This is a genomic window from Pseudoalteromonas sp. CO325X (assembly GCF_004208955.1).
Lineage (GTDB): Bacteria > Pseudomonadota > Gammaproteobacteria > Enterobacterales > Alteromonadaceae > Pseudoalteromonas > Pseudoalteromonas ruthenica.
This window is the reverse complement of the sequence record NZ_SGPG01000010.1, coordinates 1-57,671: the sequence shown is the minus strand read 5'-3', so window position 1 is coordinate 57,671 and position 57,671 is coordinate 1. Positions and strand designations below refer to the sequence as shown.

Annotated in this window: 49 protein-coding genes, 3 tRNA genes and 1 pseudogene (1 of these 53 running past the window's edge); 17 read left to right on the top strand and 36 right to left on the bottom strand. The window is 47.0% G+C overall.

The features are described 5' to 3' along the window. Positions 1-1,798: the 5' portion of a DNA gyrase subunit A gene (gyrA, locus tag EXT46_RS03620; protein ID WP_045978729.1), read on the bottom strand. 875 nt of this gene lie to the left of the window's left edge; the window shows 1,798 of its 2,673 coding nt (coding positions 1-1,798); its start codon is at positions 1,796-1,798; its stop codon lies off the left edge, out of view. A 188-nt stretch (positions 1,799-1,986) separates the two neighbouring features. Here gyrA and ubiG point away from each other — a divergent pair, with 188 nt between their 5' ends. The 4 genes from ubiG to yfaE all read left to right on the top strand — a co-directional run bounded on the left by ubiG (position 1,987) and on the right by yfaE (position 7,006). Next, a complete protein-coding gene (ubiG, locus tag EXT46_RS03615) occupies positions 1,987-2,697 on the top strand; it encodes a bifunctional 2-polyprenyl-6-hydroxyphenol methylase/3-demethylubiquinol 3-O-methyltransferase UbiG (protein WP_022943831.1) in 711 nt (236 codons plus the stop codon). A 518-nt stretch (positions 2,698-3,215) separates the two neighbouring features. After that, complete coding sequence (nrdA, locus tag EXT46_RS03610; protein ID WP_022943829.1) at positions 3,216-5,501, top strand: class 1a ribonucleoside-diphosphate reductase subunit alpha; 2,286 nt, start codon at positions 3,216-3,218, stop codon at positions 5,499-5,501. Positions 5,502-5,570: 69 nt separating this feature from the next. Next, on the top strand, positions 5,571-6,701 hold the full coding sequence (gene nrdB, locus EXT46_RS03605) for a class Ia ribonucleoside-diphosphate reductase subunit beta (protein ID WP_022943828.1): 1,131 nt from the start codon (positions 5,571-5,573) through the stop codon (positions 6,699-6,701). Positions 6,702-6,757: 56 nt separating this feature from the next. After that, entirely contained in the window at positions 6,758-7,006 is a 249-nt protein-coding gene (gene yfaE / locus EXT46_RS03600; protein WP_053911376.1) for a class I ribonucleotide reductase maintenance protein YfaE, read from the top strand. Here the strand turns inward: yfaE and EXT46_RS03595 are convergent. Continuing rightward, on the bottom strand, positions 7,003-7,527 hold the full coding sequence (locus EXT46_RS03595) for a YaeQ family protein (RefSeq protein WP_130145263.1): 525 nt from the start codon (positions 7,525-7,527) through the stop codon (positions 7,003-7,005). The genes yfaE and EXT46_RS03595 overlap by 4 nt on opposite strands. A 151-nt stretch (positions 7,528-7,678) precedes the next feature. Here EXT46_RS03595 and EXT46_RS03590 point away from each other — a divergent pair, with 151 nt between their 5' ends. Beyond that, positions 7,679-10,120, top strand: a complete 2,442-nt coding sequence (locus EXT46_RS03590; RefSeq protein ID WP_130145261.1) for a TonB-dependent receptor — start codon at positions 7,679-7,681, stop codon at positions 10,118-10,120. Between the two features lie 53 nt (positions 10,121-10,173). Here EXT46_RS03590 and EXT46_RS03585 read toward each other — a convergent pair whose 3' ends face one another. The 21 genes from EXT46_RS03585 to EXT46_RS03485 form a co-directional block, all read right to left on the bottom strand. After that, positions 10,174-11,925 (bottom strand): DUF3466 family protein, encoded by a 1,752-nt coding sequence (locus EXT46_RS03585; RefSeq protein WP_130145259.1) that lies wholly within the window; start codon positions 11,923-11,925, stop codon positions 10,174-10,176. An 11-nt stretch (positions 11,926-11,936) separates the two neighbouring features. Further along, positions 11,937-13,853, bottom strand: coding sequence for an ABC transporter ATP-binding protein (locus EXT46_RS03580; protein ID WP_130145257.1), 1,917 nt, complete (start codon positions 13,851-13,853; stop codon positions 11,937-11,939). Beyond that, positions 13,840-14,106 carry a glutaredoxin family protein gene (locus EXT46_RS03575; RefSeq protein ID WP_053911331.1) on the bottom strand — a complete coding sequence of 89 codons (267 nt, stop codon included), beginning with the start codon at positions 14,104-14,106 and terminating at the stop codon, positions 13,840-13,842. The genes EXT46_RS03580 and EXT46_RS03575 overlap by 14 nt, the downstream gene beginning before the upstream one ends. Next, complete coding sequence (gene rlmKL, locus EXT46_RS03570; RefSeq protein ID WP_130145255.1) at positions 14,081-16,201, bottom strand: bifunctional 23S rRNA (guanine(2069)-N(7))-methyltransferase RlmK/23S rRNA (guanine(2445)-N(2))-methyltransferase RlmL; 2,121 nt, start codon at positions 16,199-16,201, stop codon at positions 14,081-14,083. Before rlmKL ends, EXT46_RS03575 begins: the two co-directional genes overlap by 26 nt. A gap of 53 nt (positions 16,202-16,254) precedes the next feature. Beyond that, the gene (locus EXT46_RS03565) at positions 16,255-16,782 is read right to left on the bottom strand and encodes a cell division protein ZapC domain-containing protein (protein ID WP_130145253.1); all 528 of its coding nucleotides are present in this window, start codon (positions 16,780-16,782) and stop codon (positions 16,255-16,257) included. A 130-nt stretch (positions 16,783-16,912) separates the two neighbouring features. Beyond that, positions 16,913-17,923 (bottom strand): quinone-dependent dihydroorotate dehydrogenase, encoded by a 1,011-nt coding sequence (pyrD, locus tag EXT46_RS03560; RefSeq protein ID WP_130145251.1) that lies wholly within the window; start codon positions 17,921-17,923, stop codon positions 16,913-16,915. A gap of 74 nt (positions 17,924-17,997) precedes the next feature. Further along, positions 17,998-22,836 (bottom strand): NAD-glutamate dehydrogenase, encoded by a 4,839-nt coding sequence (locus EXT46_RS03555; protein ID WP_130145249.1) that lies wholly within the window; start codon positions 22,834-22,836, stop codon positions 17,998-18,000. 197 nt (positions 22,837-23,033) lie between these two features. After that, positions 23,034-25,352, bottom strand: coding sequence for an MMPL family transporter (locus EXT46_RS03550; RefSeq protein ID WP_130145247.1), 2,319 nt, complete (start codon positions 25,350-25,352; stop codon positions 23,034-23,036). A 2-nt stretch (positions 25,353-25,354) separates the two neighbouring features. Beyond that, complete coding sequence (locus EXT46_RS03545; RefSeq protein WP_130145245.1) at positions 25,355-26,353, bottom strand: YCF48-related protein; 999 nt, start codon at positions 26,351-26,353, stop codon at positions 25,355-25,357. Positions 26,354-26,428: 75 nt separating this feature from the next. Beyond that, complete coding sequence (locus EXT46_RS03540) at positions 26,429-27,796, bottom strand: DUF1329 domain-containing protein (protein WP_130145243.1); 1,368 nt, start codon at positions 27,794-27,796, stop codon at positions 26,429-26,431. Between the two features lie 13 nt (positions 27,797-27,809). Continuing rightward, positions 27,810-29,897 carry a DUF1302 domain-containing protein gene (locus tag EXT46_RS03535; protein ID WP_130145241.1) on the bottom strand — a complete coding sequence of 696 codons (2,088 nt, stop codon included), beginning with the start codon at positions 29,895-29,897 and terminating at the stop codon, positions 27,810-27,812. Between the two features lie 243 nt (positions 29,898-30,140). Further along, entirely contained in the window at positions 30,141-30,362 is a 222-nt protein-coding gene (locus tag EXT46_RS03530) for a DUF2835 domain-containing protein (protein ID WP_130145428.1), read from the bottom strand. 1 nt (position 30,363) lies between these two features. Next, positions 30,364-32,973: an aminopeptidase N gene (gene pepN, locus EXT46_RS03525; RefSeq protein WP_130145239.1), complete on the bottom strand. Its 2,610-nt coding sequence runs from the start codon at positions 32,971-32,973 to the stop codon at positions 30,364-30,366. A gap of 55 nt (positions 32,974-33,028) precedes the next feature. Beyond that, positions 33,029-34,504, bottom strand: a complete 1,476-nt coding sequence (gene nhaC, locus EXT46_RS03520; RefSeq protein ID WP_045978717.1) for a Na+/H+ antiporter NhaC — start codon at positions 34,502-34,504, stop codon at positions 33,029-33,031. A gap of 142 nt (positions 34,505-34,646) precedes the next feature. Next, the gene (prc, locus tag EXT46_RS03515) at positions 34,647-36,677 is read right to left on the bottom strand and encodes a carboxy terminal-processing peptidase (RefSeq protein WP_130145237.1); all 2,031 of its coding nucleotides are present in this window, start codon (positions 36,675-36,677) and stop codon (positions 34,647-34,649) included. A gap of 16 nt (positions 36,678-36,693) precedes the next feature. Next, positions 36,694-37,338, bottom strand: a complete 645-nt coding sequence (gene proQ / locus EXT46_RS03510; protein WP_022943975.1) for an RNA chaperone ProQ — start codon at positions 37,336-37,338, stop codon at positions 36,694-36,696. 15 nt (positions 37,339-37,353) lie between these two features. Continuing rightward, on the bottom strand, positions 37,354-37,632 hold the full coding sequence (locus tag EXT46_RS03505; RefSeq protein ID WP_022943976.1) for a hypothetical protein: 279 nt from the start codon (positions 37,630-37,632) through the stop codon (positions 37,354-37,356). Then, entirely contained in the window at positions 37,632-38,090 is a 459-nt protein-coding gene (locus tag EXT46_RS03500; RefSeq protein ID WP_022943977.1) for a GAF domain-containing protein, read from the bottom strand. Before EXT46_RS03500 ends, EXT46_RS03505 begins: the two co-directional genes overlap by 1 nt. 143 nt (positions 38,091-38,233) lie before the next feature. Further along, positions 38,234-38,620, bottom strand: a complete 387-nt coding sequence (locus EXT46_RS03495; protein WP_022943978.1) for a hypothetical protein — start codon at positions 38,618-38,620, stop codon at positions 38,234-38,236. A 116-nt stretch (positions 38,621-38,736) separates the two neighbouring features. Next, positions 38,737-38,827 (bottom strand) — tRNA-Ser (locus EXT46_RS03490). Between the two features lie 44 nt (positions 38,828-38,871). After that, positions 38,872-38,962 (bottom strand) — tRNA-Ser (locus EXT46_RS03485). A gap of 226 nt (positions 38,963-39,188) precedes the next feature. Between EXT46_RS03485 and EXT46_RS03480 the strand changes: the two genes are divergently transcribed. From EXT46_RS03480 to EXT46_RS03460, 5 genes are read left to right on the top strand one after another with little or no spacing between them, the layout of a single operon-like run. Beyond that, a complete protein-coding gene (locus EXT46_RS03480) occupies positions 39,189-39,854 on the top strand; it encodes a Bax inhibitor-1/YccA family protein (protein WP_022943979.1) in 666 nt (221 codons plus the stop codon). Positions 39,855-39,910: 56 nt separating this feature from the next. After that, complete coding sequence (gene tusD / locus EXT46_RS03475) at positions 39,911-40,264, top strand: sulfurtransferase complex subunit TusD (protein WP_130145235.1); 354 nt, start codon at positions 39,911-39,913, stop codon at positions 40,262-40,264. Then, positions 40,261-40,617 (top strand): sulfurtransferase complex subunit TusC, encoded by a 357-nt coding sequence (tusC, locus tag EXT46_RS03470; protein WP_130145233.1) that lies wholly within the window; start codon positions 40,261-40,263, stop codon positions 40,615-40,617. Before tusD ends, tusC begins: the two co-directional genes overlap by 4 nt. Continuing rightward, a complete protein-coding gene (locus EXT46_RS03465; RefSeq protein ID WP_130145231.1) occupies positions 40,614-40,883 on the top strand; it encodes a DsrH/TusB family sulfur metabolism protein in 270 nt (89 codons plus the stop codon). The genes tusC and EXT46_RS03465 overlap by 4 nt, the downstream gene beginning before the upstream one ends. Before the next feature lie 13 nt (positions 40,884-40,896). Then, on the top strand, positions 40,897-41,226 hold the full coding sequence (locus EXT46_RS03460; protein WP_130145426.1) for a TusE/DsrC/DsvC family sulfur relay protein: 330 nt from the start codon (positions 40,897-40,899) through the stop codon (positions 41,224-41,226). Positions 41,227-41,228: 2 nt separating this feature from the next. On the opposite strand, the gene EXT46_RS03455 is transcribed toward EXT46_RS03460, so the two are convergent. From EXT46_RS03455 to EXT46_RS03430, 6 genes are all read right to left on the bottom strand, one after another. Further along, entirely contained in the window at positions 41,229-41,480 is a 252-nt protein-coding gene (locus EXT46_RS03455; protein ID WP_130145229.1) for a hypothetical protein, read from the bottom strand. A 44-nt stretch (positions 41,481-41,524) separates the two neighbouring features. Continuing rightward, positions 41,525-41,881: a hypothetical protein gene (locus EXT46_RS03450; protein ID WP_130145227.1), complete on the bottom strand. Its 357-nt coding sequence runs from the start codon at positions 41,879-41,881 to the stop codon at positions 41,525-41,527. A 73-nt stretch (positions 41,882-41,954) separates the two neighbouring features. Next, a complete protein-coding gene (locus EXT46_RS03445; RefSeq protein WP_053911359.1) occupies positions 41,955-43,121 on the bottom strand; it encodes a lipase family protein in 1,167 nt (388 codons plus the stop codon). A 52-nt stretch (positions 43,122-43,173) separates the two neighbouring features. Beyond that, positions 43,174-43,605, bottom strand: a complete 432-nt coding sequence (locus tag EXT46_RS03440) for a DUF6795 domain-containing protein (RefSeq protein WP_053911360.1) — start codon at positions 43,603-43,605, stop codon at positions 43,174-43,176. Positions 43,606-43,943: 338 nt separating this feature from the next. Further along, positions 43,944-45,164 (bottom strand): amidohydrolase family protein, encoded by a 1,221-nt coding sequence (locus EXT46_RS03435; RefSeq protein WP_130145225.1) that lies wholly within the window; start codon positions 45,162-45,164, stop codon positions 43,944-43,946. Positions 45,165-45,172: 8 nt separating this feature from the next. Then, the gene (locus EXT46_RS03430; protein ID WP_045978709.1) at positions 45,173-46,558 is read right to left on the bottom strand and encodes an amidohydrolase; all 1,386 of its coding nucleotides are present in this window, start codon (positions 46,556-46,558) and stop codon (positions 45,173-45,175) included. Between the two features lie 441 nt (positions 46,559-46,999). Between EXT46_RS03430 and EXT46_RS03425 the strand changes: the two genes are divergently transcribed. After that, a complete protein-coding gene (locus EXT46_RS03425) occupies positions 47,000-47,359 on the top strand; it encodes a DUF3718 domain-containing protein (protein WP_022943988.1) in 360 nt (119 codons plus the stop codon). A 52-nt stretch (positions 47,360-47,411) separates the two neighbouring features. On the opposite strand, the gene EXT46_RS03420 is transcribed toward EXT46_RS03425, so the two are convergent. Then, positions 47,412-48,092 carry a hypothetical protein gene (locus EXT46_RS03420; RefSeq protein WP_045978707.1) on the bottom strand — a complete coding sequence of 227 codons (681 nt, stop codon included), beginning with the start codon at positions 48,090-48,092 and terminating at the stop codon, positions 47,412-47,414. A gap of 126 nt (positions 48,093-48,218) precedes the next feature. Here EXT46_RS03420 and EXT46_RS03415 point away from each other — a divergent pair, with 126 nt between their 5' ends. Together EXT46_RS03415 and EXT46_RS03410 are read left to right on the top strand one after the other, a co-directional pair. After that, positions 48,219-49,097, top strand: a complete 879-nt coding sequence (locus EXT46_RS03415) for a fructosamine kinase family protein (RefSeq protein WP_130145223.1) — start codon at positions 48,219-48,221, stop codon at positions 49,095-49,097. A gap of 100 nt (positions 49,098-49,197) precedes the next feature. Then, on the top strand, positions 49,198-49,401 hold the full coding sequence (locus EXT46_RS03410; protein WP_022943991.1) for a CPXCG motif-containing cysteine-rich protein: 204 nt from the start codon (positions 49,198-49,200) through the stop codon (positions 49,399-49,401). A gap of 11 nt (positions 49,402-49,412) precedes the next feature. Here EXT46_RS03410 and EXT46_RS03405 read toward each other — a convergent pair whose 3' ends face one another. Beyond that, positions 49,413-50,042 carry a riboflavin synthase subunit alpha gene (locus EXT46_RS03405; protein WP_130145221.1) on the bottom strand — a complete coding sequence of 210 codons (630 nt, stop codon included), beginning with the start codon at positions 50,040-50,042 and terminating at the stop codon, positions 49,413-49,415. Positions 50,043-50,112: 70 nt separating this feature from the next. On the opposite strand from EXT46_RS03405, the gene EXT46_RS03400 reads away from it, so the two are divergent. From EXT46_RS03400 to EXT46_RS03390, 3 genes are all read left to right on the top strand, one after another. Then, positions 50,113-51,465, top strand: coding sequence for an MATE family efflux transporter (locus EXT46_RS03400; RefSeq protein WP_130145219.1), 1,353 nt, complete (start codon positions 50,113-50,115; stop codon positions 51,463-51,465). After that, on the top strand, positions 51,440-52,462 hold the full coding sequence (locus EXT46_RS03395; RefSeq protein ID WP_165381048.1) for a DUF3080 family protein: 1,023 nt from the start codon (positions 51,440-51,442) through the stop codon (positions 52,460-52,462). Before EXT46_RS03400 ends, EXT46_RS03395 begins: the two co-directional genes overlap by 26 nt. Before the next feature lie 113 nt (positions 52,463-52,575). After that, a tRNA-Val gene (locus EXT46_RS03390) sits at positions 52,576-52,652 on the top strand. A 91-nt stretch (positions 52,653-52,743) separates the two neighbouring features. Here the strand turns inward: EXT46_RS03390 and EXT46_RS03385 are convergent. The 4 genes from EXT46_RS03385 to EXT46_RS03370 form a co-directional block, all read right to left on the bottom strand. Next, positions 52,744-53,235 (bottom strand): arsinothricin resistance N-acetyltransferase ArsN1 family B, encoded by a 492-nt coding sequence (locus EXT46_RS03385; RefSeq protein ID WP_130145215.1) that lies wholly within the window; start codon positions 53,233-53,235, stop codon positions 52,744-52,746. Between the two features lie 50 nt (positions 53,236-53,285). Beyond that, positions 53,286-55,313, bottom strand: coding sequence for a methyl-accepting chemotaxis protein (locus EXT46_RS03380; RefSeq protein WP_130145213.1), 2,028 nt, complete (start codon positions 55,311-55,313; stop codon positions 53,286-53,288). Between the two features lie 171 nt (positions 55,314-55,484). Beyond that, positions 55,485-55,892 carry a VOC family protein gene (locus EXT46_RS03375; RefSeq protein ID WP_130145211.1) on the bottom strand — a complete coding sequence of 136 codons (408 nt, stop codon included), beginning with the start codon at positions 55,890-55,892 and terminating at the stop codon, positions 55,485-55,487. A gap of 207 nt (positions 55,893-56,099) precedes the next feature. Next, complete coding sequence (locus EXT46_RS03370) at positions 56,100-56,306, bottom strand: hypothetical protein (RefSeq protein WP_130145209.1); 207 nt, start codon at positions 56,304-56,306, stop codon at positions 56,100-56,102. A gap of 207 nt (positions 56,307-56,513) precedes the next feature. Here EXT46_RS03370 and EXT46_RS03365 point away from each other — a divergent pair. Then, positions 56,514-56,774: pseudogene (locus tag EXT46_RS03365) on the top strand (transposase); the annotation flags it as partial. Positions 56,775-56,818: 44 nt separating this feature from the next. Here the strand turns inward: EXT46_RS03365 and EXT46_RS03360 are convergent. Further along, positions 56,819-57,451: a hypothetical protein gene (locus EXT46_RS03360; protein ID WP_130145207.1), complete on the bottom strand. Its 633-nt coding sequence runs from the start codon at positions 57,449-57,451 to the stop codon at positions 56,819-56,821. Positions 57,452-57,671: the final 220 nt, after the last annotated feature.

The following is a 57,671-nucleotide window of genomic DNA, read 5'->3' as shown; positions in this document are numbered from 1 at the left end:
ACAAACGCCCTGCGCTGGAGAAGCATAAAATGGTGTCGTGGGTATTGGCGACCAGTAAGCGTTCGATGAAATCTTCATCTTTCATCTTCGTTGCCGACTTACCCTTACCGCCTCGACGCTGGGCCTCATAATCACTCAAAGGCTGGTACTTAACATAGCCTTCATGGGACAAGGTCACCACCACATCTTCTTCGTTGATTAAATCTTCCAAGCTGATGTCGTGCGCCGCAGCACTGATTTCAGTACGACGTTCATCGCCATAGGTGTCTTTAATCAATACTAACTCGTCACGGATCACTTCCATCAAACGCTCAGGTGAACCGAGGATATGTAACAACTCAGCGATAAGCTCAAGTAGCTCTTGGTATTCATCAAGGATTTTACCGTGCTCTAGGCCTGTCAGCTTATGTAAGCGCAGCTCCAAAATAGCCTGAGCTTGGGGCTCTGATAGATAGTATTGACCATCGCGAATACCTAGGCCATCAGCAAGCCAGTCTGGACGCGCAGCATCATCACCGGCTTTTTCCAGCATGGCTTTTACATTGCCGAGCTCCCACGGGCGAGATACTAACGCTTCTTTCGCCTCGGCCGGTGTTGGCGACTTGCGGATCAGCTCAATGACCGGGTCGATATTCGCCAGGGCAATAGCAAGGCCTTCAAGGGTGTGTGCACGGTCACGGGCTTTACGTAAATCGTATACAGTCCGGCGAGTGACCACTTCACGACGATGCAGAATAAAGGCTTCAAGCATCTCTTTGAGGTTGAAACAACGTGGCTGATTGCCATCTAAGGCAACCATGTTCATGCCAAACACTGTTTGCATTTGCGTTTGTGCGTACAGGTTATTGAGGATGACTTCGCCGACTTCGCCGCGTTTTACCTCGATAACAATGCGCATACCGTCTTTATCAGACTCATCACGCAGCGCACTGATCCCCTCAATCTTCTTGTCTTTAACCAGTTCGGCGATTTTTTCAATCAAGCGCGCTTTGTTAACCTGGTACGGGATTTCATGGACAACAATGGTTTCGCGCCCGGTTTTTTCATCCACTTCGACATCGGCACGAGCGCGGATATAAATCTTCCCACGGCCGGTTTTATAAGCCTGCTCAATGCCCTTTTTGCCATTGATAATGGCTGCAGTAGGGAAATCAGGACCAGGAATGTAGTCCATCAATTCTTCAATCGTGGTTTCCGGCTCTTTAATAAGCGCCAAACAACCATTGATCACTTCGGTGAGGTTATGCGGCGGTATGTTAGTCGCCATACCGACGGCAATACCCGAAGAACCATTGACGAGTAAGTTAGGCACTTTGGTCGGCAACACATCTGGGATTTGCTCGGTGCCGTCGTAGTTCGGCACAAAGTCTACAGTTTCTTTTTCTAAGTCAGCCAGTAGCTCTTGTGATAGCTTCGCCATACGCACTTCGGTATAACGCATCGCTGCCGCTGAGTCACCATCTACCGAGCCAAAGTTACCTTGACCATCAACAAGCATGTAACGCAAGGAGAATGGCTGCGCCATACGTACGATGGTGTCGTACACTGCACTGTCGCCATGGGGGTGGTATTTACCAATTACATCACCGACTACACGAGCCGATTTTTTATAGGGTTTATTCCAGTCATTGCGGAGTTCATTCATGGCGAACAACACACGACGGTGAACAGGCTTAAGCCCATCACGCACATCGGGAAGCGCACGCCCTACGATTACACTCATGGCGTAATCGAGGTAGGAATTTTTTAACTCATCTTCAATATTAACCGGAAGGACTTCGTTGGCGAGATCAGTCATTGATTCCACTTTCCTTCTTCATTGACAGCTTCCGTCCCCAACAAAGTGAAGGAGAATCAGCGACTGTCATTTGTCGTTATTATCTGCGTTCATGCTATCACATTATTTTTGATTTTACAGGCGCTAAATCTTTGCGATTTGCGAAAATCCCCCCGTATAATGGCCTCATAAACACGAGGAAGTTTTATATGACCGAACATCAAAATGTAGACCACAGTGAAATAGCTAAATTTGAAGCCATTGCCGAACGTTGGTGGGATTTCGACGGCGAATTCAAACCACTGCACGATATCAACCCTCTGCGACTGGATTTCATCGCCCAGCACGCACAAGGACTGGCGCAGAAGCAGGCCGTGGATATAGGCTGCGGAGGCGGAATTTTAGCTGAGAGCATGGCCAAGCTTGGCGCCCAAGTCACGGGAATTGATATGGGCCAAGAGCCGCTAAATGTCGCCAAGCTGCACGCGCTGGAGTCTGGGGTAAAAGTGGATTATCAGTTAAGCACTGCCGAGGCATTTAGCGAGCACCACAGTGAACAGTTTGATGTGGTCACTTGTATGGAAATGCTTGAGCATGTGCCTGAGCCCGAGTCGGTTATTGCCGCCGCCGCCCGCCTCGCTAAACCAGGAGCAAACGTGTATTTCTCTACGCTCAATAAAACCACTAAAGCCTATTTGCTGGCAATAGTGGGCGCGGAGAAGGTGCTAAAAATGGTTCCTGAAGGTACGCACGACCATAGTAAGTTTATTCGCCCCTCGCAACTTATAGCATGGGCTGAGCAACAAGGGCTCAAAGTGCGTCACAGCGCCGGCTTAAGTTATAACCCGCTGACAAAACAATTTACCCTTAACAACGACGTTAGCGTTAACTATTTATTGCACTTCGAAAAATTACTGTGATCGAAAATGATCCGCGCATTGTATTGGCAAATTCGCGGATGACGAATACACTATATCTGGTGGCTTGTTAATTTTTGAACACCAGATATAGTGATTTGAAATGATCGTCACGAATACAATTTAAGCGTATTGATGATAAAAAAATCAGTCGCTATCGGTACAAAAATTTCGTTTAAATTGTTTTTTTTGGCGTTGATTTTCATCTAAATACAGCTTTAAAAATGCTATAAGGTTAACGATCACTAACCCCTTGTAGTTATCCACAGATTGTCAAGGTATGCGCCTCTTGCAAAAGCATCGCTACCCCACTATCTTGTGAGTCGCTGTGATGAAAACACCATATATAGTGTTTAAATCTTGGCCAATTAGGCCGTGCTTTAATCTGCTGTACTCATAAATAGGTGATAGCGAAGCACTATCCTGGCAGTAAAGTAACATCCGCTGATGTAAATACGGGCGGCAACACGTATTTCTCAGCCGTGCGCTAAGACAACTAATTATAAATACGGGCAATAACTATGAACCAACAGCTATCTGTTAGTAAACGCGACGGACGTAAGGAAGCGCTGGATTTAGATAAAATCCATCGCGTTATTACTTGGGCGGCAGAAGGTCTGAATAATGTATCTGTCTCACAAGTTGAACTTAAGTCCCATATTCAGTTCTATGACGGTATCCGCACCGAAGACATTCATGAGACAATCATTAAGTCAGCAGCAGATCTGATCTCAAAAGACACTCCTGACTATCAGTTTTTGGCAGCTCGCCTTGCTATCTTCCATCTAAGAAAGAAAGCTTATGGCCAATTTGAGCCACCGAAGCTGTATGATCACGTAGTTAAGCTCGTTGAAGATAAACGCTACGATCAACATTTACTCACTGATTACACTCAGTCTGAGTTCGAGCAAATGGATGCCTTTATTGATCATAGCCGAGACTTAAACTTCAGCTACGCCGCAGTAAAGCAGTTGGAAGGTAAATACCTAGTCCAAAACCGTGTGACTGGCGATATTTACGAGAGCGCGCAATTTTTATATGTATTAGTGGCTGCCAGCTTATTCTCTGAATACCCAAAAGAAACGCGTCTTGACTATGTTAAGCGCTTTTACGATGCCGTTTCTACATTCAAAATTTCGTTGCCAACACCGATTATGTCGGGTGTGCGCACACCGACTCGTCAATTTAGCTCATGTGTACTGATTGAGTGTGACGATAGCCTAGATTCCATTAACGCGACCTCTTCTGCAATCGTTAAATACGTATCACAACGAGCCGGTATTGGTATTAACGCCGGACGCATTCGTGCCCTAGGCAGCCCAATCCGCAACGGTGAAGCCTACCATACAGGCTGTATCCCATTTTATAAGCACTTCCAAACGGCAGTAAAAAGCTGCTCTCAAGGTGGGGTGCGCGGCGGCGCAGCCACACTCTTCTACCCACTGTGGCACTTGGAAGTGGAAAACCTGCTGGTCTTGAAAAATAACCGAGGTGTCGATGACAACCGGGTACGCCATCTAGATTATGGTGTGCAGTTTAATAAGCTGATGTATACCCGACTCATTAAAGACGGCCACATTACCTTGTTCAGTCCATCGGATGTGCCAGGCTTGTACGATGCCTTTTTCGAAGACCAAGAAAAGTTCGAACAGCTATATGTGCAGTACGAACAAGACGACAGTATTCGCAAAAAACGTATCAAGGCCATTGAGCTGTTTTCGATGTTTTTGCAAGAGCGTGCCAGCACTGGGCGCATCTATCTGCAAAACGTGGATCACTGTAATACTCACAGCCCATTCGATGCTAAAGTCGCGCCTATTCGCCAATCTAATTTATGTTTAGAAATCGCGCTGCCGACTAAACCGATGAATAATGTTATGGACGAAGAAGGCGAAATTGCCTTGTGTACGCTATCGGCATTTAACCTCGGTGCTATTAATTCACTCGACGAGCTCGAAGAGCTGGCCGAACTAGGTGTTCGCGCCCTAGATAGTCTGTTGGATTACCAAGAGTACCCTGTTCCTGCAGCGTATAACGCCACCATGGGCCGCCGTACTTTAGGTATTGGCGTCATTAACTTTGCCTATTACTTAGCTAAAAATGGCAAACGTTATTCTGATGGCAGCGCCAACGCGCTAACACACAAAACTTTTGAGGCGATTCAATATTACTTAATGAAAGCGTCAAATGAATTAGCAAAAGAAAAAGGCGCTTGTCCTAAGTTTAACGAAACAACCTATGCTCAAGGCATTATGCCTATCGATACTTATAAGAAGGATCTCGATAGTGTGTGTGACGAGCCGTTACACCTTGACTGGGATGGACTACGCGAAAGCATTAAAACCCATGGTATGCGTAACTCGACGCTATCAGCGTTAATGCCTTCAGAGACATCATCGCAGATTTCTAATGCCACGAACGGCATTGAGCCACCGCGTGGACACATCAGCGTTAAAGCATCCAAAGACGGTATTTTGAAGCAGGTAGTGCCTGAATATGAGCGTTTGAAAGAGCAGTACGAGTTACTTTGGGATATCCCTTCTAACGATGGCTACTTGCAACTTGTTGGCATTATGCAGAAGTTCGTTGACCAAACGATTTCAGCCAATACCAACTATGATCCAAACAAGTTCGAAGGCGGTAAAGTACCTATGAAGTTACTGCTTAAAGACTTATTGACCGCGTACAAGCTGGGTGTCAAAACGTTGTACTACCATAACACTCGTGATGGTGCAGCTGACTCGCAAGACGAGCTTAAGCCAGAACAAGCCGATGACGGCTGTGAAGGCGGCGCGTGTAAAATATAATTACAGCATGCGGCTGTGTACAGCCGCATTCCTTTGTTGTTCTACCAAGTAGATTGAGACCCCACGACTATGTCATACACCACTTTTAGCCGTAATCATAACGACCAATTAAAAGAACCGATGTTTTTTGGGCAAACGGTGAATGTGTCACGTTACGACCAGCAGAAGTACCCTATTTTTGAGAAGTTAATTGAAAAGCAACTGTCTTTCTTTTGGCGCCCGGAAGAAGTGGATGTCAGCAAAGACCGTGTTGATTTTCAATCCTTGCCCGATCATGAACGTCACATTTTCTTGAGTAACCTGAAATACCAAACCCTGCTAGACAGTGTTCAAGGGCGCTCACCCAACGTTGCCTTGCTACCTATCGTGTCGCTACCCGAGTTGGAGACCTGGATAGAAACATGGGCGTTCAGTGAGACCATCCACAGTCGCTCATACACTCATATCATTCGCAATGTAACGCAATCCCCTGAGCTTATTTTTGATGACATTGTCACCAATGACAAAATCAATGAGCGTGCCGACGCGGTGACTCGTTACTATGATGACTTAATCCACTTAACATCAATTTATAACCTGTACGGCGAAGGTCAGCACACCGTTAACGGCGATGTCATTGATGTGAGCCTGTACGAGCTTAAGAAACGTTTGTATTTAGCGATGATGTCGGTGAATATTCTTGAAGCCATTCGCTTCTATGTGTCATTTGCATGCTCGTTTGCGTTTGCAGAGCGTGAGCTGATGGAAGGCAATGCGAAAATCATTAAGCTTATCGCTCGTGATGAAGCCTTGCACCTCTCTGGTACGCAGCACATGCTCAATATTATGCAAGAAGGTAAGGACGACCCGCAAATGGCAGAGGTAGCAGCCGAGTGCCGCGAACAAGCCATTGCGATGTTCGTTGATGCCGCGCAACAAGAAAAAGAGTGGGCTGAATATCTCTTCAAAGATGGCTCTATGATAGGCCTCAACAAAGACATTCTCTGTCAGTACGTTGAGTACATTACCAATGTGCGTATGAGCGCGGTGGGCTTGCCAACTCAATTTGAAACTCAAAGCAATCCGATCCCATGGATCAATGCTTGGTTGGTATCTGATAACGTGCAAGTCGCTCCGCAAGAAGCGGAAATCAGCTCTTACTTAGTTGGCCAAATCGATTCGCAAGTGGATGCTAACGATTTTGGTGACTTTGACCTTTAATATAAGTGGGGCCTCTTTGGCCCCTACTCTTCCTCATCGTGTCTAACAAACCCGCTATCATCACACTTAATGGCCAGGCCTTGCTTCACCCAGAGCAGAGCCCCAGCTTGTTACATAGCCTAGAAAGCCAAGGTGTCGATGCGCCATATCAATGCCGTGAAGGGTTTTGCGGCGCTTGTCGAGCCAAGCTATGTCAAGGCAGCGTGGTGTATCGCCACGAGCCGCTTGCTTTTATTCGTGATGGTGAAATATTACTGTGTTGCTCCACCCCTGAAGGCGACATTGCAATAAGTTTTGACGACTAAAACCAACTCACCTGCAGAGCTGAACGAACAAATACATCATTGGCAGTAATGCTGATTTCATCACTGTCAACACTCACATGCCATGCCAAAGAGCGCGCCAACATGGCCTCTAAGCGCTCAATAAAAGCGTTTTCGATAGCAATTAGCTCAACTCGCTGATGTGCTAGTAACCAGTGCTGTAGCTCACTATCAACTGGCATTACGGTGATCACATATAATTGTTGAGCCTCACGATACAGTTTATTTAAGACCTTAATATCACCTGTAAACACTTCGATAACCAGCTCATAATCATCGAAATCATTTTTGGCATAAACATCACGCTGTGGTTTTTCACGGGCGTCACATAACCTAAGGTCATGGCGATAAGCAAATAAGCAAAATCCAAGCAGTCGTAGGATAAAGTGATGTAGGGATTCGTTATCTCGCCGCGCGGTTGTAAAATGCTCATTCAATTGGCAGTGATGAACGTTATCATTAATTGTAAAGTGTGCTTTAAACACCCTTCCTTTATCGCTCATAAGTCCCGCTTCCTGATCCTTGATACTTAGTAAGTATAGAGCAAGGCGCTGGGTAACAACGAATAAACTCGAGGTTATAGTATAACATTGTTGAGTTTGTTGATTTGCTAATGTTATATTATAGCCAATGTCAGTAACTGGAAGTATTCTTATGTTCAAACCTGCGCCTCTTTCTCTCACTATTGCCGCGCTATTGAGTGCGCCCAATGCGCTCGCGGGCACTGTGACCGGAACCGTTATCGACCCTCAACAACAACCAATCGAGAACGTTATTGTCCACTACCATGGTAAACAGCAAAGCGTTCGTACCAATGCCAATGGTGAGTTTTCAATCACCCTGGATGCAGCGGGCGAGCTACATTTCAGTAAAGACGACTATATTGATAAGCGCGTGGCGGTCAATGAGCAAGACCAAACGGTTCAAGTCAACCTTACCCCCTCCGCAATTGAAACCGTTGTTGTTTACGCTTCGGGACTGGATAAAAATAACCTCGACATGGTATCGCCAGTATCTGTACTGAGCGGCGATGCACTGCGTGATAGCGCGCAACCAACATTGGGTGAGACCCTCAAAGGGATCCCAGGCATTAACGCCAGTTATTTCGGCCCTGTTTCATCGAGCCCTATCATTCGTGGTTTAGATGGCCCACGTGTAAAGATCACTCAAAATGGTTTAGACAGCAGTGATGCCTCTCGCGTCGGTCCGGATCATGCTGTGACCACCGAGTCTATTGCTGCTGAGCAAATAGAAGTACTTCGTGGCCCAGCTACGTTGTTGTATGGCTCTGGTGCTATCGGTGGTGTAGTGAACGTCGTTGATAACCGTATCCCCACCGATCGTATTGAGGGTTACGAAGGAGCTGCTGAATACAGCCATGATACCGTATCGACTACCAACACCTATGCGGGTAAGTTTGCAGCGGGTCACGATGGCTTTAATGTCCATGTCGATGGCACTGACCGTGTTGGTCATGATTATGAGACTCCACGTTTTGACACCCAAGAGCATGAGGGCGAATTAGAGGCCCACGATAAAGTGGATAATACCTTTATCGATAGTGCGACGGTAAATTTAGGCACCAGTTACGTTGCTGATCATTGGACCCTTGGTTTGTCTTATGGCCGTATTGAGAGCGATTACGGAATTCCAGCCCACTCCCATGACCATCACGATCATGAAGAGCACGGACACGATGAACATGGCCATGAAGATCATGGACACGAAGATGAGCATGACGGTCACGATGAACATGCCGGCGAAGAGCAAGCCCACAATGTATTTGCGCGCGTTGAGCAAGACCGCTGGCAAGCGTTAGCAAGTTACTCATTCCACGACAGTATCATAGAAACACTGAGCGTTCGCGCAGGTTACACAGACTACCGACACGCTGAAGTGGAAGAGCAGACAATCGGTACCTTATTCGAAAATACCACCCATGAAGCACGCATCAATGCCAAGCATCGCGTTGGTCAATGGCACGGTACATTGGGCTATCACTACACTGACTCTGACTATGCAGCTTCGGGTGCCGAAGCCTTTACACCTGCGACAGAAACGCAAGTACACGCCCTGTACTTGCTGGAAGAGCGTGAATTTGGTGACTGGACATTAGAGCTTGGTGCTCGCGTCGAAGATTACAGTTTGTCTAGCGATATAGCTGGTACATCAGATCATGAAGATGAACATGAAGATCATGGCCATGAACAAGAACATCATGATGAGCACCTTGAAGACACTGAGCTTATCGCTTATGAGTATGATGAAACCAACCTAAGTTTTTCATTAGGTGGGATTTGGCAGTACCAAGAAGGTTACAGTTTAGCTGTCAGCTTATCTCATTCTGAGCGTGCTCCACTCACGGCTGAGCTGCTATCTAATGGTGAGCATATCGCAACATCAACGTACGAGTTAGGTCTTGCTTATGATATAGAAGACGGTGAAGCGCACTTTAACGGCCAAAATGTGCAACAAGAAGTGGCAAATAACATTGATGTCAGCTGGCGTAAATACATCGGTGATTTTGGCGTTAACCTAAGTGTGTTCTATAACGACGTTGAAAACTTCTATTACCAACAAGATACAGGCTTGGTATATGAGCATGATGAAGGCTTCATTGCTGCACAGCTTGGCGATGAAGACGCCATGACAGTGTATCAATATCAGTCTCAAGACGCCGAACTTTATGGCTTCGAGTTAGATATGCACTACCAAATTAGCCAGCAATGGCGTATTAAGGGCTTTGCCGACTCGGTCAGCGCAAAACTCGATAACGGTGAGTATATTCCTCGTATTCCTGCCGCTAAGCTTGGCACCCAGCTTGATTACACGCTACAAAATTGGGACTTAGCACTTAAGGCCACGCACTATCTCGAGCAAGATGATATTGCCGCCTCAGAAACGGTCACCGACGCTTATACCTTAGTTGATTTCACCGTTGACTATAACTTTGCCGTGGGGTCGTTTGATGGCGTGGCTTACATGCAATTAAATAACCTGACTGATGAGCTTGGCTTTGTTCATAGCTCCTTTATAAAAGAGCAAGCTCCGTTACCTGGGCGTAATCTGCGTCTCGGTATTCGCGCTTACTTCTAATTCGGTTAGACATAAAAAAGCCCGCATTTGCGGGCTTTTTTATGTTTGTAACCTTAACCGTGTTTACGGCGCCAGCCTAGCAGCGGTAACGCCAATAAGGCGAGCCAACCTAGACTTCCGCTTTGACGCTCGTAGGTTTCTGCAGCCTCAGGTGGGCACTCTTCAACCTCACCGCCGGCGATAGGAGTGAGTTTCACTGGTTTGGCTACACTCTCGTATAGCGTCTCACCATCACTATCGACCTCCACTTCACCGAAAGAATTCAACTTAGGTTCGGTTTTAGTAGCAACACCATAAATGATGTTGTCATCATCAATGGCTGTTGCTTCAGCGAAGGTATACGGATAGTTGCTTTCACCATCAACGTCGTAGCACGGCAATAAATCGTTAATATTGGCGATTTTGTCATCACCTAAGGTATAAATAAAGCCTTCACGACGACGACTGCCTGAGTTAACAACATCGACTTCACCTTCGCCGACAATGACGCCCTGCTCGTTTATGTCACGGCCCACTGAGCTTGAACTGGTAAAGTAGTCTGTAGGGAACACTGTGGTGCCCGTTTCAATGTTATGGTAGAAGAACTTGGTCGTGCGTCGCCCTTCGATGTTTTTGGTGGCATAGCCGGTGACGATGCCATTATCAGTAATCGCCGTTGCCTTACCAGAGTACCAATCATCTTCTTGGTCGATGATTTCTAGTACTTCACCATCTTTAAACAGGGCTGGCAGGGTATTAATGCGATTATCGTTGTTATTATCACGGATGTGTGAATAACCAACCGCAACTCCTTGTGCATTAACGGCCAACGCCGTAGAGACGAATGCACTGTTTTCGTCTTCTTCAATGCTCAACCCTAAACCAAGGTTCTTTGTATCAACCACATTTAAATCTGCATCCAAGGTCCACAATGTGGCTCGGCGGTCATACAAACCATTGCGGGTATTGCTGGCGCTGCGATTTTCGATTTCCCAAACGCACACTGCAACCGGCTCATCTTCACCGTCGCAGCGATCGTCATAGTTATCTTGGCGGTCTTCAGGCACGCCAGTTGAGCTGTCACCAACCACATAATAACCGCCATCAGGGCGCATAACGATATCATTCGCTGTCCCTTGACCGCCGTATAAATCGCTGATCACTGGCAAGGTGACTACCGTGCCATCAACACCGACAACCACCCCGCGAGAGCGAAAATCGCGCACAAAATAGGTTTGCGCCTCATCATCGCCACTCGGCGTGAATTCTATTTGTTCATAAGGTGCTGATGACCACCCTGCGCGCACCCCATCTTCACTGATAGCGTTATATAAGTTGGCGACGCTGCGCGTCAAACCGTCGTAATGATTGCTTTGCTCGTCTAATAACACCTGCTCTGTTGCTGGGCTCGGTGTAAAGTTTACAGCCACGCTATCAGCAATTTTCTGCCAGTTGGCATCGCTGTTAACACTAGAGGTTGATAGGAAGCTGAGCATAAAACGATGCGCATCAGCGTTGAGGTTACCTGCTTCGATATCGTCCAAGGTAAAGGTAATTTCTTTATCAATGGCTTCGAACTGACTACGCTCCCAATCATCGTATGCGTTGGTGATCTGGCTATCACTAAAGTCTATGTAACTAACATCGATTGGAAGATTGTATACGCCACGAGCTTGGCCAATAACCTCGCCATTATTATTAGCATCAGTAACGTAATGGTGTTTCGCAATATCTAAGGTACTCAGCTCCTCCACCTGATAAACGGCACCATGGACATGGGCGCTCAAGCCGGTAAGGATGCTCAATGCGACTAAGGATTTTTTCATGTTCTTCCCTACTACTGATTTTGTAATTCTTCGAGTTCTTCCCAACGGGCGAACGCAGCTTCAAGCTTCGACTCAAGCTCGGCTAATTGGTTCAATTTAGCGCTGGTAGTTTCGTTATCTTGCTTAAAAAAGTCACTACTATTGACCTCTTGTTGCAATGTGTCAATAGCTTGCTCAAACTGTTCCACCTGCTCAGGTAAAGTTTCGAGTTCGCGCTTATGCTTATAAGACAGCTTATTACTGGATTTAGGCTTGCTCGTTTTGCTCTGCCCTTGTTGCTGCTCGGCCTCGGCACTGGCTTTACGCTGCGCCTCTAATGCCGCCAACTGTTGGGCGCGATAAGCTTCATAATCGCTGTAACCGCCCACCACTTCGGTAATTTTACCATTGCCGTCAAATCCCCATACGCTGGAGCAGGTGTTATCGATAAACTCCCGGTCGTGACTAACAATCAACACCGTGCCTTGATATTGGTTAACAATATCTTCCAATAGCTCGAGTGTTTCAATATCAAGGTCGTTAGTTGGCTCATCGAGTACTAATACATTCGATGGCTGCAAGAAAATTTTCGCTAGTAACAGGCGGTTCTTTTCTCCTCCAGAGAGGGCCTTCACTGGCGTGCGAGCGCGCTTAGGGGGGAATAGAAAATCTTGCAAGTAACCCAGAACATGGCGTGAGCGCCCGCCTACATTGACTTCCTGCTTACCGTCCGCGACGTTGTCTTGCACGCTTGCCTCTTCATCAAGCTTGGCACGGTATTGGTCAAAATAAGCTATTTCTAAATTAACGCCTTGTTTAAGTTGTCCTTTGGTGCTTTGCAACTGCCCAAACAGTAGCTTCAACAAGGTCGTTTTGCCGACCCCATTAGGGCCGACGAGGCCAACACGGTCACCACGCATCAATAACGTGGAAAAGTCATCGACGATGACTTTATCACCAAAGGCATGGCATAAATGCTTTGCCTCGGCAACTAACTTGCCTGAACGTGCTGCGGTTTCGATATTTAAATCAACTTTGCCGACTTGCTCTACCCGTTGTTTACGCTCTTGTCGCAGTGCTTTAAGCGCGCGTACGCGGCCTTCGTTACGGGTGCGTCGCGCCTTAATGCCTTGGCGGATCCACGCTTCTTCTTCTGCCAGCTTTTTATCAAACTCGGCGTTTTGCTGTTCTTGCACTTTTAAATCGTGGGCTTTGCGCTCTAGGTAAGTTGCATAATCCCCTGGGTATGAGACCAACTGGCCACGATCAAGATCGAGAATGCGGGTTGCTAAGGCACGGATAAAGGCACGGTCATGCGAGATAAAGATAATCGCGCCTTTAAACTCTTTCAAAAATTGCTCTAGCCACTTAACCGATGCGACATCCAGGTGGTTCGTAGGCTCATCCAATAGCAGTAAATCGGGTTCACCAACCAGGGCCTTCGCCAGCGCCACTTTTCGCAGCCACCCTCCTGAAAGAGTGGCTAATTGCGCATCTGCATCTAATTCTAATTGCCCCAGTACGAGCTTAATCTTGGAATCAAATCGCCAGCCATCTTGGGCTTCAATATCGGCAGAAATACTTGCCAGACGCGACAATGCTTTTTCATCATCGGCATGCTCAGCAAGCTGTGCGTTTAAGGCATGAAACTCTTTAAGTAATTTAGCTACGGTGGGCAGGCCATCGGCCACATAGTCGAATACGCTGCCCACACTATCACGGGGTGGATCTTGCTCTAGGCGCGCGATTTTAAGCTCACCGACCTGATTAATGTCACCATCATCAAGGATTACATCACCGCTCAGGACTTTTAAAAAAGTCGATTTTCCCGCGCCGTTACGGCCAACGACACACACACGCTCGCCCTGCTCAATAACGGCATTGGCACCGTCAAGTAACGGGTGGGTTCCATAGGCCAACTGGCCGTTTGTTATTCTAATAAGGTCCATACTGCTCTATTAATTGATTGATTGCCTGCTGGTCAAAAGGCCACCCCAGCTCGGCCTCGGGTCGATGTGCCAACGCCATAACGGGAATACGCACTTGGTAGGCGCTCAGCCATTCGGGATCATCGATGATGTCACGCAATTCAATAGCACTGACTTGTGGATGCTGCGCCAACATTGCTTGCGCCTGCTCACACAGGTGACACCCCTCGGTGTGATATAACACCACCTTAGCCACGGCGAATAACCCAGGCATTGTGAATATGTTTGTTACGGGCAAAATCTGCAGACTGCGTCTGCGCGGTGATATTTTCAACACGCAAGCCTTGTAAAGCCAAAGCGTCTTCGTCCATCTTAAAACCACGTTTATTGTTCGAAAACACTAAGGTGCCATTTTTAGCCAATAACTTAGCTGTGTCTACCAATAGGCTGACATGGTCACGCTGTACATCAAAACTTTCCTTCATGCGTTTTGAGTTTGAAAAGGTTGGCGGGTCGAGAAAAATCACATCGTACTCACCGCGCGTACGTTTTATCCACTCTAAACAATTGCCATGCTCAAAACGATAGCGCGGGCTCTTTAATTTATTCAATGCGAAGTTACGCTGCGCCCATTGTAGATATGTTTTCGACATATCCACGGTGGTCACTGATTTAGCTCCGCCCAGCGCCGCTTGCACCGAGGCAGTGCCTGTATAGGCAAATAGGTTCAGTACCCGTTGATCTTTGGCGATATCGCGAATGTACTTACGTGCTAAACGGTGATCGAGGAAAATACCGGTATCAAGATAGTCATATAAATTCACCTCAAATAGCGCGCCATACTCGCTAATCACTTGGGTGCGACCTTGATTCGCTTGCGCTTGGTATTGACTGTCACCTTTTTGCCGCTGTCGCACTTTCAAGGCAACATTAGCTGGCGCCAGCGACAGCGTCTCACAGGTTAACATCAATACATCCTGCAGACGTTTCTGGGCGACGCCCTCATCGATGTTCTTCGGCGCAGCATACTCGTAGATCACCGCGCTGTCTGGATAGACGTCCACGGCAACATTGTATTCAGGAATATCGGCATCATAAATACGATACGCGCTGATTTGCTCTTGCTTGAGCCACTTTTTCAGACCTTGGCGGTTCTTTTTCAGGCGATTGGCAAAGGCCACCGACTGCTCAAAATGCAACGGTGTTTTATCGCCTTTGTGCCCTTGGGTCTGTTCTTCGGTAATGTCGTACAGTGCCAACACCGTATCGATGGGGCCATTTTTAAACTTGTATTGCTTGTGCTTAACTAATTTAAACAACTTTAATAGCTCTGCATCACTTACTAGCAAAGCGCTGCGCCAGTGGCAAAAGCCCTGTTTGAGTTGATGACCCAGCTGGCGATACAGGGCCAAAATTTCGGCCATCGATCCCAAGCGTTCACCGTAAGGTAAGTTCGCAATGACCACACCAGGGCGTTTACACGGCGCCTTCATATTGGCCAAGTCACCGGTGTCAAAATCGATATACTCAGCGACTTCGGCGCGCGCAGCATTGTCTTTAGCCTTGGAAATGACCTTGGAATTAATATCATGACCAATCAGCCAAGGTTTAGCGCTGTCGTTAATCTCATCGCGCAGCGATTGCTTTAATTCTTTAAATTTGACCGCTCGGTGACTGGGTAAACGTTCAAAGGCAAACTGCTCACGTTGCAAACCCGGAGCAATGTTTTTTGCCATTAGCGCCGCTTCAATGAGTAAGGTGCCAGAGCCACAGGTGGGATCAAACAGCGGTTGCGTGGTGTCATCTAGCCAGCCACTGCGCATAATCAACGCGGCCGCTAGGTTTTCCTTTAAGGGAGCTTTACCCTGAGCGCTACGGTATCCACGCTGTGAAAGACGAGGACCTGAATAATCAATGTACAAAGTCAGCTTATCACGATTAAGCTTTGCCACCACGCGCACGTCAGGGTGCTCTTTGCTGACATTTGGGCGGCGCTCATATAAATCATGGAAGTAATCACAAATTGCGTCTTTAATAACAAGGCCACCAAACTGACTATTTTTCAGCTGGCGGTTAGTGCCATTAAACTCCACGGCAAAAGACTGATCCGGCCCAAAATACTCTTGCCAAGGCTGAAAGCGGGCAAAATTATATAACGCGGTTTTGTCTTCAACACCACTGCCCTGTTGCAATTGCAGCATGACCCGAGTAGCAAGGCGCGTCGTTAAACAAATGCGTTGAGCAGTAAGGCTATCAGCACTGAACTCCACCGCGCCAACACGCTGTTTTTGTACTTCGGCGCCAAGCGCGCTGAGCTCTTGCTCGAGTAACTGTTCAATGCCTATGGAAGTAAGGGCAACAAATTGCAAAGTGACTATCCTATCTCGTAAATTCGCCGAGATTGTATCATAGCCGAGGAAGGTTAAGCGCGCTTTTGTTGGTTCTGAGCGGATAAAATAGGATGAATTCGGTTGTTCAGTACCTTGATAACCTCAAACTGTTTGAGGCTAAGATTTTCATCAAGTGCGAAGTGTGGTTCCAAGCACAAACAAACACTGGCGCCATCGGCACAATCAACAATGAGAAACTGGCCGCTTTGGCACTGTGAAGTCAGGCTAACAATGGCCTCTTGATTGATATCTCGCCCGGTGTATGGCGCAAAAAACCAACTTTTAGCCAGCACAGGCTTGAGGTAGTGTTTTACCGCTGTGGCGTTAAGTGCTATCTGACAAATCTGCGCATCGCTCCACAGATTAAAAGTACTTAAATACTCGCCCACTTGCTCATAAAAGTCGGCGTCAAGAAGGTTAAATTGGGGCTCACTCAAGGCTTCATCTGTCAGTTGGCGCGGCTTATAGGGCGTGCAAAACTGCATCTCTCCCATATCAAGCACTAAGCGATTTTGCTCACTCGAGATTTGCCATTGCCAATGTCGTTGTGCCTGTAACATGTTGCCCTCTAAATCCGTAAAAGCCTTTGTACACCTACCTTATAACTTTGGATTATAGCGTTAGTTGATCCCATGTAAAATAGATTCTAAGAATATTTTATGAGGGATCAAACACTAACATAACTGATCCTTATAAGGCGCGAACGATCCTTTTCACTAAAGCCGGACCTTCATAGATAAAGCCGGTATACACTTGCAGTAGATCAGCACCGCCATCAAGCTTTTCTTTGGCGGCTTCGGCACTGTCAATGCCACCGACACCGATAATAGGTAAACGCCCTTGCGATAACCGTTTGATCTCTTTAATAACCTCTAGAGACTTAGCCCGCACCGGACGTCCTGACAGTCCGCCAGCCTCATCGGCATATTGCAAACCCGCAACAGCGCTGCGCTCTAAGGTGGTATTAGTCGCAATCACCCCGTCAATGTGGTTGTTCAATAACGATTGGGTGACCTGCTCGACTTGAACACTGTCTAAATCCGGTGCAACTTTGACCAGCATCGGGACTTGTTTATGGTGTTTGGCTGCCAAGTCGAGCTGTTCATTTTTCAAACTCGATAACAAGTCATCGAGCGCTTCGCCGTATTGCAAGTCACGCAGCCCTGGGGTGTTTGGCGAAGAAATATTGACGGTTATATACGAGGCATGTTCAAAGACTTTACGCATGCAGTGGATATAGTCGTCTTTGCCCTGCTCATTAGGCGTGTCTTTGTTTTTACCTATGTTGATCCCCAAGATCCCATCATAATTGGCGGCTTTGACATTCGCCACTAAGTTATCAACGCCTTTGTTGTTGAACCCCATACGGTTGATCACCGCATGTTGCTCTGGCAAACGGAAAATGCGCGGCTTGTCATTTCCTTGCTGAGGTCGCGGAGTCACCGTACCCACCTCAATAAAACCAAATCCCATCTGGGCGAAGGCTTCAATGCATTCGGCATTTTTATCTAATCCAGCCGCCAACCCCACGGGATTTTTAAATTCAAGGCCAAGGAAATTAACCGGTTTGTCTCGAACTGACTGGGACCACGCCATGGATAAGGGCGTGTTGGCATAGCGGCTTAAATTAGACAATGCGAAGTCATGCGCCCACTCAGCGTCTTTAGTGAACATAAACCGACGCGCTAAATCATAAAACATGGAACCCCCAAAAAAATACCCCAGACAAAAGCTGGGGTATTCTACAGAGTTTTACTGCTTTTTAACAGCGGCGCTTACGCCCGTTGATCACAGTTGTGTGCAAGCAACATCAATTCCCGTAGTGCTACTGAGAACTTAGCAAAGTCATGGCTTTGCGACGTTTTAAATTCGCTAAGCATTTGCTGCCAGCGATGCAATACAGCATTATTTGCTTCCATCCACGCGTCAATTTGCGCATCCACATCTTGCTCTTTGTCATCGAAACTACGCAGTACCACATCGGTTAATGTGCGTTGCTGCCAATCGAGCTCTTCGCGATAAGAAGCTCGCGCCAAGGCTTGCCAATGGTTTTGCACTGGCTGATGAGTGATTTGCGTTAAGAACCAGTGCAAGCCCATGCGCGCACCCAGTTTGAAGTAGGTGTTTGACACCAAGGCTGTGTTGCGCTCGGTTTGCGCGGCCACTTCGGCCAGGTCCATGGTGGAGAACAAGCTCGATAGTGACACAATACGCATCGCCAATTGAGCGGGTACGCCTTGATCGGCCAGGCTCTTGGCGTTTTCGCGGATTTGCTCGCTTTCATCACTTACCATGTAGCTGTGTAAGTTATCCGTCAAGTCTTTAAAACAAGGCGCAAAATGAGCAATGGTTTGCTCAATAGTCCATGCTTTATTACGGTGACGTAAGAACCAACGTGTTACTCGGCGTACAGTACGACGTAGCTGATACAGCATTTCTGTTTGCACTTCAGCATCTATCTTATTGTCGAGCGCTTCGATTTCCGACCAGGTCTGCGGCATATCGAAAATCTCGCGAGCGATGGAGTAACATAAGGCGATTTCAGCGTCTGATGCGCCCGTTTCTTCGTGCATACGCACCATGAAGTTTAAGCCCATGTCGTTGACGATGTTATTGGCCAACTTAGTAGCAATAATTTCGCCACGCAACGGGTGGTTATCCATGGCTGAATTGAACCGCTCACGCAGTGGTACAGGGAACGACTGAACCAGCAGCTGACGGTAGTACGGGTTCTCAGTGATCTCATCGGTGACTAAGGTCTCTTTGAGCACCATTTTCGCATAAGACACCAACACTGACAGCTCTGGACGAGTCAAATCTTTACCCGCTGCAGCGCGCTCAGCAAGCTCTTCGTCTGTAGGTAAGAACTCAATAGCACGATCGAGCTTACCGTCTTTTTCAAGCGCGTGGATAAAGCGGATCTTCTCTTTTAATGTCGATGCGCCCTTAGATTGCGTCACGGAGATAGTGTGAGTCTGACGATAACAATCTTGTAGTACTAGCTCTGACACCTCATCGGTCATCGCGTACAACAGCTCGTCACGTTGCTTTTTAGTGAGCTCACCTTCACCCACTAAGGAGTTCAGTAAGATCTTAATGTTCACTTCATTATCAGAACACGCCACACCGCCTACGTTATCAATAAAGTCGGTATTAATACGCCCACCTTTGGCCGCGAATTCAATACGACCAAGTTGAGTAGCGCCTAAGTTGCCGCCCTCACCGAAGATTTTCGCGCCCAGTTCACCACCGTTGATACGCAACGCATCATTTGCACGGTCGCCAACATCTGAGTCTGTCTCAGACTTAGCCTTCACATAGGTGCCAATGCCGCCATTCCACAACAAGTCGACTGGCATCTTCAGTAGCGCCTTGATTAACTCATTAGGCGTCATCGCCGCTTTCTTAGTACCCACCATCTTCTTGATTTCAGGCGTTAAGGTAATCGACTTAGCACTGCGGGCAAAGATACCACCGCCTTTGGAGATGAGCTCACTGTTATAGTCTTCCCAGCTCGAGCGCGGTAATTCAAACAAGCGCTTACGCTCGTCCCAAGATGTAGCAGCATCTGGGTTCGGGTCGATGAAAATGTGCATGTGGTTAAAAGCCGCCTGCAGACGTGTATGCTTCGATAGCAACATGCCGTTGCCGAATACGTCACCGGCCATATCACCAATGGCAACCGCTGTGAAATCGTTGTTCTGGCAATCAATGCCAATTTCGCGGAAATGACGTTTCACAGACTCCCACGCGCCTTTTGCGGTAATCCCCATCTTCTTGTGGTCATAACCAATCGAGCCGCCGGAAGCAAAGGCATCACCTAGCCAGAAGTTATATTCACCAGCGATCCCGTTGGCAATATCAGAGAAAGTGGCGGTGCCTTTATCGGCGGCAACCACTAAGTACGGGTCATCTTCGTCATGACGTGTGACGTTCTCTGGCGGAACAATGTCGCCATGTACGATGTTATCGGTGATATCAAGCAAACCACGGATAAAGATTTTGTAGCACTCTTGCCCTTCTTTAAAGAAGGCTTCACGCTCACTAGGCAGTTGCTTACAAACAAAACCACCTTTTGAGCCAACAGGCACAATAACGGTGTTCTTAACCTGCTGCGCTTTTACAAGGCCCAAAACCTCGGTACGGAAGTCTTCACGGCGGTCAGACCAACGCAATCCGCCCCGCGCTACTTTACCGCCGCGAAGGTGAACACCTTCAACACGTGGTGAGTAAACGAAAATTTCAAACGCCGGCAATGGCAATGGCATCTCTGGAATCAAGCTTGGCTTGACCTTGAAAGAGATATACGACTTGAATACGCCGGTGTCATCTTTCTGATAATAGTTAGTGCGCAGCGTGGCGTTGATCATATCAACATACAAGCGAATAATGCGGTCATCATCAAGGTTGGCAACATTCTCAAGCGATTCATACACCTGAGCAACAAGCTTCTCCAAGGCTTTTTCGCTGCCTGGTGCTTTCACTGAGAACTTTTTCGCAAACAGCTTCACGATTTGTGTCGCAATATCTGGGTAGTTAGCGAAAGTGCTTTCAATGTAAGTCTGCGAGAACGTCACTCCGATTTGGCGCATGTACTTGGCATAAGCACGCAAAATCGACGCTTCGCGGCCCGTTAAGCCACCGTTGAGCACTAAACGGTTAAAGCCGTCGTTCTCTAGGCGGTTATTCCAAACATCGGTAAGCGCTTTTTGGAAACGCGCAGATACTTTATCAAAGTCCGCGATCTCTTTGTTGTCGAGCAACATTGAGAAGTCCATAATCCAATTCACTTGGCCGTCTGAGGTTTTTACTGCATACGGCGTTTCACCGATAACGCGTAAGCCAAAGTTTTCTAACATCGGCATCACGTCAGACAAATGGATAGGCTCGTCTTTGTGGAACAACGACAAACGAACAATATTCGAGCTCACTTCTTCTTGTGGGCGGTAGAACAACATCTCTAGTTTGTTGTCGTCATTGAGCAGCTCAAGTTTTTCAATATCAACCACAGCGGCACTTGGCAACACTTGGTCTTTATACGAGCTGGCGAAGGCATTGGCATATTTACGGTTTAATTCATTACCGCGCGCTTCGCCATTGCTGCCTAATAGCGCTGATTGTAGTTTGTCTTCCCAAGTACGGGCTGCTTCTACTAAATTATTTTCGATTTCTTTCACGTCGTAATCTACGTCACTGTTGTTAACTCGCACAATATAGTGGGTACGAGCAAGGCTGGACTCGGAGAAATAGGTGGTAAAGCTGACTTTCTCATCGGAGCCAAAGGCATCAGCAAGAATTTGCTGCGTTTCACGGCGCAGTGCAGTGTTATAACGCTCACGTGGCACATACACCATGCACGAGAAAAAGCGTCCGTAAGTGTCTTTGCGCACAAACAGGCGACACATGTCGCGCTCTTGAATATGTAAAACCCCCATGGCCACATCCAGTAGCTCTTGTTCGCGGGCTTGTACTAGCTCATCACGAGGATAGGTTTCCAGAATATTAAGGACCGCTTTGTAGGCGTGGGTGCCCTCGGCAAAGTCGCTCATCTCTAGAACACGACGAATTTTCGACTTTAACACGGGTACATCGGCCGCACTGTTGTTGTAGAAACTGGATGAGAACAAGCCAATAAAGCGGTCCTCGCCAATAACGTTGCCGTCTTTATCAAAGCGCTTCACACCGATGTAATCAATGTGTGCAGGGCGATGCACTCGCGATACCGAATTGGTTTTCGTTAATACCAATAAATTATTGCTGCGTGCTTCTTTGCGTGCAATTTCTGGCATGTTAGAGAGTAACCGCACTTGCTCTTCGTCGGAGTTCTTCATTAACCCTAAGCTTGTGCCTTTCACACCGCTGAGCTGATGATCACCTTTTACCGGCTTAAGTTCGTATTGACGATAGCCCATCAAGGTAAAGTTATCGCTGGCCAGCCACTCTAGAAATTCAACCGTTTCGTTTAATTCGGTTTTATCGACATTATGTGGACGCTTAGGGAGATCTTTAATCACATCCAGCAACTGCTGACGAATGGGTTGCCAGTCTTCAACAGCCACCGACACATCATTAAGCACAGAATCAAGCTCTTCTTTAAACGCTTTAATTTCCGCGTCATCGGTCTGGCGATCGATTTCAATAAAGAACACGGTTTTGGTCGAGCTCGACTCTTGTTCCGCTTTTAAGTTTGAGAGATTAGTAATATTGCCATCTTTATCGCGCTGAATTTTCAATGGCGTATGCAGTAATAAGTGAGAAGCGATGTTCGCGCGGTTAAGTGCCATGCGAACTGAGTCAACGAGAAACGGCATATCTTTAGCAATGATCTCGACAATGGTATGCGAGGACTGCCAGCCGTGCTTAGCAACTTCGGGATTGAATACGCGGATAACAGCATCATCGCCTTTTTTACTCTCTAACGAGTTCCAAAGGCTCAACGCTGCGCCGTAGAGGTCACTGTCGTTTCGGTGTGTCAGATCTTCATTCGACATGTTGCGATAAAGCGCCTTGGCGAATTTGTCGACCAGTGACACTTTGTCTGCGTGAACTTTGCTTTGAATAAGCTTGCTGACGTTATTAAGAATAACGGAAGCGTGACCATCATTTTGTGTCATTGTGTGTTCCTTAATCTATACCGCCTTGTGAACGGGTGACTGAATAGCGTGGAGTCAGTTAAATTCTAACGCTTTTGCAGCTAATAAAAAGCCTTTTCGATGAAATCAGACCAATGATTTCAGCATGTTGGCATTCTATTCACAAAATATAGATAGAAATGGCCGGTTAAGGCCATTTCTGTACACAAGTATTCACATTATTTTTTCTGGTCAGACCAGAGAAAGGCACCAATTGCTGGCAAAATGAGCACTGCACCGAGCATATTCACCAAGAACATGAAGGTCAGCAAGATGCCCATATCAACTTGGAACTTCAATGCAGAGAAGATCCATGTGCTCACTCCCACTGCCAAGGTGATACCAGTAAAGAGCACGGCACTGCCCCGCTCTGCTAGTGCATTTCGATACGCTTCACTTAAGTGCACGCCTTGTTTGAGCTGAGTCATCATCGACGAGAGAATGTAAATACCATAGTCGACACCGATACCCACCCCCAATGCAATGACGGGTAAGGTCGACACCGTTAGGCCTATTTCTAGCCCCACCATCAGTGCCTGCGCCAACGTTGAAACAATGTATAGCGGCAACACCACGGCGATAGTGGCGCGCAGCGAGCGGAAGCTCAATAAACACAATACGATCACCGCACCGTAGACGTACAGCATCATCGGCGTTTGCGCTTTCGATACCGATTCATTCGTTGCCGCCATCACCCCTATTGGTCCGGATGCCAGTCGGAATGACACTTTGTCTGTGCCAAATTCAGCACCGTATTCTTTCACTGCGGCCACTACGCGCTCTATGCTCTCGGCCTTGTGATCTTCCATAAAGATGATCACTGGCATCACCGAGCAATCGCCATTGAGAAGACCTGAACTGGTTTCCACCCGTGAAGTTGCTTGCACGAGAGAAGCGCTATTGCGTGGTAGCGTTTGCCACTTCAAATTGCCTTCGTTGTAACCAGCATTCACGGCTTTAGCGACACTGGCTAAAGAAACACTGCTCTGCACCCCAGGGATATTATCCATACGCCATTGGAATTGGCTGATACGGTCCATCACTTCGTGCTCGGTACACGCTGCTGGGTATGCTTCGACAATCACTTTTAAGATATCGACAGATATACTGTAGCGATCAGAGATGAGGAAGGTGTCTTGGTTGTAACGCGCCTCCTCGTGTAGCGCCGGTGCCCCAGCGTGTAAATCGCCTATGCGCATGTTTTGTGACTGCCAGTAGCCAAATGCAAACAACACAGCGGTGCAAATTAAAATAGCCGTCGCATTTTTCTTGTTAGTAGTGGCAACCAACAATTCACGGAGCTTAAATAGCGCGTTCTTATTGGTATTATCGGCTTCTAGTACCGCGAGTTTCGAAAAGGTCAGATAAGACGCTATCACAGGTAACAGAAGCAGGTTAGTGAAGATGATCACCGCCACACCTAAACTGGCTGTAATCGCCAACTCGCGAATAATACCGATGTCTATCGCCAACAAAGTTAAGAAGCCCACCGTATCCGATAGCAAAGCAATGCCGCCGGGGATCAGTAAGGCTTTAAAGCTTGATTGCGCAGCGGTTTTGGCATCGCTGCCTAACTGCACTTTCTTGGCAATGCCGTTGATCATCTGCACACCGTGGCTCACGCCAATAGCAAATACCAAGAACGGCACTAAAATCGACATTGGATCAAGGCCAAAGCCAAGTGTTGATAGCAGCCCCATTTGCCAAACCACAGCAATAATCGAGCAGCCTATTGGCAGCAGTGTGAGCTTGAAGCTTTTACAAAACAGCCAGACCATCACCAAGGTAATTGCGATGGCAATAGCGAAGAAAAGAACCACGTCTTTGGCACCCTCAGCAATATCACCGGCCATTTTTGCAAAGCCGATAATATGGATGCTGACGTTGTCAGTGCTTAAAGGAGTGCGAATTTTACTCTCTAATTGCTCTGCAATATCAAGAGTGTCGAGCTTTTCACCGGTTTGTGGGTCAAACTCCATAAGCTGAGCGCTGACCATGGCACAGGAGTAATCCGAGGCCACCATACGCCCTACAACTTTAGCCTTTTCAATATTTTCTTTTACTCGTGCAAGGCCTGCTTTGTCAGCACTGAAGTTTGCAGGAATAATAGGGCCACCGCTGAATCCATCTTCAACCACCTCAACAAAGCGCGCGCTTGGAGAGTAAATTGAATTAACCAGAGGGCGGTTAACCCCAGGGATGAAATACAGTTGGTCGTGTACTGCTTTTAATTGGGTAAAAAATTCCGGGTTAAAAATATCGCCACGCGCATCACACACGGAAATGAGAATGCCGTTGGCGCCACCAAACTGCTTCTCGTGTTTGGTATACACCTTCATGTATTGGTGATTAAGCGGGATATTCTTATTGAACGACGCATCTAATTGCAGTTTAGTCGCCTGCCACGCCAAGGCCACGGTGGCGATAATAAAGGCCAAGATCACCCACATGCGATGGCGGAATAAACTGCGCTCTAATAATTCCACTAAAGTTTGCATGATTAGTTTAACTCCTTGGTTTGAATGCCCGCTTCCGTTGCTAGAATCAACTTACCAGCAAACTCCGCACCATCCATCACGGCTTTACCATCAGCGCGTTGACGCGCCTTGAGCTGGTTCTGTTGCATGTTTTCTAGGCGGTAAATGACAGCGGAGTTACCAAAAATATACACCCCACCCTTGTTGCTCTCGACGATACTGTTCATGGTTGCTTGCTCTTGCGTACGCAGTGCTTGCCACTGGCCGCTATCGCCTTGTTTAAATGCATTACCGCGTAAACCGGCAACCAGTATTTCGCCTTCGACCTCAGCAATATCGAAAAAGGAGCCATGATATATCTCCTGTTCCCGTTGCCAGCTTTGACCCTGGCTGGTGCTGTGCGCTATGAGTCCCATTTCACCTGCAATGTAAAGCCCTTTGGAAGTCTCAGCAATGCGGTTAAAGTGCGGCAAGATGGAGCTAGTTTCTATCTCATAACCTTCTGGATCGTTGACCTTCAAATCATTGAGGTAGTCCCTGTCTTCGGGGTAAAGAAGGCTATCTAAAAAGCGTTTAGTCCAGTTTTGGCCACCATCTTTGGTCTCGAAGTACATTCCATAGGCACCCACAGCAACGCCGTTTTGCTTATCGAAAAAGTGAATATCTAGGCACGGTTTATCAAGATCAGGACGATATTGCAGTAACTGCCAGCTGGCGCCGCCATCGGTGGTGCCTAAGATGCTGGCATCGTGACCACATGCCCAGCCTTGTTGATTATCAATAAAGAAAACCGCTGTCAGCAGAGTATCAATGGGACTTGTGGCCTGCTGCCATTGCTCGCCATCATCGCTGTATACAATGGTGCCATGTTGGCCAACGGCGATAACGCGTGATTCTGTGGTGGTGATATCGGTAAATAACGTGCGCGTGGCACTGTCAGCCTGATAAGCCGGTTGTGGTGTCTCTTGTTGCGCGCCGACGCCAAGGGGCAAAAGCAACACCGCCCAAAGCAAGTACTTCATATCTAATTGAGCCTATAGAGGGTTAACGTGAGAGCCTCAGGCCTGCAGCAGCAGACCTGAGGAGTTCCGAGGAGATTAACGGCGCCCTTCGCGACGAAGTGCATTAGATGTAAACTCATTGTCTTGGAACGACTCAGAGAAGTCGTACATTTTCTCTTGGTTATCTAAGCCAATAGCCAAGTAACGACGTGAGTTTAGGTCGTGATAAACATCCAACGTACTCCAGTGCGTTGGTACTTCGTAATAGTTCACACCGTGGGCCATGGCTACACGATACATTTGGTCGCGGTTATCGTATAAATCGGCGACCGAAATCTGCCAGCTGTCCTCATCGATGTAAAACACGCGTTTCTTGTAAATGTGGCGAGTGCCTTCTTTAAGCGTCGCTTCAACCACCCAGACGCGGTGTTTTTCATAACGCACATGTTCTGGATTAACGTGACCAGGCTTAAGAATGTCATCGTACTCTAGCTCATCGCTATGCAATTTATAGCTGTTATACGGAATGTACATTTCTTTTTTACCTTTGAGTTCCCAGTTATAACGGTTCGGTGAGCCGTTGAACATGTCAAAGTCATCAGTAGTACGCAAGTTATCAGACGCTGTTCCTGGTGCATCATAGGCAATGTTTGGCGCACGACGGACACGGCGCTGACCGGTGTTATACGTCCATGCTTGGCGTGGCGTCAGGATTTGGTCCATGGTTTCGTGCACTAACAAGGCAGTGCCTGCAAGGCGCGCAGGCTCAGTAACACGTTGTTTAAATTTAAACAGAATATTCGACTCTTGCAGCTGCTCTGGTGTGGCCTCTGGATCCGAGTATTTCACTAACAACTGCTCATCAAAACCAATCAAGTTATACGAACCCGAGGCTGTCGGCATGGCTTGACCACCATAACGCGCAATCGATAAACCACGATAACGCAACAAGTGGTTCCACACGGCCTCTAAACCGTTCTCTGGAATTGGAAATGGCACACCAACAGCCGTATTTCTAATTCCATTTCCACCCTCTACTAACTCCGCTTCAGTGGCGTACTTCTTCGTTGCATCATAATAAAACTGCGGGAAAGAGGCACTACGACGAGTCGGATAGATATGCATTTTGAAGGTGTCAGGGTACGCCTCAAATAAGGCTATCTGACCCGGGCTCAAGAATTTCTTGTGCTGTTCTAAGTTCGACTTATCAATGGTGACAAGAACCTGATCATCTGCATAAGGGTCAGGGTGATGCATCCCTTGCTCATAATTCTCTGGTGCTTTCGTAATACCACCATCCCAAGCAGGGATAGAGCCATCTTCATTACCTGCTTTAAGTGCACCAATAGGTGTCAAATCCGCGCCCAGGCGTTCAGCCTGTTCGGGGGTTATTTTTGCCTGTACTGCAGAAGTGGCAAAGATGCCACAAAAGGCTGCTGCAATGAGGGTAGGTTTAGTTAACATGCGTGTACCCTTTTTAAATTGAATATTTAATATTAAAAGACACAAAGTCTCGGTCTGAGAAATTATTCGTCGCACCACCGCCCCAAAAAGAGCTATAGCCTACGTCGAAAGACCAAGTGTTTTGATAATTAAAGTTCAGATTAATCCCCAGCGATTTTCTATCTTCAATGAACAAGTACATTGGGTCAGGTGTAATGCCATTGACATCATGGGAGAATACGAACTTAGGTGAAAAGTTTACGCCTGAAAAAAGGTTGTAAAAATCCCCTTTGGCAATGAGGCGATATCCCCACGCCGAAGCCGTTGGGAATGGGTTTGTTTCTGGGCCATTGGAAAGTGCCATTTGTATAGCTGTGTAATCATCAGCCGGACCTTCGATGACGCCACTGCGGCCAGTCCCCGCCACGTTCAAACGCAGCTCATCGTACTCTGGCATATTATTAACACGCACCCCGCCAACTTCACCTACAACAGCCCAGCTATCAGCACCTAAGGAAGGGCCAAACAGGTGTGTGGCGGTGAATTGTAGTTGTGCCGTGTTGCGCAAGATATAACCTTGTGCCGTTTCGCCAGGACCTACAACTGACGTTGCATTGCCTTGGCTCAACTGTGAAATACCCGCAAATTCAGGGCGTAACCCAGCAACAGCTAGTTGCTCAGGCATACCAGCATAAAGAAGTTCAACGTCATCTGCTTGTAAAGGCTCATCTTCACGGAATGCAAATTCGCCAGAGAATGCAGTCTCGCCTAACGCCGTGTTAAAGCTCAAGCCATATAGTTTAATGTCCTCTGGATATTCCAACACCGCTTTAGTAAACGCCTGCAGGTCGGTGACATTGTCTTCTGTGATTTCCGTCGTCGCCAGCATCGCCAAATCATCGCCGATGGCGGTAAAGTCCGATACTTGACCAGAGATAACTGGGCGGCGGCTATGATAATTAATATAATAAAGCGCCACTTCAGTATCATTAAGTTCAGGCATAAACATACCCAGGCGCAAACCATACTGGCCGCCATCATCGGGTTCAGTTTTACCTTTGTGGCCTTTGCCTTTAAGTGCCACCTTAGTGGGGTATGCCAAGTACATATTAGCCAGCAACTGTTGCCCCGCTGCTGAATTAGGGTCAATTCCCTGCGCCGCTGCGGCCATCTGCCAATCACTGCCAAGGTTGTTGAGGCTCTCAGTTAGAAAGGCAAGGTCAATATCCGGATTGGAGGTAAAGCCTAGCTGTACGTTTTGGTTAAACCCGTTTTCAGAAGCAAAGTCATTGGTTGAGAAATAACTTCCCGATGCTGGTAGACGAGTTTCATGCCATTCGTACTGATAAAAACCTTCTAGATAGATGTTATCGGTAATACCTAGTGAGGCCCATAACATGCCGACGGGAATAAAGGCTTCTTTTACCTCTGAACCGGGGGCTTTGAGACGGTCGATATCTACAGGGTTAACATTGATACCATGAGTAATCAAAGTACTTTCGCCCCAGTTTACAACTTGTTGACCTAAACGCACAGAGAGCGGGTTGCGACCTTCATTGAAATCGAAATCGGCCCAAATAAAGGCATCAAGCAAACGAAAATCAGCACAGACTTGCTCTTTGGTTTCGTCATAGTCACAGGGATCAACCTGCTCCCCTGAGGTAGGGTTGGTGTAAGCAAAGTCACCATCCATCAACGCGAAATCATAAAAATACATGAAGCGCGAGAAGAAGCCGTACATGTCGCCATTGATGGCTAACTCATGTGTGCCTTTTAGCTGCTGTGAAAAGGTATCGCCACTATCAAAGTTTAAGTTACCCGCATCACCGTTATTAGAGTAAGCGCCAGGTTGGGCCCACACATCTGCAGATGAATAGATTGGATTCAAAGCGGCGTTATAACCGGTCCAGTCAAAGCGTGGATGGTTACTTTTACCTATGTTGGCGTCGAAGTTTCTATCTTCCGTACGAATGCTTTGTCCGTATGAAAATGTCGAGTCGAAGTTAACATCGAAGTCCCCGACTGTGAAACTGGCACTGTGTGCGGCGCTACTCATGCCGAGCATCGCTCCCCCTACACAGAGCGCTAAACGATGCTTAGCAAATAGTGGCTGTCTTATCATTGTTGCTTCCCCCCTTTGCGCGGGTAATTAAGATCAAGTTATTGTTTTTAGTGTAGTCTTATACATTAGAAAGGATACGCGAAATTTACAAACAATCTAGATTAATGGCCTGTAATAAGCGTTAATTTTCCTTTATCTGCGCTAATGGTATGACATCCTACCACTATTTTTATACATGACAATAACGTTAACGACAAATGCAATTTACAACTGTTTAAAAATAGCGCACATAAGCAGGTTGAATTAGTGAACGCGCTCTAAGCGAATAAACTTATTATTCGTATCCAATAACAAGCGAAAACGCCCACGGATGCCGATTTGTGACATATAGGGAAGCAGTTTGTTAGCCGGGAAACGAATTTTTCGCCCGGCGTCGTCAATGACTTGTACAGCAGAAATCCGGCCTTTGTAATAGGCCAGACACTGGCTGTAACTCATAGAAAGCGTGAAATAAAATTCTTTAATCTCATTCACTGAGGGCTTTATCTACCTTTTCAAATAAATCTTTGCTGAGTTTTGGTAATACCTTTAAACGCTCTAGTTGCTCTTTCATCAACTGCTGACGCGTACTATCAAAACGTCGCCATGCCAACAACGGCGTGATCAGGCGCGAAGCGTTCTGTGGATTGATATCATTGAGCTTCACTAAGGCATCACCCAATAGCGCGTAGCCCTGCCCGTCTTTGGCATGAAATTGCGTTGGGTTACTCATCGCAAAGGCACCAATAAGAGCACGTACTCGATTGGGGTTACGCCAACTAAAGTGAGGGTGTTGGTATAAACGAGTCAGATTGGCGAAGCTGTCCGAGCCTTTGCGCAGGGCCTGAAGATTAAACCATTTATCCATCACAAGAGTATCATGCTGCCAACGCGCCGCGAACTCGTCTAACATAGCGCCACTGCGAGGGTGTTGAGCAAGGATCAACGCTTTTATCGCCGCCAAAGATAAAGTCATTGAGCCCTGATGTGCCTGAGTCTCAATAAATTCGAGCTGCGTATCTACGCGCGCTAAATACCCCATACAGGTCGCGAGTAACGCTCGCTTGGCAACGCTTTGCTGCGATTGCTGCTTATCGTCGCTGAGTTGGGTCACTACTTCGCTCAGCAGCACTTGCAAGTGCTCGGCAATTTGTTGCGCAAATGCCTCAGTCACAGCAGTGATGGCATCAACAGGGACTTGATCAAAATGAGCACTCAAGGTATCAAAGCTAGGTAGCTGTAATAGCTCTGCGACTAAGGCCAGATCATGTTCTTGACCGGCTAGTGCGGCATTAAGTAAGTCACTCAACGTGGCTAACACTGCTTCATCAAGCTGGGCTTTTTCGCCCCGCCCAAGTTCGTCTAGGATACACCCGCTTAATGCACTTTGCTGCGCATCCCAGCGGGAGAAGTCGCTGCTAGCATGGCGCACTATATGCAATTGATCGTTAAGGCTCTGCTCAAACTGAACTTTAACCGGCGCGGAGAAATCCTCAAACAGCACCGCTACGGGTCGCTCGGTGATGTTATCAAACACGAACTGCTGTTCACTTTGGTGTAACTGCAATACGTTATCAGCGACGCCATGCGCATTTAAGCTCAATGCCTTACCTTGGCTATCAAGCAGTTCAATCGCCACAGGGATGAGCAAATTATCTTTGCTTGGTTGATCTGCTGTCGGGCTATGATGCTGACTCAGGGTGAGTACATATTGCTGCTGTTGCGCGTCGAACTGTTCCTGAACATGCACTTGTGGGGTACCCGATTGGCTGTACCAGTGTTTAAACTGTGAGGCATCAAAGCCATTCGCATCACTCATAGCGCTAATGAAATCATCACAAGTCACCGCTTGGCCGTCATGACGCTCGATGTAGCACTGCATGCCTTTTTGGAAGCCTTGCTCACCCAGCAATGTATGCAGCATACGGATCACTTCGGCGCCCTTATCATACACTGTCACGGTATAAAAATTATTCATTTCTAATACCTTCTCAGGGCGAATAGGATGAGCCATTGGCCCCGCATCTTCAGCGAACTGATGTGTGCGCATCACCTTCACCGCATCAATTCGGTTGAGGGCCCGTGAGCCTAGATCGCTGCTGAACTCCTGATCTCGAAACACCGTCAACCCCTCTTTCAAAGAGAGCTGAAACCAATCCCGACAAGTCACACGGTTACCGGTCCAATTATGGAAGTATTCGTGACCGACAATAGACTCAATCAAATGGAAATCGCGATCCGTTGAGGTTTCTTCATTGGCGAGCACACATTTCGAGTTAAAGACATTTAACCCTTTGTTTTCCATCGCTCCCATATTGAAAAAGTCGACCGCCACTATCATGTACACATCAAGGTCGTATTCAAGATTAAAGCGCTGTTCATCCCATTGCATTGCCCGCTTGAGCGACGCCATCGCATGCGGGGCTTTACTTAAATTCCCCTTATCTACATAGAGCTCTAATGCCACGTCACGACCAGAGACGGTTGTGTAGCTATCACGTAATACGTCGAAGTCCCCGGCTACCAAGGCAAATAAGTAGCTTGGCTTTTTAAAGGGGTCGTGCCAAGTTGCAAAGTGGCGGCCATCGGCTAAGTCACCGCTGGCAATCTTGTTGCCATTTGACAGTAGATAGGGGAACTGGGCTTTATCCGCTTTGATGGTGACCTCGTACTCGGCCATAACATCGGGTCTATCAAGGAAGTAGGTGATTTTACGAAACCCCTCAGCTTCACATTGGGTGCAATAAGCACCGTCTGATAAATACAGGCCTTCTAATGAGCTATTGGTTTGTGGCGAACAGGCCGTTGTTATCTCTAGTACAAAGTGTTGTGGCACATCGCGCAGCAGTAATTGCTCGTCGTTAATGTCGTAGTTGGTGAACGTATGACCATCAACTTTCACTTCTTTAAGAGTTAAATCTATACCATCTAACACTAAGTCGTTTGCCGGGTTTGCCTCATTGCGACGCACCTCGGAGCGGGCATACACTGTGGTTTGCGTCGGCTGTAAATCAACGTCCAAGGTAAGGGTATCAATAAAAAAGTGAGGGGGTTGGTAGTCTTTTAAATACTTCGCATTGCCATGCTGGGAGGTCATATAGGACAGTCCTCTGTTGCTCATAGTGGGCATCAGGTGATGCCCACGTTATAGGTTATTCGCTACGTTGCGCTTGTGTTTCAGGCTGTAAGTGTTTTGGCTCTAGCTTTAAAATCTTAATACCGAAATAAGCATAGATCACTGCTAACACTGGATTAATCAAATTAAAGAAGGCGTATAGAGCGTAATCAAATGGGTTAATTAGCAGGACACTTTGCATGTAGGCACCACAGGTATTCCAAGGGATAAGTGGGCTGGTTATAGTGCCGCCATCTTCTAACGTACGTGACAAATTCACTGGGCGTAAGCCCCGTTTTTTGTATTCTTCTTTAAACATTCGACCCGGCACGACAATAGCAATGTACTGATCAGCAGCGACTAAATTGGTGCCGATACATGTGGCGATAGTGGATGCGATAAGCGAACCTGTGGATTTAGCTATTTTTAAGATGCTGCGCACAAACACATCCAGCAGGCCGGTCTTTTCCATGATAGCGCCGAACATCAACGCCATCATAATGAGCCAAGTGGTAGTCAACATCCCTGACATGCCGCCGCCTGAGAGCAAGCTATCCATTTTTGCATTGCCAGTTTGAATAGCAAAACCGTCAAAAAAGGTTGCCCAAACTAGCTTAAAATAGCCAACTAATTGGCCTTGGGAGACATCCACTTGGCTGGCTAATAATTCGCCTTGGAACAGCAGCGCCCACACCGCGCCTAATACTGCCCCAATAGAAATTGCCGGGAATGCCGGCATTTTGCGAATAGCCAGTGCCAACAACACCACTAAAGGCACCAAGTTGACGATGCTAATGTTAAAGTTGTCCTGCAACAGCCCAACCATGTTATCTATGCCTGCGGTATCACTGCTCACATCGGCGTTAAAGCCCATAAAGATGAAAATAATCACGGCTATCACAAAACTCGGAACCGTGGTCCAAAGCATGTGGTGGATATGAGTAAATAAGTCGGCCCCTGCCACTGCTGGCGCAAGGTTAGTGGTTTCCGACAGTGGGCTGAGCTTATCGCCGAAGTAAGCACCGGATATAACCGCACCGGCGGTGACCACAGGATCTAAGTCTAACCCATTGGCTACCCCGAGTAAGGCCACACCTATGGTAGCTGCGGTCGTCCAAGAGCTACCGATACTCATCGCCACAATTCCGCATATAACGCAGCTTGCGGCATAAAACCAATGCGGGTTAATAATTTGTAGGCCGTAATAGATGAGCGTCGGCACGGTGCCCGATAGCAGCCAGGTGCCAATCAAGGCACCGACCATCAACAGTATTAATATAGCGCCTAAGGAGATGGTGATGCCTTTAATCATCGCCTCTTCAAGGGTTTTCCAGGTATAGCCGTTTTTTAAACCGATCAATGCTGCGGTGAACGTCGCAAACAGTAAGGCTATTTGATTGGGGCCTGACGACGAGCTGTCACCATAGAGATACACCGCTGCGCCGAGCAAACAAATAAGCACGACGATGGGGATCAATGCATCAAGAAACTTAGCTTCTTTGGTGGTTGTCACAATGATTCTCCTGCCCTCGCCTTAAGCACGACACACGAGGGTTATTGTTATTATCAGCGCAAAGAGTACCAGAGGAAAACATTTTTAACACCGTCTAAACGACAAAAAGGGCGCTCAAAGCGCCCTTTTTCGTGGTTTTTGGTTACTTATTGTTCTTCGCCAATCGCCCTTGTCTAATATAATCTTGGGTGATCAACGCCGCCTCTTCCAAGAATGGGTCGAATTCATCTAATACCTCAGGGGCATCATCAACGTCTTCCACTTTTTCCAATCCTAGACGCGCAAGCCGTTCGTTGGTGCGCTTCAAGGCAAGCTCTTTGCGCTCATCACGTTGGTTAAGGCGCTCTTTCTCATTCAAAGAGATGAATTTACGATCTTTCTCTTCTTTGTACTTTTTGATGTCTTGCATCACGTAATTGAACTCAGGCTCACTGGCAACACGCTTATCGTGCTCCTTCGCCAAATAATTGATGGTGTCATCAAGGGTATCGACCATCGCGTAATTAGCACGGACAATGCTATCCCATGGCAACGCATTGTCTTCTTGACTCTCTCCCCACTCTGCAGGGTCTATCGGAGAAGGCAATTCAATATCAGGAACCACGCCTTTGTGCTGGGTACTACCACCATCAATACGGTAGAACTTAGCGATGGTGTACTGCACGCTACCCAGTGGGTTGTCGTACAAGTCGTAGTTGCGTCCCAGGCCTCGGTGTTGCTGCACCGTGCCCTTACCAAAGGTTTGCTCACCAATGATCACCGCACGACCGTAATCTTGCATAGCCGCCGCGAAAATTTCCGATGCCGATGCGCTGTAACGGTCCACTAATACAGTCAATGGACCATCATAATAGGTCACACCATCACGGTCTTTTTGCTGCTCAATTCGCCCATTAAGAGTATGAATTTGCACCACCGGCCCTTGATCGATAAACAAGCCTGTCAGCTTGGTGGCTTCGTACAAGGAGCCGCCACCATTTTGGCGTAAATCAATAACTACGCCATCTACTTTTTGCTCTTTTAACTTGACCAGCTCGCCTTTAACATCCTCAGAGAGGTTGTTATAAAAGCCTGGAATTTCAATCACGCCAATTTTGCTGGTCAGTTCAGAATAGCTGGCTTCGAACACACTCGATTTCGCAGCACGGTCTTCAAGACGCACTTTATCACGTGTGATCTCTACTACTTTGGGCATGCCGTGGTCGTCTTTCCCCTCTAGGTACTGCAACCGCACCACAGTGCCTTTAGGGCCTTTAATTAGATCAACGACATCATCTAAACGCCAACCGATCACATCAACAAAATCGTCTTCCCCTTGAGCAACACCGACAATGCGGTCTTCGGGGCTGATTTCACCGGTTTTATCCGCTGGGCCGCCGGGCACTAGAGAGCGAATAACGGTGTAGTCTTCGTCGTAACTGAGGACCGCGCCAATGCCTTCGAGTTCAAGATCCATGTCCATCTTGAACTGCTCAGCACGTCGTGGTGATAAATAGGAAGTATGAGCTTCAATAGAACGCGCGAACGCGTTCATAATAATTTGGAAAGCGTCTTCGCTTTTTGTTTGCACTAGGCGTTTTAACGTGTAGGTATAGCGTTTTTCCAATACCTCTTTGATGCCTTCCCAGTCTTTGCCGGTCAGCTTCAAACGCAGCGCATCGTATTTGACCTTTTGTCGCCATAACTCATTGAGTTCTTCCTGCGTTTTCGCATAGGGCGCCTGTTCACGGTCAAAGTAATATTTGTCGTCCTTAGTGAAGTCAAATTCATTCTCAAGTAAAGACAATGAATAGTCATAGCGCTCGAAACGACGCTTCATACTAAGGTTAAATAAATCATAGGCAAAATCGAGTTTGCCGGATTTCAACGCATTATCAAACTTATCACGATATTGCTCGTACTTAGCAATGTCCTGCTCTAGGAAGATAGTGCGATTGAAATCCAACGATTCAATGTAACGGTCGTACATTTGCTCCGACAGTTCATCATTGAATCGTATTGGCTTGTAGTGTGCACGTGTGAAGAGATTCGTCACTCGTTTACTTGCTGTACTGTGTTGCGACTCCTGCTGTAAGGTCGGCAAATCAGCCATGGTGACCTTATCCAGTGAGGCTAAGGCCGGTGCTGCTACAAGGGCAGCGACCAGTGGGATGAGTGAAAACGACTTACTCATGCACAACTCCTTCTTTTTATACTAGGTATAAGCTATCTGCTTTAGTTTTTACCTGCATGCCGGTGACTAATTCAACGTGGATATCATCTTTGTTGACTTCAGTGATAGTACCGTTGACTAGCGCCTGACCTAGTTTAACTTTAACTTTGGTATTAGCCTTGACCTTGTCGCTTGGCAAAGGTTCAACTTTGTTACTACGACGCGGTGCAGGTTCTGCATTCTTTTTGACTTTAGCGCCTTTAGGGTGAGGCTTACCAGGTCCACTTGGACGTTTTTTGTAACCCTTTGTATCACCGTCTTTAGCACCACGAGCAGGCTTTTTACGTTTAGCCATTTTTGCGCGGCTTTGCTCAAGCGCAGTTTTTGCATGCTCAACGTGCTCTTGCTCTACTTTTTCTGCTTGGTTGCCATCTAAATCAACGCGGTATTCGTTGTTAACAACCGCTTCAAGGTAGCGCCAGTGTGAAGTGTACTTTCTCAACGCTTGACGAACTTGCGTTTTGCTGACCTTTTCACTGCCTTCAATACGCTCAGCAATGTCTTTAAAAATACCGACTTTAAGTGGCTTAATGCCTTCTTTTTGTTTAAAACAATTGGGAAATTCCTGGTATAGGAATTCCAATACTTCGTTTATGTCTTTTAGCTTGTTTGTGGTTTCCATTTCTAAACCTTAAATTTACATCTGCTCGTCTTGCGCCGAGTCGACATAGTGTTCAACCCAGTCCATTAATTCTTCGTGTTCAGCATCGAGAAGCGCGGTGTCTCCGCGTAATTGCTCCCAAATACCGTTAATTATTTCATCTATGCGTTCGCAGCTTAGATCATCATCCAAGCGTTCCCATGCATGGTGGATTAGTTCGTTGTAACGCTCAGTAACGAACTCCTCTTCCCCTTCCCAGTCGCCAATATCGGACTGTGCGAAAAGGTAGTCATGTACACTAAGTAAGTCTTTCATTACAGGTATTTTTCGATGCTGTGAACTAGCTTCTCAAGGCCCTGCTTATCTTGCTCATCGAACCGTCCCACTGTCGGGCTGTCAATGTCAAGAACGGCAATGGCATTTCCTTGCTTTTTCACCACCACCACAACTTCAGAGTTTGACGCCGCATCGCAGGCGATATGCCCAGGGAATTGATGAACGTCAGTTACCAGTTGAGTGGTGTCTTCAGCAACAGCTGTACCACACACACCTTTTCCAACTTCAATGCGTACACACGCTGGTTTTCCTTGGAACGGCCCTAACACCATTTGTTGTGGCGACTCCAAAATGTAAAACCCTGCCCAGTTTATATCCTCTAAAGACATAAATAACAGCGCACTAATGTTCGCCATATTAGCAATTTGATTGGTTTCATCACTGACCAGCGCGAGTGCTTGCTGTGTCAGGGATTCATAAAAGGCTTCTTTACTCATTCACACTACTACTTCACATAGAATACGCAGTGTTTAAGGTACTCTTTGTGGCGCGCAAATGAAACCTTTTATCATGAAAAAAGTGATGCAGTCGCTTGAAAAAACGCTGATTGATTATTTTTACGCCATGAAGATAGGTAAGATTAAGCTTCGCGGGCGCTGCCCCGGCGCAGGGCAAACAAGAACAGTCCACTTCCAAGTGCCGCCATCAGTGCGTTGACAATGAGTAAAAACCCCGCCTGCGCGCCAAAAGCATAACTGAACAACGCCCCTCCTAGTAGACCTAATGTGAGTACGCCGCTGTAATGCACTTTATTGTACTTGTACATTAGCAAATAGCCGGGGACGACAAACACAGCCATCGCCAATCCCAAGATATGGGCGTTAGCAATAGCAGATAGTAATACGGCAAAAAATAATTGCGCGCCGTTTTGCTGTGCCCCTAAGGCGTAATAAATGCCTAACACCACACCAATCAATACCGGTGCTAATAAGGAATATAAAACTGCTTTTGCGAGGGTGTGTTTCATAATAGTGACTGCTGAACATGATTTATGAAAGCATTGCAGATCTGCAAAATCCTGCCAATAGCGACGTTAGTCGTAGAAAGCAAAAAGGCCTCAGCATATGCTGAGGCCTTTAATAGTGGCGGAGAGATAGGGATTCGAACCCTAGATGGGCTATTAACCCATGCCGGTTTTCAAGACCGGTGCATTCAACCGCTCTGCCATCTCTCCTGAAGCGGTACTTAGATAACTGCGTCACCTAAATAAAAATTAAGTGGCGGAGAGATAGGGATTCGAACCCTAGATGGGCTATTAACCCATGCCGGTTTTCAAGACCGGTGCATTCAACCGCTCTGCCATCTCTCCGCAGCGGCGTGCATATTAGTGAAATGCCTGACGTTTGTGAAGAGTTATTTTAAAATAATGTTCTAAATGGCTATTTTTTATCACAATCGCACAGCAATCGAACAATTTGCGAATTTTGCAGTCTATTGAAAGGTAAAGGTTTGCCCATATATAGAAGACTTGGTAATCTTTAACTCAGGTGCCCTCGGGTACTTCGAGGATCGATTTCAATTTAAGGAGTTTCACAATGGCGTTTAATAACTCGTACAGCTCGGCTAAGCCGGTGATGTCGACCATTGAGACAAATAAGGTTTTAAAAAACACTTACTTTTTACTCGCGATGACGTTGGCATTTAGTGCTGTGACAGCGGGTATTTCAATGGCGCTTAACCCACCGTTCTTTACCGGTATCGTTTGTTCACTGATTGCCCTCGGCATGTTGTTCATTATCAACAAAAAAGCAGACTCTTCAGCGGGTGTGCTACTGACCTTTGCCTTTACCGGTATTCTTGGTTTCGGCCTCGGTCCGATGTTGAACCACTATGCTGCGATGGCAAACGGCCCAATGTTGATCATGCAAGCACTAGGTTCAACGGCGCTGATCTTCTTTGGTCTTTCTGCTTATGCACTAACGACTAAGAAAGACTTCTCCTTTATGGGCGGTTTTTTGATGGTTGGCTTGGTTGTTGTGATTATCACCAGCATCGTTAATATCTTTATCGGTAGCTCGATGGTGTTCATGGTCACTAATGCAGCCGTTGTGCTTATCATGTCAGGCCTCATCCTGTTTGATACCAGCCGCATCATTAACGGTGGTGAAACTAACTACGTGCGTGCAACTGTGGCGTTGTACCTAAACGTATATAACTTATTCACTTCGTTACTGCACCTACTTGGCGCAGCTGATGACTAATTAGCAATATTTGCTAAAATGAGCCCCATTCATTGGGGCTTTTTTGTGGATGTAATTTGGCCAGCTTCGTATTATCACTGCATAGCGCACCGAGTGATGCCATCACTTTGGTGGCGCTCAAACGCTTTGTTGACAATGCCCTCTCGCTTGGGCACCAAATAAAAACGATTTTTCTCTATCAAGATGGGGTTTATCATGCGCTGGATCAGTTCGATGTCAGTAGCGATGAATTCGATGTCGCAGCGCTGTGGCAGCAGCTCTTTGATAGCGGAATTGAATTGAGCCTGTGTATCACCGCAGCTAACAAGCGTGGCATTGACACCGAGCAGGTTAAACTATTTACCGTCTCGGGACTTGCAGAGTTTGCCATGCTCGCCACTGACGCCGACAGGTGGGTACAATTCAAATGAATAACATCTTAGTCATCTCTAAACACGGGCCCTATCATCAGCAAAGTCTGCGCGAGTCCTTAGATATGGTCCTTATTTTCGCCGCTATTGATCAGCAGGTTACCTGGTTACTAGAAGGTGCAGCGGTACTCTCACTAGTGAAAAATCAACGCCCCAGTGCGCAGCAACAAAAAGACTTCACTAAAGCCATCGGCATGTTGGAAATCTATGATATCGAATCTGTCTATGTGTGCGCCGATGCGCTGAACGAGCATGGCTTGAGCACAGATGACTTGGCGGTAGACGTACAAATCGCCCAAGACAATGACAAGCGTGCACTAATCAAGCAAGTGGATAAGGTAGTGACTTTATGAGCAAAGGTACATTATTCATTGTGCGTAGCGCACTTAGCGAGCACCCTGCTCTGAGCAGCATCATTAGCAAGGAAGACGGCGTGTTACTGCGCGCTGAGGCCTGTTACAATGCGTCGGCTTTTGTAGGGCTGGGTGTGGCCACTTATGCCCTTGAACAAGATGTGAATGCCTGTGGCGGGCACCATCGCACAACAGGTGTCACCGTGATTAACGATGCGCAATGGGTCGAATTGACCTTACAATACCAACGAACAATCAGTGAGTAAATCAGTGAGTAACATGATTGAATTCAACGGCCAAGAAATAGCAACAGACAAACAAGGCTATCTGCTCGATAGTAGCCAGTGGCATAAAGAGTTAGCCCCAGTTATCGCCGCGCAAGAGAACATTGAACTCACAGACGCGCATTGGGAAGTGGTGATGTTTGTCCGTGACTTTTATCAGGAATTTGATACCAGCCCAGCGATTCGTATGCTGGTAAAGGCCATGGCAAAGAAACTGGGAGAGGACAAGGGTAATAGCAAATACTTGTATAAGCTCTTTCCCAAGGGGCCGGCAAAACAAGCAACTAAAATAGCCGGTTTACCCAAACCGGCTCGATGTATTTAGCCTTACCACCAACAAGCTATGCTGAGCTTGTCAGGATCATCTGGCAGGCTCAGAAACTTTTCTTTTGAGCCAACATACCACCTTTTAAAGTTTCTTCGCTTTGCGCCGAAAGGGGATAGTCCAAGCACCAAACTTATACCTTCCTGAATATCTTCGTTTCCGTAATCGGCCCCGCCCTTAAGCTCCTTCTTAATTCGAGGAACCACCACACGATAGGTTTTCTCTGCTTCTTCTTTAGCAAATATCTGCTCCACACCCATTGTTAAGGTGGTAAGGGGCGATGCAGTTCTCAAGTCCTTTAGGAAGGCAGCGAAGCGTCCCTATTCGGTACTTTTAAGTTCCATTTTGAGTTCTCCATTATCACATAAAAAATGATTAGGTCCGTCAAGGTAAAAACGATGATATCTATCGTTATATTTGCCTCCTGCTCCCAATAAATAATAACGGGCGCAAAAATCAAACAAATACTGGAGGCAAGATAACAACACCCTATTAGCTTCAGCTTACCCCCAGTGAAGATTTTGCGTTCATAGCCTATACCGTATAAAGCAATGACCGCAAAAAATGTCGTTACTGTAGATGCAGTATTAACAGCCATAGAAAAGTAAGACTGCTCCATTTCTTGGTAAGCTGAAAACGGTACTGCGCTAGCCAATGAATTTCCAATTATGAGTAACCAAAAAAATAGCTTCGCTAAAAATTTGAACCTCATAGAGCCCTACTCTAGCTTAATCTAAGCCATTAAGGGCGCCACGTACACTGCGATACAGGGCTCCCATGGTCGAGTCAAAGACCCACTTAATCATTTTATAAGTAAGCTCAAACGCTTTGCCCACGACCTTGCCCGCGAAAACCAGCATATGCCCTAATAAACCCAAGGTTTGCTCGGCAAAACGCGCAGATGCCTTCGCTACTTGTTCTAAGGTACGCGCGACCATATCGTAAAATGTCAACGAGCTGCTGATCGCCGCTTGCGTTACCACTGCCGTGTAATACCCGGAGTCTTTCAACAAGGTGATCAATGCTGAGCTTATTTTATCCGCCCAATGGCTTGAGAATGACGCCTGAGCTCTGTCTTCAAAACGAAGGCGCACAGGCTGGCTCAAGAAATTATCTGAGCGCTGCTTTAAGGTGGACCAGTCGCTGGCACTAGCGGTGTTTAAGTAACCTGGAGTGCCATCGAGCTTATGGGCCGACACGTTAAGGCCTTGGCCATCGTCGAGGCGGAATTCACTGCCATTAAACGGCGCGTGAATAAAAGGCCAAAGCGGCACTTTAGGAACCGGATCGGCACCATGAGTAGAGCGGTATATATTCTCTAGCTTCGTAGTAGTTGAGCGGGCAAAATCGGTCTTACCTACACGCGGTGCGCCAAAGGTATATAGTTTAGTTGGCAAAGAATACTCGGTATTCACCCAATCAGCGGTCAATTGTGCCAACGCCCCGCCTAAGCTGTGGCCAACACAATGCACAACACCTGTGTTGCCGGCTTTGCGGTTACTATCAACAAACTGAGCAAACGCCTGCTTCATGGAGTTGAAGGTTTTATTAAATCCGGCGTGCACCATTTTATTACTGCTGCTGGCGCTGAGACCACAGTTTAAGTCTGTCAGTCCATCACGTAATGAGGCAGTACCACGAATCGCAATAACGCTATCGCCGGCAAACTCGTTGATGCCTTTACCAACAAAAGCAAAGCCCGTGCTTAAGCCGAACAGATGAGAGAAAAAACCACCTGAGACACCGTCAACAACACTGTCACCGGTGACAAACTCAAATGAGTTACGTAGATTAGGGCCAACGATAGAGCGCACATCTAGCACCTTACTTGCACCTTTAGCACGGTACGCCATGGCGGCGAGTTCAGAGGCCTGACGCGGGGAAAGAGTGTTCATAATTACTTAATTCCTTGTATGAGTATTTTTTTGCGTCGCTAAACCGCAGCGATCAGTCTAAGTTGCAGACACCATAAATAGTTTGATATCTGCCCGGTACATCTTTAAATTCAAAGTCGTATATTTTTTCTTCACGCCCTATATCACAGTGCAAATCTTTAAGTTTGGCGGCAACAATATCATTTCCTTCAACTTGACCAATCAACGTGCCCCAGAGCGTGTATTTTTTATCGTCAACAATGACATAAATTGCTTGCGCGATGCCTTCGTTATCGAACATATTGCCCGGCTTTGACGATTCAATATTCTTTTCTTCAAAGTGAAAACGGCCCTGCTCGTCAGTGGTCACACTGTCACTGTAAACGTCGCCATAACTAATATCACGGTGAATGGTCATGTGCGCCAGCGCGTCGCCGTTGTGTTGCACTTGGCCATACACTTCGGGTGATAACTGTACGGTGTGTTTTTTAAAAATTCCGAACATAGCGAATACCTTTATAGAAAGTACTAACAGTGATATACCAACGAGTACAGTGGCAGAGAGCTTAAGCTGTCGGTACCACGACCCAGATTCAACATTGGAATTATCTATCAAAGCGAAGCTCCACATAGTGAAGCGCAACGAGGAAGGGGGACATACCTATGCAGTATGGCGATTCTTCCCTGAGCGCAATTCATTCCTTGGCTAAATGCAAACAACGCATATAACCTGTTTGAGTATGTTCACATATTGTAAACAACACAGTGAACAAAACTCAATCACTATTTGGCATAAAAAAAGGCGCTCTTATAGCGCCTTTTAATACTTTTCATACTAATGACTTATTTGGTGTAAGCCTTTGGCATCTCACTATCCGTGGTATAACGCTCACGTAATTTATCATGACGCGACTGAGTTGAGACCTCAGTACCGTTTATCCACACTTTTTCAATGCGTGTACTGAACTCGAATGGATCAGCACTCCAAAGTACCAAATCAGCGGGTTTACCCGGCGCAATTTGCCCTACATCTAAATTAAATGCCGAGGCAACATTACTGGTGATCGCTGCTAGTGCTCCTTGCGTTGTCATGCCATATGACACGGCATTGCCCGCATCAAAGCGCAATTGATACAAATTGTGAGCGCTATCTCCAGCAATGGTCAGGATCACGGTGACGCCTGCTTGCTCCAATTTAGCAGCGTTCTCCAAATGAGCGTGCATTGAGTCAAAACTACCTGGCAGGTTATCCATGGCACTGATCACCACAGGTGTATCACTGTCAGCAAGCTGCTCGGTAATTAATACGGCATCTTGCGCCCCGGCAAAAACCATGTCGACATCAAAGCGTGCTTTTACTTTGAGCAGCTCTAACATATCCGATGCCCGCGACACATCGATCACTAGCGGGATTTCTTTGGCAAAGACTGCATCGAGGATTTCTACCTCTTTGCCTTTGGACTTATCGTCGTCTTCATCACGTTCACTGTGCTTTTCTAGCGTATCAATCAGTGTTTGCAACGACAGCGCACGTGAGCCTTCATGTTTAGCTCCAAGCTTTACATATAAGGCCACGCCTTGGCGGGTTACACTGTCAAATTCGCCTGATAACGACACCAATGACGCCAGGCCGGCAAAAATATCATCGCCACCGTAGGGTGCAATCACATTGCTGGTAATACCGCCTTTGCGTGCATAAGGGATTAAGCTTGAGCGCGGATTGAACGCTAAGCTTGGGTCGAAAGTCATTGTCGCTTTTTTATCACCGCCATCACGCGAGTCTGCAACGGCACTGACCTCCACAAGGCCTAAGCCGTTCAGCGAGCCAATAAAGCCCGGAGTGAGGATTTTATCCTCAGCATCAATAATGGTATCGGCGCTCACTTCACTGGGGTTCACAGCAACAATGTTACCGTTTTCTATTACCACTGTTGCGTCTTTTAATACGCCCTGCTGTGCTGCAGTATAGACCGTGGCATTGGTAATCGCCAAGCTTTCAGCGTAAGTTTGCGTGCTCATTACGAAGGCGGCGCTAATTGCTGTCAATTTAAATAAGTTCATCATACAACTCCTTAGCGTTGGCCTAACATAAAGTCACTTTGTGCTTGGTATTTTTCATCGTTACGGTCATACACTTTGGCACCGTCGATAAATACCTGCTCTGCTTTGGCATACACACTGAATGGGTTTTGATTCCAAAGTACCACATCGGCTTGCTTGCCTGCGCTTAAGGTACCCGTTTTATCTGCTACGCCCAGTGATTTTGCAGCATTGGAGGTGATCCACTTAATCGCATGCGCTTCATCAATGTCGAAGCCATTATCATTGGCGCGATACATTACTTTCGCCGCTTCTTGGTTTAGGCGCTGAATTGTGGTGTCAGAGTCTGAATGCACAATAGCGCAGGAATTTTTAACCGCATCTACGATGGCAACATTCTCTTGTACCATGTCATAGGCTTCCATTTTGAATCCCCACCAATCTGGCCACAATGCGGCACAGTTGCCATTTTCAGCGAGTAAATCAGCGATTTTGTACGCCTCGATACCATGGTGGAACGTGCCTGAGTGGTAGCCAAACTCTTTACCTAAATCAATCATCATCGCCATTTCTTCAGCTTTATAGCAATGATTGTGAATGAGAATGTCACCGTCCAATACCGCACTGAGCGTATCTAACGTAATATCACGCTCAGGCGCTTCTACGTTTTTACCCGCATCGTAATCCGCTTCATACTTCTCCCAAGCACGCTTGTACTCAGTTGCGTCAATCCATGCCTTTCGGTAACCCGCCATGTTGCCCATTCGCGTTGATGGCAACACACCTTTACTGCCATAAACGCGCTTAGGGTTCTCACCACAAGCCATTTTTAAGCCATAGGGTGCCTCAGGAAACTTCATTCCCTGCATGGTGTGCGACGGTACATTTTTTAGCGTCACGCTGCGCCCACCGAATAAGTTCGCTGAGCCTGGTAAAATCTGCAAAGTGGTGATCCCGCCTTCACGGGCACGGTTAAACCCAGGGTCTTGCGGCCACACTGAATGCTCTACCCACACGGCTGCGGTGTTAGGGCTGGTCATTTCATTACCATCTTGGTGTGATTCTACCGCTGGACTTGGATAAGCACCGAGGTGGGAGTGGACATCAATGATGCCAGGTGTCACCCATTTACCTTCTGCGTTGATGGTGACATCGGCTTGCACGTCCAGGTCTTTGCCTACCTGCTTAATTTGCCCGTCAACCATGTACACATCGCCGGCATCGATGCGCTGACCATCACCCGTTAATACTGTGGCATTGGTGATCAACGTCGATTGACGTGGCATAGGCTGATAAGTACTTGGATAGGGGTTCTTTTCGATAGATATTTTTTCGCCTTGCGGACCGTCACTTTGCTGGCAACCGGCTACTGCCAGCGCCACGGCAACAGCACTTAGGCTTGCTGTGTATTTACGCATTGTTTTCATCACTCCGTTTTTTGCGTAACTTTAACCAATCATTGCGCAAAATGCGAAAATTTAAGGTTAATGAACAGTAAACTGAGATGAAAAAGAGAGGGTTATGGGTACACGCTTGGCAAAAATGATTAAATAAAAAACAACAGTGCCGACGCCTTGAAGTGGGTTATCCTGACACCCGTAGTTACATCTGCCGTGACTCAATCCCAGCGACTGATGAGGATGAGCCGTCAAACTCGAAAAAGCGTCACCCTTTTCAACAAAAAAAGCAAAAAAAAGTGTGTCCAAATAGGGTCGCCAATACCTTGAAAAATGGTGCGCTTTGCGCCCTTCGACACACTTGACACAGATGCTTACATTCGGAGACACCTTATTCATGCTATGAACAATTATGTGGCGCATACTTACATTGCACCCGACGAATGTACTAAGGAGAATACAATGAAACGCACCGCATTATTAACCAGCGCTTTGGCCCTTGGCCTACTTTCAACTACAGCCTCTGCAGATAGCTCAAAATTTGTAGCTGCCGATAACAGCGCTGGTACCGAGTTGTGTATGGCAATTACTAAAAACAGCCCACTGAAACTGCGCCGCTCTATGAAAGAGCATTACGTTAATACCTACACCATGGAAAACAAATTAGCGTGTAATGATTTAACTGTTCGCCAATTTGCCAGCCTCTATGGCTTCGATCGCAGCCTCAAAGTGCTCAATATAGAGCGCCTAACTGAAACCTCTATTCGCGATTTAGCTGCCAAAAACGACACCGATTCTTTTATGGTGTACGGCTCAAAGTAATATCACCTTTGATTCCATCCCTGGAAGTAAAGCCCGCCAATGCGGGCTTTTTTTACAGCCAATAAGCAAGCGCACCGAACGCACCGCCAAAGACCCCTCCCCATACGACTAACCAGCCTAAGTGAGCGCGGATCATCGTTTGAATAATCTCTTTGACCATGGCTGGGGTTAACTCATCTAAGCGCTGGCTCACCAGTTGCTTAACCTGCGCCTGCAAATCGCTACCACCGCCTAGTTGCGCAATAATCTGCTCGCGTGTTTGTTCATCTTGTAGCATTTCTGCGATGGCCTCACGCATTTTATCAGCAAACGGCTCACGCATCGGCTCGAGCGCTGCTCGACCACCAAACATACCGAGCATGGACCCAAACTGTGACTGCTCTATCACCTGTACCAACTTATCAAAAGCCAGCGACATATCCAGATGGTTTATTAATGCGTCCATTTGCGGCGCTGGCATCTGCGCTGAGGCCTTTTTAAGGTTCTCAGGAGATAGAAACTGCTCTTCAATGAGCTCATGTATCCCTTGTTTAAACGCATTAAATTTAATCTGCACCACACCTGAGCCGTACAATAACGGCACTTTTTCGAACAGCATATGCACGGCAAGCCAATTGGTTAGTGCGCCTGATAACGCAAATAACCCCATGCTCAACAACAGTGGCTGCTCTAGGTGCCACCCGACTAATGTAACAATGAGGGCAATCAATGACGTTACACTGCTTTTATTCACGCGTTCACTCCTTCTAAAATCGCTGCACACTATTTTAACGTGGGATTAGACTTTGCGGAAAATTTTTGCATCAATCAACAACTTTGCCATACTCATATCACCGCACTCTAAATTTGCTAACTTGCCATGTGGAACGCCGTCGCCCAAGTAATTAGTGATACCTTAGCTACTCCTTTCGAAATCACGCAAAAGCAGCAATTAAGTAATTCCTCGGCCGATATGCTATTTCGTATCAGCGATGGGCAACATACACTTTTTGTTAAAGTTGCCCCGCTCAGTGCGCTGGAGCGTCTTGAGTGCGAAGCGCAAAGCTTGTCGCTATTAACACAAGAGTCGTTGTTTTTGGTACCGGATTGCTTAGCCACAGACACCACACTGGAGTTTGCTTTTAACATTATAGAGTGGCTGGATTTTAGTGACCCTACCCCTCCCAGCTGGGCAAAAATGGGTGAATATCTGGCGATGATGCATCAAAAGCACGAACAGGCCATGTTTGGCAATGAACAAGACAATTTCATTGGCGTTACTGCACAGCCCAATCGATGGCACAAAAAGTGGGATGTATTCTTTAGTGAAGAACGTATCGGCTGGCAAATGCAGTTACTGGCGGAAAAAGGGTTTCACTTTTGTGATATCGATACGTTAGTGGATTGTGTAAAAGCACGCTTGCACAGCCACAACGTGCAACCGTCATTATTACATGGGGATCTGTGGCGTGGTAATGTCGGCTTTGTTAACTCCGTCCCATGTCTATACGATCCAGCCTGTTATTACGGTGATAGAGAAGCGGATATTGCCATGACACGGTTATTTGGCCCTTTCCCAGACGCCTTTTATACCGCTTATAACGCACACTACCCGCTGGCGCACGATCATCGCTCCCGCGAGGGAATATACAACCTCTATCACCTGCTTAATCATGCCAATATCTTTGCCGGTCATTATTTGACGCAGGCGCGTGACAGTATCGAAACCATAATTCATCAACAAAACGGTGGCGATTAATAGCGCAGTTACGCCTTTTCACTGCGTCAAATTAGTCGGAATTCGTAGCAGAAACGCACTATACTCAAAGTATGTCATCAGAGTGTCATACGAGGCGGCTATGAAAGACTACAGCCTACAGCGCATTCGCTGTCCCCATTGCGGCAATCATATTTTTGTTGATGTCGATACATCTTCAGGGGATCAAGACTACTACGAGGATTGCTCAGCGTGCTGTAACCCTATTCACCTTAACATGCACATCGACTACGCCTTAAACAAAGTACAGTTAAGGGTTGACGCCGACGATGAGCAAATTTTTTAACCTGCGCATTGCTAGGGTTTGTGTTGTTGTAGGTAACGCTGCACCGTATTGACTATGGTGTAGGTCTGCTGGTCTACCTCAATATTGAAGACACTGCCAGTGACTGCCTCGCCAATATTGGTAATGCTTAGGGTTTCAGGAATAAGATGCAGCCAAAAGCCCTGTTCACTGAGCTCGCCCACGGTAAGGCTTGCGCCATTAACGCACACAAACCCTTTATATAAGACATAGTCGCGCCACTTATCATCTAAGGATAAATGCAAGCGGCAGTTATCTTCACTGTCTATACGCTCAAGTACCTCACTGGTGGTGTGAATGTGCCCAGAGACAATATGCCCGCCTAACTCAGTGCCAAAGGTGACTGACCGCTCAAAATTAACTGCGTGGCCTGGTCGCAACTGGCCTAAGTTGGTGAGAGCCAAAGTTTCATCAATTACATCGAAATGCACTTGGCCGACAACATCACTGGCGGGGCTTTCTACTTTAACAACAGTAAGACAACAACCATTGATGGCAATACTGGCCCCTAAGTCTAGGTGCTGTAGGTAATTTTTATTCACAGAAAGTACTAACCGCAGAACCGCGTCTTCGAGCTTTGCAGCAACGACATGAGCTTGGCACTGCACTATTCCGGTAAACATCGCTATTCCTTTTTTTCATATCACACACAGGATACACTTACCTTTTATCTTATCTGATGTTTTCTCTCTTATGAAGTTTTGTACTTGGGAGGCTGGGCGTTTGTTGCGTTTGGCCGCACCGGTGTTTTTTGCACAAGTTACGTTGGTATTAATGTCGGTCGTCGACACCATTATGGCTGGCCAAGTAAGTGCCGTTGACCTAGCCGCTCTTTCAATTGCGACCGGATTATGGAACCCCATGGTACTGGCACTGTTAGGCGTTTTATTGGCACTCACTTCGTTAGTTGCGCATAGCTTTGGGGCAAATGACGAGCCGGCCATTCGTGGTCATTTTCAGCAAGGCTGTTACTTAGCCGTGTTACTCTGTTTAGCCGGCGTCGCGATTGCGCAATTGGCTCCGGTGCTCATTGCACAACTCGATACTCAAGCCAGCGTAAAAGTACTGGCTCAAGATTATATCGACTATATCCAATGGGGCCTGCCTGGGTTCTTTGTTTACTCGCTGTTTCGCAATGTGGCTGAGGGGAAGGCCTACACCGCACCTGCATTTTATATTTCAATTATCGGTTTGCTGGTGAATATTCCCGCCAATTATATATTTATACACGGCCACTTCGGCGCACCTGCGCTCGGAGGTGCTGGCTGTGGTGTCGCAACGGCCCTTGTCTTTGCGGCCATGGGCAGTGCTCAGTTTATTTATAGTTTAATAAGTAAACGCATCGATGGACCGGGTTTGTTTCGTCATTTTGCCAAGCCTGACGGCAGAGCTATTTGGGCGATGTTTAAGCTCGGCGTGCCGCTGTCGTTAGCGACCTTTTTTGAGGTGACGTTATTTGCTTGTATTCCTTTATTTATTGCCTCGCTGGGGGCCATCGCCGTCGCAGGTCATCAGGTCGCCGCTTCGGTCACTACCTTATTATTTATGCTGCCGATGAGCCTATCGATGGCAGTGGCCATTCGCTTTGGCAATCTATACGGACAGCAGGACTTTGTTGCACTTAAACGCTGCATGAGTACGAGCTTTGTGTTGTCTATCGCCATCGCAGCATTAGTTGCCTTAGTGACTTATCTGCTACGTTTTGATATCAGCGCCATATACAGTGATAACCCCGAGGTAATAGCACTTGCCGCAAGCATTATGGTGCTCGCCTGTTTTTATCAACTACCGGACGCACTGCAAGTGGTTAGCAGCGGTATGCTCAGAGGGATCAAGCATACCAGCCCAATTTCATACATTACCTTCATCTCTTACTGGCTGATCGGCTTTGCTCTAGGCTACGTACTAGGTCGTACTGATTACATCGTGCCAGCGATGGGACCGCAAGGGTTCTGGTTAGGGATCATTGTCGGCTTATCTTGCGCTGCGGTACTGCTTATTTGGACACTCAGGAGGCGACTTGCTCAGGCTCCTTTTAATTTTTAGTTTGGTTGTGCTCGCTGGCTGCGCCGAGGGGCCCGAGCAGGTCCACGAAGAATATCGTGCACGGCTCGCTAAATTTTTACCCGTTAATGAAGCACATACCTTAGCCGTTGAACGCTGGCCCGAGTTTAGCGCACAGCCTCTGGACAGCGGCGTGCGAATGGGCATTTTGGAGCTTGGCCAACTGAGCCATTGTCAGCTTGCCACTGACATTGCCGGGCGCAACAATCAACTGGGTAAAGTCGCCACGGCCAGTGAACGCTTTAAGTATCACCTGCGTTTTTTACAACAAGTGGACGCCTGCCTAAATCACCCCGATAGCGAGACATTGAGTCCATCGCTTATCGCTGCTCTTGAGCAGGAAAAACAATTTAAAACACGCACCCTGAGCCAAGCGTTCAATAACTTGCTGGCCCAAGAAAAAGAGCTTAAACACCTCTTTACCTTTTCGCGCAACGCGCTCGATTTTGATGAGCAAGCGGGTCGCGTAAATAGCCAAAGTGCGCTGACCCAACTTGCCAATATTGCCGATGACCTTGCCCAGCTCAATGTTGAAGATATTGATACCGCGCAACTGACGCAGGCGCTCGAGCAGCTAAACCGCAGTGATTACACAGCCAAGTTACTGCGCGCAACGCGCGAGCAAATTGCCCTAAACAATGCCCTGAGCGCTGAGCTTGAGCGCATCAAGTTACCCGGGGATATTTGCGCTGCCCATAAAAACAACCGTAATAGCATGATAGTGCATAATATCTTTAACAAGTTCTACATTGGCCAACTGCAAGGCTTTCAAAGCCACCTCGCCGGCAGGTTACAGCAATTACAGCCCATTTTTACCCGCATACTGCAATTTCAGCCAGACGACAACCATATCAAGGCAAAGTTGCTAGGCACTCATGGCGAGCCGAGCTTGCTTGCAGAGCTTAAAACATCGAGCCGCCGCCATGTAACCTGGTGGCAAGCGTTTTACAAACACTGCGATTTAACACCAGGTGAGTAAAATAACAGCAAACAAACAATAATTCCTTGAAAGTTGCTTGATTAGCTTCGTTTCTCGCTATATATTACACCGCGTTGTCAACGCCGTAACGTTTTGCCTTGATAATAAATTGTACGACCGTAGCTCAGTTGGTTAGAGCACTACCTTGACATGGTAGGGGTCGGTGGTTCGAATCCACTCGGTCGTACCAATTTATTTTCCAGCCTTTATTAATAAATTCAGAAAAATTTATTTCTGATATTGTATATTCAAGTGCCTATACACAGTAACTCGAATAGAGCTTATGCCTGTAGGTGAATTTGCCAATAGCCAACGTCCAGCCATTGCTCAAATTTGTACCCCACTTTTTCAAAATGCGCGACTTTATGCATGCCTAACGCCTGATGCAAAGCAATACTCGGGGGGTTAGGTAACGTAATGCCACCGATAGCGGTATGCACACCCTGCGCGGTGAGTGTCTCGAGCAGTGCGCTATAGAGCTGGCGCCCTATTCCTTGGCCCTGATGTTGATGCGCCACATACACGCTCGTCTCGACAGCAAAACGATAGGCGCTGCGCTCTTTCCATTTACTCGCATAGGCGTACCCTTTGAGTTCGCCGTCTTGTACATATACCAGCCAGGGTAAGTCCACCGCTTTAATGCTTGCGATCCGCTGACTCATAAGCTGGGTATCAACAAGCGACTCTTCAAAAGTAAAGGTGGTGTGGCGAATATAATAGTTATACAGCTCGGCGATGGCCTTAGCATCTTCAGGCGTGGCGTGTCGTAACAAAAGTACCTCGAAAGAAGTAAAGGAGCCCGAAGGCTCCCATAAAAGTAGGCTTACAGCTTAAACTGATTCACCGTGGCATTTAAAGAGCTCGCTAAGGCGTTTAAGTCTTTCGCCTCATTCGCTAAGGTGTCGGCATGGTGTGCGGTATTATTAACAAGTTCGTTAATAGCACTCAAACTGGTGTTGATATCCTCAGCAACAATACTTTGCTCTTCAGTGCTGGTCGCTATTTGGTGACTCTGATCAAGCACATGCGCCACCGACTCCCCTATTTGCTCTAATGACTGCAACACGGCTTGGGTTTGTGTGACCGAGCCCTGAGCCCGCTCTTGGCCCTGCGCCATCATATTTGAGGCCTTATCAGCAATGCTTTGCAGTTTATCAATCATAGTGCGAATATCGTCGGTCGACTCTTGAGTGCGACTTGCAAGCGATCGCACCTCATCCGCCACCACGGCAAAACCGCGACCTTGCTCGCCAGCTCGTGCGGCTTCAATTGCAGCATTGAGCGCCAGCAGATTAGTTTGTTCGGCAATGCCGTTAATCACATCGATCACCGCGCCAATATTATTGGTTTCCTGCGCCAAGCCAGTGACCACTTGTGCGGCCTCGCCAATGTGTTCAGCTAGCTCATGCATCACCTGCTGTGACTGATTTGATTGCGAACGCCCTTGCTCACTGACCTGTTGCACCGATGCAGCGGCATCATTGGTTTGATTGGCGTTACGTGAGATTTCATTGACTGTAGTGGCCATTTCGGTCACCGCCGCGCTGACACTGTCGACTTGTTGCTTCTCTTTTTGGATTTCACTGTTGGTTTGCCCAGAGACTTGTTGCAACTGGCTGGCGGCGGCACTTAACTGCTCTGCCTGCGCAGCAGTGTTGAGCATCATCGCCCGCAGCTTATCGATAAAGGTGTTCATGTGATGGGCAAGCTGGCCCACCTCATCTTTACTGGTAATATCAATGCGCCGCGTTAAGTCGCCCTCACCGGAGGCAATATCACGCATAATATGGGTTAAGGTGGTGATAGGCTTGGCAACTAAATGAGTCACCCAGAAAATCATCGCTACAATAATGGCAAGAATCACCACCACAGCGATGGATGCGGACATCACTGCATCATTAACGGGCTCTTCAATTAAGCTCACCGGAATAAGCACTCCTAAGTGCCAATCGATCACCGGCTTATCGAGCTTTAGGCTATTAAATAAAGCATAGAACTCTTGGCCTTTAAGGGTCACCTTAACAATGCCACTGTCATTATTGGCTATCGCGCTATTAAGCGTATCAAACCCTTGAGTTTGCTTGAATTGTTGCTCAAGAGCACTCAAGTTATCTTTACCTTCTCCGGTATCAGTTATCGACAATGAATGCCCTGTACGCTGCGATAAATGCACCACATTTAAATCACTGTCGAGCAAAAAGCCAAAGCCCTCGCCTTGGAAAGTAATGTCCTCGACAATGTCTTTAATAGCATTAATTTGTAGGTCAACCCCACCTACACCGACCAGCTCTTTGGCGTCATTGTAAACCGGCTGCTGCACCACAGCGGATGCATCTCCCGTGTTGATGTCGACGGAGATAGCGCCAACATAAAGTTGGCCTTTATTCAGCGCATCTTGCCACCAGGGCCGCTTATACGCATAGTAAGGGCGACCATCGCCATACGCTGAGGTACGCTCATTTTCTTTGAAGTATTCACCGGTATGAGCCGAGGCAAAAAACGCAGACAAAATATTACTGTCGCGGCCGCTAATACGGATAAAATTATCGTTCAGTAGTGGATAATCAGGTAAAGAGGATAACGCCACACCGCGCTCACGGTAGTTATCGAAAAAGTCGACCATATGCGGGCTGGTCACATAGGTTTCAACTACCTTGCCGTATTGCGCAAAAAACGACTGCATCGACAAACGCTCAGCATCTAAGTAATTTTGTACTTCGCGCTCAACACTATTTCGAGATAAAGACGCGATATGGTTAATGAAGAACACGGCCACGGCAACCATTAAAACGCTCAAGGTGCCACCGATCAGCAATAAAATCTTCTGTCGTAAGGAGAGGTTGTTTAACATAAGAATAATTATTATTTTGTTAAGCTAAGCTTCTATAAAAACACATCCTTACGCCCTTGACTACGTTATCATGACCAAAAAGTGAATAACCGAACAATATTTAACCAACCTTAATAGTGCTACCGCCGCACCGTTTAGCCCCCTGCCTTTGCCAAGGCTAGGATTGTACACCTACTGTGATAAATTAAGCTGCCACGACACACCATACCGGTCATTGAGCCAACCAAACCTATGGCTAAAGGCGTAGTTATCCAAAGGCATTAGCTCTGTGCCGCCCTCGGCTAAGGAGCGAAAGATGCTCTCTATTTCGCTCAATGATTGACACTCTATGTACAACGAGATGGAGGGGGTAAAACTAAATGAGTGGTTAAGGTGGCTGTCGAGGGCCATAAATTCTCTGCCATTGATATGAAACTTTGCCCTTTTCACACTCCCCTCGGGTTCATGCTCGTCGGCGGTGTAATACTGAATATCGATGATCTCAGCATCGCAGAACAACGACGTATAGAACTTAATCGCCTCCTCGCACTTGCCCGCCTGATCGCCAACGAACATCAGTGAAGTTAAAATGGATTTCATCTCTGCCTCCGTTCTATCCGATGATACTGGACGCCTTATTTGCAGGCCTAACCAAGCCTATTGCCGCCAAGCGGCTTTATTTTCGTTTACTGCGCAAGTAGGTGAGAAAAACCAATCGGCCTAATTTAGGCTTTATCATTCCCTGATTAAACGAGGTAGCTAAGTGGAGCGCATCTAGGATTAGCCGTCGCACTTGGGGTATGAATACTACTGCGTAGGTTCTTTTGGTTGCATTAAGTTCATAATGGCAAGGTATATCCAGCCGCCAACCCAAGTAAACCCTAAAACAAAAGTAACCACGGCACTGGTTAACCGCGAACGATTTTGCTTTGCTGCTAACCTAATTGCCAAAATGGCAGGTGCAACCGCTGTTAACAGAAAAACATAAACCAATACATCACCACCGATGCTCATATCATTCCCTTATATTTATAATGATTACCCTAACCAATAGACCCTGTAACGCCGAGCTAGGGATTAACAACTTTGTTCCTATCTTAAAACATTGCGCTGTAAACACCAAATCCAACCCTAAACCAACAATGGCTTAGAGTGCCTACCATTACTAAATGAGGTGTTATACCGGCGCTGAAAGTATCGGGCTTTTTGATATACCGAGCTCTCTTGCCCATAAACTGGGAAAGCGGTCGCTATAAGGGCCTCAGAACCATCCAGGGCGGCAGACCCCAGGTGAGGAATGTGCTGTACATGGCAATGATGTCTGCGATGCAGTGTAATCCGGTGTTTAAAACCACATATCAGCGCCTAATTGCAGCCGGGAAATCGAAAAAAGTGGCCATTATTGCGTGTGTCAGAAAAATGGTGGTGATCTTAAATTCGATGCTCAGAGATGGGGTAATGTGGGAAGCGCCGAAAGCTTAAAAAGAGCTATTGACGCCATAGTCTCTTGTTAGGTGAACTTACTTCTAACCAGCGTCAACCCAGTCAGAAACGATAGATTTGGCGTCTAAAAAACTAACTGGCATTTTCAATTTAGCCATGTTTTCTTTTGCTAATTCAAAAGGCACTTTTTGAAATTTACAACGATTGAAATACGCTTGAAGCTTTTGATCATGCCGTTTAATTCGTCGTTCAGATCCTGCCAAAACCCAATACACAATATGAACTAACGCATCATTATGCTTGCCTTCTTGCCTAAGTATGTTCGCCATTTCTTCATGCACTGTTGCATCGAGAGCTAACGCTTGATTTGCTGTAAAACCCGATCGATTTGCATGTTGTATATATAAAGATTTTTGTTCATGGAACAAACCCCATGCCTCATCAAAATTCTTTAGCTTCATTGCCTTTTTCGCTTTCTGGCCCGCATTGGCAGCTTTTCCAAGAAAGTCCTCTTGAATATAAGCGGAACTAACCTCAACCTCACTTTCCACACGCTTGGAACTGAACATATCACCAGAATACTTCGCTTCTTTCATGCCGCTACGCGATACCGGTTTGTACCTCTTTTCTACACTTGGTTCATTACCATTCTTTTTCCGAAATCGAAAAGCAATTACAAGCACAGCAACAATAGATAAAGCAACAATAATAAACATAGAATGCTATATATCCTTTTATAAAAAACATTGACTCATTACTCAAGGGAGAGGAGTTTACCTAACGCTAAGCTAAGCGGAAAGTTACAGTTTGGCTATAATGCGCGAAGCGCCAGTCAACTGTAACTTTTCCGTTTAAGCGCCTTGTATGGATAATAACTCCATATTTTTATTATTTTAAACCAGTTTAGGGTAATGTGAGACCCAGGCTTAAGCTGCA

What these genes read in the sequence shown, in the direction of transcription:
- ubiG (WP_022943831.1), top strand. Translation starts at nt 1,987, where the DNA reads ATGACCGAACATCAAAATGTAGACCACAGTGAAATAGCTAAATTTGAA.
- nrdA (WP_022943829.1), top strand. Translation starts at nt 3,216, where the DNA reads ATGAACCAACAGCTATCTGTTAGTAAACGCGACGGACGTAAGGAAGCG.
- nrdB (WP_022943828.1), top strand. Translation starts at nt 5,571, where the DNA reads ATGTCATACACCACTTTTAGCCGTAATCATAACGACCAATTAAAAGAA.
- EXT46_RS03595 (WP_130145263.1), bottom strand. Translation starts at nt 7,527, where the DNA reads ATGAGCGATAAAGGAAGGGTGTTTAAAGCACACTTTACAATTAATGAT.
- EXT46_RS03590 (WP_130145261.1), top strand. Translation starts at nt 7,679, where the DNA reads ATGTTCAAACCTGCGCCTCTTTCTCTCACTATTGCCGCGCTATTGAGT.
- EXT46_RS03585 (WP_130145259.1), bottom strand. Translation starts at nt 11,925, where the DNA reads ATGAAAAAATCCTTAGTCGCATTGAGCATCCTTACCGGCTTGAGCGCC.
- EXT46_RS03580 (WP_130145257.1), bottom strand. Translation starts at nt 13,853, where the DNA reads ATGGACCTTATTAGAATAACAAACGGCCAGTTGGCCTATGGAACCCAC.
- EXT46_RS03575 (WP_053911331.1), bottom strand. Translation starts at nt 14,106, where the DNA reads ATGCCTGGGTTATTCGCCGTGGCTAAGGTGGTGTTATATCACACCGAG.
- EXT46_RS03565 (WP_130145253.1), bottom strand. Translation starts at nt 16,782, where the DNA reads ATGTTACAGGCACAACGACATTGGCAATGGCAAATCTCGAGTGAGCAA.
- pyrD (WP_130145251.1), bottom strand. Translation starts at nt 17,923, where the DNA reads ATGTTTTATGATTTAGCGCGTCGGTTTATGTTCACTAAAGACGCTGAG.
- EXT46_RS03555 (WP_130145249.1), bottom strand. Translation starts at nt 22,836, where the DNA reads ATGACACAAAATGATGGTCACGCTTCCGTTATTCTTAATAACGTCAGC.
- EXT46_RS03550 (WP_130145247.1), bottom strand. Translation starts at nt 25,352, where the DNA reads ATGCAAACTTTAGTGGAATTATTAGAGCGCAGTTTATTCCGCCATCGC.
- EXT46_RS03545 (WP_130145245.1), bottom strand. Translation starts at nt 26,353, where the DNA reads ATGAAGTACTTGCTTTGGGCGGTGTTGCTTTTGCCCCTTGGCGTCGGC.
- EXT46_RS03540 (WP_130145243.1), bottom strand. Translation starts at nt 27,796, where the DNA reads ATGTTAACTAAACCTACCCTCATTGCAGCAGCCTTTTGTGGCATCTTT.
- EXT46_RS03535 (WP_130145241.1), bottom strand. Translation starts at nt 29,897, where the DNA reads ATGATAAGACAGCCACTATTTGCTAAGCATCGTTTAGCGCTCTGTGTA.
- pepN (WP_130145239.1), bottom strand. Translation starts at nt 32,973, where the DNA reads ATGACCTCCCAGCATGGCAATGCGAAGTATTTAAAAGACTACCAACCC.
- prc (WP_130145237.1), bottom strand. Translation starts at nt 36,677, where the DNA reads ATGAGTAAGTCGTTTTCACTCATCCCACTGGTCGCTGCCCTTGTAGCA.
- proQ (WP_022943975.1), bottom strand. Translation starts at nt 37,338, where the DNA reads ATGGAAACCACAAACAAGCTAAAAGACATAAACGAAGTATTGGAATTC.
- EXT46_RS03505 (WP_022943976.1), bottom strand. Translation starts at nt 37,632, where the DNA reads ATGAAAGACTTACTTAGTGTACATGACTACCTTTTCGCACAGTCCGAT.
- EXT46_RS03500 (WP_022943977.1), bottom strand. Translation starts at nt 38,090, where the DNA reads ATGAGTAAAGAAGCCTTTTATGAATCCCTGACACAGCAAGCACTCGCG.
- EXT46_RS03495 (WP_022943978.1), bottom strand. Translation starts at nt 38,620, where the DNA reads ATGAAACACACCCTCGCAAAAGCAGTTTTATATTCCTTATTAGCACCG.
- EXT46_RS03480 (WP_022943979.1), top strand. Translation starts at nt 39,189, where the DNA reads ATGGCGTTTAATAACTCGTACAGCTCGGCTAAGCCGGTGATGTCGACC.
- tusC (WP_130145233.1), top strand. Translation starts at nt 40,261, where the DNA reads ATGAATAACATCTTAGTCATCTCTAAACACGGGCCCTATCATCAGCAA.
- EXT46_RS03465 (WP_130145231.1), top strand. Translation starts at nt 40,614, where the DNA reads ATGAGCAAAGGTACATTATTCATTGTGCGTAGCGCACTTAGCGAGCAC.
- EXT46_RS03460 (WP_130145426.1), top strand. Translation starts at nt 40,897, where the DNA reads ATGATTGAATTCAACGGCCAAGAAATAGCAACAGACAAACAAGGCTAT.
- EXT46_RS03445 (WP_053911359.1), bottom strand. Translation starts at nt 43,121, where the DNA reads ATGAACACTCTTTCCCCGCGTCAGGCCTCTGAACTCGCCGCCATGGCG.
- EXT46_RS03440 (WP_053911360.1), bottom strand. Translation starts at nt 43,605, where the DNA reads ATGTTCGGAATTTTTAAAAAACACACCGTACAGTTATCACCCGAAGTG.
- EXT46_RS03435 (WP_130145225.1), bottom strand. Translation starts at nt 45,164, where the DNA reads ATGATGAACTTATTTAAATTGACAGCAATTAGCGCCGCCTTCGTAATG.
- EXT46_RS03430 (WP_045978709.1), bottom strand. Translation starts at nt 46,558, where the DNA reads ATGCGTAAATACACAGCAAGCCTAAGTGCTGTTGCCGTGGCGCTGGCA.
- EXT46_RS03425 (WP_022943988.1), top strand. Translation starts at nt 47,000, where the DNA reads ATGAAACGCACCGCATTATTAACCAGCGCTTTGGCCCTTGGCCTACTT.
- EXT46_RS03415 (WP_130145223.1), top strand. Translation starts at nt 48,219, where the DNA reads ATGTGGAACGCCGTCGCCCAAGTAATTAGTGATACCTTAGCTACTCCT.
- EXT46_RS03410 (WP_022943991.1), top strand. Translation starts at nt 49,198, where the DNA reads ATGAAAGACTACAGCCTACAGCGCATTCGCTGTCCCCATTGCGGCAAT.
- EXT46_RS03405 (WP_130145221.1), bottom strand. Translation starts at nt 50,042, where the DNA reads ATGTTTACCGGAATAGTGCAGTGCCAAGCTCATGTCGTTGCTGCAAAG.
- EXT46_RS03400 (WP_130145219.1), top strand. Translation starts at nt 50,113, where the DNA reads ATGAAGTTTTGTACTTGGGAGGCTGGGCGTTTGTTGCGTTTGGCCGCA.
- EXT46_RS03380 (WP_130145213.1), bottom strand. Translation starts at nt 55,313, where the DNA reads ATGTTAAACAACCTCTCCTTACGACAGAAGATTTTATTGCTGATCGGT.
- EXT46_RS03375 (WP_130145211.1), bottom strand. Translation starts at nt 55,892, where the DNA reads ATGAAATCCATTTTAACTTCACTGATGTTCGTTGGCGATCAGGCGGGC.
- EXT46_RS03370 (WP_130145209.1), bottom strand. Translation starts at nt 56,306, where the DNA reads ATGAGCATCGGTGGTGATGTATTGGTTTATGTTTTTCTGTTAACAGCG.
- EXT46_RS03360 (WP_130145207.1), bottom strand. Translation starts at nt 57,451, where the DNA reads ATGTTTATTATTGTTGCTTTATCTATTGTTGCTGTGCTTGTAATTGCT.